We start from the raw sequence: 54875 nt of genomic DNA, 5'->3' as shown, positions 1-54875 counted from the left end.
GCTCTCTTCGTCATCGGCAATCGCCTTGCCCAGCTTGGGCATGATCTGATGCGAATAGAGATCGTAGATTTCCTTGAAGCCCGGCCAGTCGGTGGTGCCGAATTCCATACAGAAAAAGCGACCGCCGGGTTTCAGCACCCGGTGCGCTTCACGCAGCGCCTTGTCGATATGAGTGACGTTCCTGATGCCGAACACGATCGTGTAGGCATCAAAAGTGTTCGACGGGTAGGTCAGCGTCTCCGCATTCTGGCATGACCACGACAGTCCATCGATGCCGCGTTCCATCGCGCGTTCGATGCCAACGTCGAGCATATCCTGGTTGATGTCTGCCACCACCACTTCGGCCCCGCGCGCCGCCATGCGGAAGGCAATGTCGCCGGTGCCGCCCGCCATGTCGAGAATCGCCTCATGCGGTTGCGGCTTCACGCGCTTGACGAAACGATCCTTCCAGAGACGATGCATGCCGCCCGACATGGCGTCGTTCATCACGTCATATTTGCGCGCGACGTTGGAAAAGACCGCGCCCACACGGCGGGTCTTTTCGTCGGGGGCTACGTCTTCATAGCCGAAGGAAACCTTATCACTCATGGCTCTGCGCCTTAGATGGAATTGTCACTCGGTCAAAGGGTGATAAGGGAACATCTTTGTTGCGTACGGTGCCGGCCCGCTCCCCCTCCCAGCCACCCGATATGGTTCCCGGCAGGCTATCGGGTGGCTGGGAGGGGGAGCGGGCTGGAACCGCCGATCGAAAGAAGCCATGCCAGAACTTCCAGAGGTTGAGACAACGGTCCGCGGCCTTGCCCGGTTCCTTGACGGCGCGCGGATCACCCGCGTGGCGCTGAACCGCCCCGATCTTCGCCGCCCGTTCCCGCCGGAACTGGTGCAAGTGCTGACCGGAGCCGAAGTGACCGGCCTTTCACGGCGCGCCAAATACGGGCTCATCCATACCGACCGCGAGCAGACCATAGTGTTCCACCTCGGCATGAGCGGACGCTGGCGGATCGATCCGGGCGAGCCCGACAAGCACGACCATCTCGTGATCGAAACCGCCGACCACCGTTTCGCGCTGTGCGATCCGCGCCGCTTCGGCTCGGTCGACCTCGTGCCGACCGGCGAACTGGATGCATGGGCGCCCTTTGCTGCGATGGGCCCCGAACCGCTCGGGCCCGGTCTCGGCGCCGCACAGCTCAAAGTCGCGCTCAAAGGGCGAAGCCAGGCGATCAAGCTGTGTCTCCTCGACCAGCGCATCGTGGCCGGGCTAGGCAATATCTATGTGTGCGAGGCTCTGTGGCGCGCCGGCATCCATCCGCGCAAACCCGGCGGCAAGGTCACAAGGCCGCAGCTCGAACGGCTGGTGCCTGCGATCCGCGAAGTGCTCGAGCAATCGATTCGCGATGGTGGCTCGACCCTGCGCGACTTCGCTCAGCCCGACGGCGAACTGGGCTATTTCGCCACGCGCTTCGACGTCTACGGACGCGAAGGCGAAGCGTGCCGCCACGCGGATGGGGGCGTCATCCGGCGCATTGCGCAAGGCGGGCGCAGCAGTTGGTTCTGCCCGAACTGCCAGCGCTAGGCGATCCGGCTAGTTCGGCTTGACGATTCGGGACATCGCGACTATGTGCGCCGCTTTCCGGCGGTTCGCTGCCGTTTCCGAGCAACATTAAAGACAGATTTTTCCGGCCGTATCAGGCGGTCGAGAGACAAGGACGAACATGGCCAATACGCCGCAAGCCAAGAAGCGCATCCGCCGCAACAACCGCCGCGCCGCAGTGAACGGTGCGCGCATGAGCCGCATCCGTACTTTCGTGAAGAAGGTGGAAGCCGCGATCGAAGGTGGTGACAAGGCCACTGCCGCTGAAGCGCTCAAGGCTGCGCAGCCCGAACTGGCTCGCGGTGTGGCGCGCGGCGTGCTCCACAAGAACACCGTGGCGCGCAAGATGTCGCGCCTGACCAAGCGAGTCGCAGCACTCTGATTCGCTTTTGGACGGCGTTTCAGCGCCGCTGAACGGCACAAGGGCCGACCCCAAAAGGGTCCGGCCCTTTTGTTTTGTCCGGCAGGTAAAGCCCGCTTCGCAAGAAACCCTAGGTTTTTCCACGATTCGCATCGTTCAAAGGCAGCAAATCGTTTATTTTCAATATTTTGAACGGAAGTTTGCGGGTTTGGGGCGAGTCAACCGAATTATTTCTCTTTTTTTACGGTTTGCCCCCTTGCCTTGCCGCCAAAGGCGTACATAAGTTGAGCTCGCTTGGGGCGGGACAGCCCGGGTTTTACAAGCTGATGCGATGGGGGAACGCTCGGAAGGCCGATTCCGGGTGAAGGCAGAGCTTTGCCATCGTGTATGCCGATTACAATGACCCTGGCGCAAAGCCGGGGATATGCAGGATTGGTTGGGGAATGGTCCAGAAAAATGACAAGGCACGGGTGGCAAAGCGGGCAATCGACGAAGATCTGATGGAAGACGCCGAAGCCGTTAACCTCGCTGCCGATTGGGCCGATATCAGTCAGGGCCTGCGCAAGGATCTGGGGCACCAGCTCCACAGCCAGTGGATCAAGCCGATCCAGCTGGGAATGCTCTGCAAGGAAACCGGCACGCTCGATCTTTATCTGCCGACCGAATTTTCCGCCAATTGGGTGAACGACCGATTCCACGACCGGCTGCAGCTGGCGTGGAAGATCATGCGCAGCGAAGTGCGCAAGGTGAAGATCTCGGTCCATCCGGGTCGCCGCCAACTGCCCGAGCTAATGCTCGACGGCAGCCGCCGCCCGGCCAATGACGGTTCCGAAACGAGCGCGCTCGCGGTTGCCGCTGGCACGATCGGCGATGCGGGCTTCACCAGCTCGGTCGGCCTCGACCCCTCGCTCACTTTCGCGGCCTTCGTCACCGGCGAAACCAATGTGCTGGCCTGTAACGCGGCGCAGCGCATGTCCGCCCCCGAGCAACCGCAATTCTCGCCACTCTACCTCAAGGCCGCGACCGGCCAGGGCAAGACTCACCTGCTCCACGCGATCGGCCACGCCTATCTCACGGCGCATCCGCGCGCGCGGATTTTCTACTGCTCAGCCGAGCGCTTCATGGTCGAATTCGTCCAGGCGCTCAAAGCCAACCAGATGATCGAGTTCAAGGCGCGGCTGCGCAGCTTCGACCTGCTGCTTGTGGACGACATCCAGTTCATCATCGGCAAGGCCTCCGCGCAGGAAGAACTGCTCTACACGATCGACGCGCTGCTGGCCGAAGGCAAGCGGCTGGTGTTCGCCGCCGACCGTGCACCGCAAGCGCTCGACGGGGTCGAACCGCGTCTGCTCAGCCGCCTTTCGATGGGCCTGGTGGCCGACATCCAGCCTGCCGATATCGAGCTGCGCCGCTCGATCCTCGAATCGAAGCTGACCCGATTCGCTCCCCTCGACGTGCCCGATGACGTGGTCGATTTCCTCGCCCGCACCATCACCCGTAATGTGCGCGAGCTGGTCGGCGGCCTCAACAAGCTGATCGCCTATGCCCAGCTGACCGGACAGGAAGTGTCGCTTCAGCTCGCCGAGGAACAGCTCACTGATATCCTTTCGGCCAACCGCCGTCGGATCACGATCGACGAGATCCAGCGCACGGTGTGCCAGTTCTACCGCATCGACCGCGCAGAAATGTCGTCGAAGCGTCGTGCGCGCGCCGTGGTGCGCCCGCGCCAGGTGGCAATGTATCTCGCCAAGGTGCTTACGCCGCGCAGCTATCCGGAAATCGGCCGCAAGTTCGGCGGACGCGACCATTCGACCGTGATCCACGCGGTGCGGCTGATCGAAGACCTGCGCAAGCGCGATGCCGATATGGATGGAGACGTGCGCAGCCTGCTGCGGCAATTGGAAAGCTGAGAGGCATAGCCTCCGGCCCTTTGGGGAACGCGACCCACATACTACCCACTGCTGATCGACAGGCCTGTACACAGGCTTGTCGACAGCGTGTGCACAGAGTGTAAACAGCTCTCCGATGACCCTTTCCCCTGCCCGCCTCGATCGTTTCGCAAGACACATCGTGCTGCCCGAAGTGGGCGGCGCAGGGCAGGTCGCCCTCAGCCAAAGCCATGTCGCGGTGATCGGGCTCGGCGGGATCGGATCGCCCGCTCTGCAATATCTCGCGGCTGCCGGCATCGGCCAGTTCACGCTGGTCGACAATGACGCGGTCGATGCCAGCAACCTTCAGCGCCAGACGATCTTTTCCGCCCGCGACGTGGGGCATGGCAAGGCGGTGGGCGCGCGCCGTTGGCTGGCCAATTTTGACGATGCGCTCAAGGTCGAGATCAGCGACACGCGCATCACGGCGGAGAATGCCGGGAGCATGATCGCCGGGGCAGACCTGGTGCTGGACGGGACCGACAACTTCGCCACCCGCCTCGCCGTGTCCGACGCCTGCGTCGCGGCAGGCATCCCGCTGCTATCAGCCGCCGTCGGGCGCTTCCAGGGGCAGGTCGGCGCCTTCGCGGGCCATTTGCCGGGGCAGTCCTGCTATCGTTGCTTCGTCGGCGACGCCTTCGATGCCGAGGATTGCGACACTTGCGCCGAAGACGGCATGCTGGGGGCGATGGCGGGCTGGACCGGCAGCCTCGCCGCGATGCAGGCAGTGCGCGTGCTGCTGGGCGGGGTCAGCGCCTTCAGCGACCCGCAATTCGGCAAGCTGCACATACTCGACGGCATGGCGCCGGCCATGCGCACGCTGACGATCGCGAAAGACCCGGCCTGCATGGGGTGCGGCGGGAACGGCAGCTGACGGCCCGATTGTGGGCTACCGTTTGACCTCGATCATTGCACCTGGCCTTAGTCAGGACATAAGCATCGCGTAGCGGATGAGAGGAACTGGTTGCAGGTAGAGCGGTGAGCTTCAAAGCAGGACGTTATTCAATGCATTGCACCGGGCGTGGCTCGGCGGCTGCGTGGCTGCTCTGTTTTGTCGCGATCGTCCAACTGGGAACGGCAACCGTTGGCCTCGCGCAGCAACCGCACAATCGGCCAAACAAGCCCGCAACATCCGCGCCACTGCCTTGCCTGCCTGACCCGAATGCAGCCGAAGACAGCGATCAGCAGGCATGTCTCGGCGGACACATCCCAGGGTTCGGCGGCTATAATTACCTTGGGCCATGCGAGGTTGCAGCCTATCTGCTCGATCCGGAGGCCAACGCCGACGCGCGCGATCTGCTGACGCGGTATATCGAAGCGGCCTCGCAAGACTGTGACGAGCGATTGTCGATCGACATTCGCCAAGGCACGTACAGCTATGTCGATCTGCACCGCTGGGGCAGCCAGGCAAGCGAGCTGCTGGTGGGCGATGCGGATACCATGATCGAGAACGCCGATGCCTTCATGGGGCCATTCATCCTCGACAATCGCGTCACTTTCTTCGTCGATCCCGAAGCGTTCATGACTCCCGTCCCAGGACACGACGAGGCCATTGCTGCGGCGCGGCAGGCGCTGCTGGCACATGGCTTCGACCTCGAAGCCTTCCGTTTCACGAGCGATCCGTTCTCAAGCAGGTCGCTCGCATGGAATTTCTTCGGGGTGAGCGATCCATGCGTGTCCGTGAATCCGCCGCTTTCCGTGTGCACCAATATCCCTGATGTACAGGTCAGCTTCGTCGACGCCTCGCCAACAGGCGTTCTGGGCACGGCACGGCTGCGGTCCGGGCCGCGCCTCAGCTATATCTTCATTATCTCCTGGGATGCGCCCGTTTCGCTCGATGAGTACGCTGCCGACTTCATGTCGGAGGAAGACGCGGGGTATGCTCTGGCCAATCCTCACCACTTCACATTCGGGGAGTTTCCCGCGCTCCGCTTCGATCTGACACCGACCAAGGAAGCAGAATCGCCTTCCGAGCAAGGCGAGCCCGGCCCGGAATTTTTTAAGCAAAGGATGATTCTGTTCGTCGACACGGGTGCAGGAATAGCCACCATAGGCGATGCGCCAAGGATGCCGGGTTCGCCTGAAGTGAGTCTGGAGCAACTCTATTCCGGCGCGGAGAGCGTCGCCCGGATTTTGCGTATCCGGCGCTGAACCGAGGATTGCGATACCTGCATCTAAGACGGCATGCTGGGTACGATGGCGGGCTGGACGGGCAGCTTCGCCGCGACGCAGGCGGTGCGCACGCTGCAAGACCATGTCAGCAATTTCGGCGATCCGTAGTGGGGCAAGCTGCATATCCTCGACGGGATGAAACCGGGGATACAGACGCCGACGATTGCCAAGGACGCGGCGAGCAGGGGGTGTAATTAAATTAGGCAATCAGTCCGAAAGAAATCAATTGGCGGTCCAGACGGAGGCGTACACTGTCAACCGCAAGCCCACCTTCCAATCGGCCCACAAAAACCGTCGCGCCAGTTCCTTCGGAATAGCAGGGCAAATCGGCTTACAGACATTCATTTCAGAACTTCCTCCACCCAGGCCGGCACAAGTTCCCCCGCCTTGCCCTGGCGCGATTCGTGGAACCAGTGCGAGCCTTCGCTCCGCTCAAGGTTGAGTTCGAGCGTCCGCGCACCCAATTCACGGGCATCCCGAACGAAGCCCGCTGCGGGATAGACCGCGCCCGAAGTGCCGATGCTGACGAACAGGTCGGCCCCGCGCAATGCGCGATAGATGCGGTCCATCTGGTAGGGCATCTCGCCAAACCACACGACGTCGGGCCGCAGGGTCGGCGCCTGGCACACCGGGCATGGCGGCCGGTTCGACATTGGCGCGTCCCACGGACTGCGCATCTCGCACGAAGTGCACAGCGCGCTCTTGAGTTCGCCATGCATGTGCAGCACACGCCTGGCGCCGCCGCGCTCGTGCAGGTCGTCGACATTTTGCGTCACGATCAGCAGGTCGCCGCCCCATTCCGCGTCGAGCCGTGCCAAAGCCCTGTGGGCGGCATTCGGTTCGCGCGAATGAAGCGCCTCGCGCCGCATGTCGTAAAAGCCGAGCACAAGGTCCGGATCGCGCGCAAAGCCCTCGGGCGTGGCGACGTCTTCCACCCGGTGCCGTTCCCACAGCCCGCCAGCATCGCGAAAGGTATCGATCCCGCTTTCGGCGGATATCCCCGCGCCGGTGAGGATGACAATTGAGCGCACATCTGCCATGCGCCCGATCAGACACGAAAACCGGGCCAGGACGCAAGGACAATGACAGGCATCATCATCTTCGGGTCCGCAGGTCGGATGGGGCGCGCCGTGTACGAAGCCCTTGTGTCGAGTGGAGCGCACCTTGCCGGGGTCGATCAGCCGGACATCGACAATAATCCACGGCGCGATCCCCCGCCGCGCGTGCCCTTGGAACAGCTTGCGCGTGGCGGCGGCGATGTGATCATCGATTTCACCAGCCCCGATGTGCTCGAGGAAAACCTGTGGGCAGCACAGGTGGCGAAGAAGCCCATCGTGATCGGCACCACCGGCCTGACGGATAGCCACCATGCGATGATCGACCGTGCTGCGCGCTCGATCCCGGTCCTCTGGTCGGCCAATATGAGCCTGGGGGTCAATTTGCTGGCGGCGCTTGTGAAGGATGCCGCTTCGCGCCTGTCGGTGGAATGGGATATCGAAATCCTCGAGATGCATCACCGCCACAAGGTCGATGCGCCTTCGGGCACAGCGCTGATGCTCGGCGATGCTGCCGCCGCAGGGCGCGGGATCGACCTCGATAGCGCCAAGGTCACTGTCAGGGACGGGATCACAGGCGAAAGGCAGTATGGAGACATCGGGTTCGCCACATTGCGCGGGGGCTCGGTGGCCGGTGACCACCAGGTCATCTTTGCGGCCGAAGGCGAACGGCTCGAACTCGGCCACCGCGCGGAAGGTCGCGTGATCTTCGCCCGCGGCGCCGTAAGGGCCGCCCAATGGCTGGTGGGCAAGGAGCCGGGCCGCTACACTATGGCGCAGGTGCTGGGGCTGTAACCGGGCGCGCATGACCAAAGACCAGATATTCGAGTTCTTCCGCCGGTTGGCGGAAGACAATCCCGAGCCCGAGACCGAGCTTGAGTATGGCAATGCCTACCAGCTCGTCGTGGCGGTGGCGCTCAGCGCGCAAGCGACCGACGTCGGCGTGAACAAGGCGACAAGAGCGCTGTTCCAAAAGGTGAAAACGCCGCAGCAGATGCTCGATCTGGGCGAGGATGGCCTGAAGGAACACATCAAGACGATCGGCCTGTTCAATTCGAAGGCCAAGAACGTGATCGCGATGAGCCGGATACTCGTCAATCAGTACGGCGGCGAAGTTCCGGACACGCGCGAGGCACTGGTCAAGCTGCCGGGGGTCGGGCGCAAGACCGCCAATGTCGTGCTCAATTGCTGGTTCAAGCAAGAGACCTTCGCGGTCGACACGCATATCTTCCGCGTCGGAAACCGCACAGGGCTCGCCAAGGGCAAGACGCCGGAGCAGGTCGAAGCCAAGCTCGAGAAACGCGTGCCCGAGCCTTTCCGCCTGCATGCGCATCACTGGCTGATCCTGCACGGTCGCTATGTCTGCAAGGCGCGCACGCCCGAATGCTGGCGCTGCAAGGTCGAAGACCTATGCAGCTACCGCAAGAAAGTGCTACAAAAGCCAGGTGAGGCGGCAAAGTCGAAAGTCGGTGCCTGATTTCGTCAGGCGCCTAGAGAAGGAGCGCCTGCCATGATCCGCTATACCGCGATAGCTTTCCTGCCGCTGCTTGCAGTGGCCTGTGCGCCGATTGAATCCGACGAGGAATTCGTGACCAAGGGCCCGCCCGTGAAAGTCGTGGGCGAACCGGTCAGCTGCATTCCGATCACGCAAATCCGCCAGTCGCTGGTGCGCGACGATCGCACCATCGATTTCGAGATGGCGGGCCGCAAGGTCTATCGCAACACGCTGCCGCAAAGCTGCCCCAGCCTCGGCTTTCGCGAGGCCTTCACCTACAGCACGTCGATCAGCCAGCTGTGCAATACCGAGATCATCTATGTGCTTGAGAATGTCGGCGGGCAGATGCGCCGCGGCGCAGGCTGCGGCCTCGGGAAATTCGTGCCGGTGGAATATGCCAAGGATGAAGCGGAAGACTGACCTGGCAAGCTGGCATCAAAGCCATTGCTCTCATCCCGGCGCCCGAATGCCGAGCGCCGAGAATACCATCAATAGCTAGATATCGTCCGCACTCTTCATCTCCGCCCGGTCGATCTCGCCGGTCAGGCTGGCGACTGTGGTAGCCACGGCCGCGTCGCCGGTGACATTGGTGGTGGTGCGCATCATGTCCATGATCCGGTCGACGCCCGCCACGAAGGCGATCGTTTCCAGCGGCACGCCCACCGCGCCGAACACCAGCGCCATTATGATCAGGCCGGCGCCCGGGATGCCCGCCGCGCCCACGGCGCCGAGCGTGCCGAGGATCGAGATCAGCACATAATCGCCGAAGTCGAGCTGCACGCCGAAGATCTGCGCCCCGAACAGCGTGGCCAGGCCAAGATACATCGCGGTGCCGTTCATGTTGATCGTCGCGCCCAGCGAGATCACGAAGCTGGCCACCGAATTGCTGATGCCGAGGTTGCGTTCGGCGCAGCGCAGCGTGACAGGCAGCGTCGCATTGGAACTGGCGGTGGAATAGCTGACCGCGATGGCGTCGATGATGCCGCGGAAGAAGTCGATCACCGGCAGCCGCGCGATGAACTTGATCATCGAGGAATACATCACGAGGATGATCAGCAGGCAGCCGAGATAGTTGAGGAACACCAGCTTGCCGAGCGCGGCCAGTGCAGACATGCCCAAGGTTCCCGCCACCCAGGCCATCAGCGCGAAAACGCCGAAGGGGGTGAGCTCCATCACGATCATGGTGACCTTCTGCATGATCACCGAACCAGAATCGAAGATGCGCTGGACCGGCGCACCCTCATCCTTCGCCATCAGGATCCCGATGCCGAGCAGCAGCGAGAAGATGATCAGCGGCAGGACGTTGACATCCGCCATCACCTGAACCGGGCTTTGCGGCACCATGCCCAGCAGCATCTGGCGCCAGGTCGTCTCATTCGGTTCGGGGATTGCGCCCATCTCGATCATGGAGGTGTCGACCCCCATGCCCGGCTGCATGAAAGTGCCCAGCCCCAGCCCTAGCCAGACCGCGATCTGGCCGCTCACCACGAAGAGCAGCATCGCGCGCCAGCCCACGCTTCCCAGCTTACGCAAATCGCCGATGCTGGCGACGCCCGCCACCAGGCTGAAGAAGATCAACGGCACGACCAGCATCTTGATGAAAGCGACGAAGATATCGCCGATGATCTTGATGCTTTCCGCACCCGGCCCCCAGTACCAGCCTACCGCGATGCCAAGGACGAGCGCAGCGATAACTCGCTGCCAAAGCGGAATTCGGAACCAGGCCCCCATTGCGATCCTTCGCTATTATCTCTGCGCCAGCACTGCCGAAGCGATGCGCGCGTAAATGCGGCTTAGCGTATCGAGGTCAGCCAAGGCCACAGCCTCGTCGCACTTATGCATGGTTGCGTTGCACAGGCCAAACTCGATCACCGGGCATACGGCGCGCAGGAAGCGCGCGTCGGATGTGCCTCCGCTGGTCGAAGCTTCGGGCACCAGCCCGGTTTCTGCCTCCACCGCGTCTGCAATGATCCGCGAGAATACACCGGGCGGCGTAAGGAACGGCTCGCCCGAAATCACCGGGCGCGCTTTGCCGCCGTGGCGCTCGGCAATCTCGACCACCTGCCGCGCGAGCGACGCGCCCGAATGGAGGTCGTTGAAGCGGATGGAGATGCGCGCCTTGGCCTTGGCCGGGATCACATTGGTGGCCGGATTGCCGACTTCGATATCGGTGATCTCAAGATTGCTCGGTTGGAACCATTCGGTGCCGTCGTCGAGATGCAGCGCATTGAGTTCGGACAGCATGGCGACCATGCGCGGCAAAGGGTTGTCGGCATTATGCGGATAGGCGACGTGCCCCTGCGCACCATCGACCTCAAGCCAGACGTTGAGCGACCCGCGTCGCCCGATCTTCATCATGTCGCCCAGCCGGTGGACGCTGGTGGGCTCGCCCACCAGGCACAGATCGGGTTGGTGGCCAGCTTCGCGCATATAGTCGATCAGCGCGCGCGTGCCGTGCAGTGCGGGGCCTTCCTCGTCGCCGGTGATGATGAAGCTAATAGTGCCCGCATCCTGCGGCACCTGCTCCACGGCGGAGACCATGGCGGCGATCGCGCCTTTCATGTCGACCGCGCCGCGTCCATGGAGCAGCTCGCCGCGCACTTCGGGAGCGAAAGGCGCGCTGGTCCAGCCTTCTCCCGGCGGCACGACATCGAGATGCCCGGCGAAGGCGAAATGGCGGGATCCCACGGGCCCTCGGCGGATCGCGAAGAGATTTTCGACCGGGGCTTCTTCGCTGCCCGGTTCGCCATCTCCGCGGGTGAAGCGATGGACATCGAAACCGAGGGGGGCAACCATCGCCTCGAACTCGTCGAACACCAGCCCGGTCGCGGGCGTGACGCTGGGTGCGGCAATCAGGCGATTGGCGAGCTCGGCGGTTTGGTTCATGATCGACCGGTTAGCAGGAGTGAATGCCAATGCCCAAGCTCGATCTCGCCGCCATCCCCCAAACCAATGTCACGGGCTACCCGGCGCCGTTCGACCGCGAGGTCCAGGGCCGCTGGTATCGCCGCCTCGCCCCCGTTTCGGGCTTCACAATGCTCGGCGCCAGCCACGTCGTGCTCAAGCCCGGCGCATGGTCGAGCCAGCGGCACTGGCACGCGGGGCAGGACGAGTTGGTGATGATGCTTTCCGGCGAAGCGGTGCTGGTCGAAGATGGCGGAGAAACGCTGGTCCGCACGGGCGATATCCTGGCTTGGCCGGCCGGCGAGGCGAACGGCCATCACTTGCAGAACCGCTCATCCGAAGACTGCGTCTTCGTCGCGATCAGCGCCGGACCGAGGGAGACCGACCGCGGCGAGTATCCCGATATCGACATGGTGTTCGACCCCGATGGATATGAGCGCAAGGACGGCACCCGCTACGAAACCAGCCGCATACCCTAGCGCCGTTCGCGCTCCGGCTGCGGCAGCGGCCCCGGGGCGAAGGCCTCATCCAGCAAGCGCGCAATCCGCAGTCCCGCCTGCGTCACGCGGCGCTGGCTAACGGGGATCGCGGCGACGATGTCCTCCTGCGTCAGCGCCGTCTCGCTGGGCAACTTGCCCGAGCAGTCCGTACAGTCGAAGGCGTTGGGATAGACGAAACTGCGCGCCAGTTCCCAGCTCTCGCGGCCCCACTCGGCCGGGTCGCCGCCTGCCAGTTCGGCTTTCTCCGCCGCGCTGTAACGCCGCACCAGCGATGGTTGCGCGGAAGTGATCGCGCGTTCGGCAAGGGGTCCGTCCCAGATCCAGTGCAGGTTGAGGCCCGGCACGATGCCATAATCGGTCACCCGGTCGTTACCGCCGCGATCGTCATGGTGGCCCGAATGAAGCGGCATGTGCACGTCACCGACGAAATGGACCATGAAGGCGAGCGCTTCGAGGCGGACGTTATCGTGCAGGCTCTCGTCGGCGAGGATGCGCTGGTTGCGCTCTATCTGCGCGAGGATGCAGTTCCCGCCGCTGCAATTGCTGCGCGGGTTGTAAGGCTCGTCGATTGGCGCGGTGCGATAGTGCCAGGCGAAGGTATAGCCCCAGCGCCAGCCCTCGCCGCGCAGGCAATCGGGCCAGGTCGATGCATCAGTCAGATTGCGCAAGCGGCATTGCGGCGTGCCGAGTTGCTGCTCGGCCCGGAACAGCCGGTCGAGCTTCGCCCGCGTCGCGGGCTCAATGTTCGCCTCTGCGATCTGGGCCGTCGTGCCGTGTGCGTAAAAGCCCCAGGCGAGCGCCTTCCCCGGCACCAGAGCCATGGCGGCAAGCGCCAGCGTCGCGAGCCAGACTGCGGGACGGTATGTCACGGTCATCATTCTCAATTCGGCATCACTTCGTATTGCTCGATGACCCACTCTTCATCCTCCGCCGCAGCGATCCATTCCTGCGTCCAGTCGTGTTCCCAGATCGCTTCGATATAGGCCTGGGCAAAGCCGGGCACGCCCACGCCATAGGTCACGAAGCGGGATACCACCGGCGCGTAGAAGATGTCGGCCGCGCCGAAAGTGCCGAACAGGAACGGCCCGCTGTTGCCGAAGCGTGCGCGCGCTTCGGCCCAGAGCGTAAGGATACGGACCACGTCATGCTTGGTAGAATCGGTCAGGTCTTCGATCGCAACCCGGCGGCGAACGTTCATCGGCAGCTCGCGCCGAAGCGAGAGGAATGACGAGTGCATTTCGGCAACCATCGCGCGCGCCATGCCGCGTGCAGCCTCTTCCTTCGGCCAGAAGCGCTCACGCCCGACCTTGTCGGCCAGGTATTCGAGGATGGCGAGGCTGTCCCACACCACGGTGTCGCCATCCCACAGCACCGGCACTTTGCCGTGGCTGGGCTGGACTTCGCCCATGGCCTGCTTGCGATCGCCCCACTCGTCGCCGTCGATATTGACCGTCAGCTCTTCGAAATGGAGACCGGACTGCTTGGCGGCGAGCCAACCGCGCATCGACCAGCTCGAATAGTTCTTGTTGCCGATGATCAGCTTCATACCGGGCCTCGCTCCTTGCGAGTCGGCAGTTAGTCGTTCATCCCTGTGCTGTCGAGGCTGAACGATGCGACACATGCGACATAGTCCAATGAAAGATTTTTCCAGTGGCGCGCGCACTTCTCCAACAATCATGAGCCTGGCCATTTGGCGAGCGTGGCACGCGCAACCGCCTGTAGGAAAATGAAACCGTTCGCGCTAAACAATCGGGCATGAGCCTGCGCCCCTTCCATCTCGCCTTTCCCGTTGACGATCTTGCCGCCGCGCGCGCCTTTTACGGCGGAGCGATGGGCTGCCGCGAAGGGCGCTCGTCAGACGAGTGGATCGATTTCGATTTCTACGGCCACCAGATCGTGGCGCATCTGGCCCCCGGCAATGCGGGCGACCGCGCCAGCAACCATGTCGACGGCCACGGCGTTCCGGTGCCGCATTTCGGCATCGTGCTGAAAATGGAAGACTGGCAGGACCTGGCCGAGCGCCTGACCGCCGCCGGTACCCATTTCGTGATCGAGCCGACGATCCGGTTCAAGGGACAGCCGGGCGAGCAGGCGACGATGTTCTTCCGCGACCCGGCCGGCAATGCGATCGAGATGAAGGCGTTCGAAAACCTCGACAGCCTCTTCGCGACCTGAACTGCGGTATACCGATCGGAAACCGGACTGTCCGCTAACGACCCAGTTGCTGCCTTTCTCCGTCAATCAGTTGAGAAGGCTTGCTTTTCCAGCAACCACCAAATGCCGACAAACCAAACTGCGATCAAAATATGAAATAGGTGCCAGCTCGTATCTGCACTCAGAATGCTCGATTGGCGGACAAACAATACGTTTGCGAGGAAGATTGCGACCACACTCGCTCTCAACAATCGCTGAACAACGCCAGACGCCGACCAAATTGTGCTAGCGACAATCGCGATAAGCAGCCAAGCCGTGAAAAGCGGCATAGTCGCTTCGCGTGCGATCATCCCCGACACCAGAGTTGCGACCGCAAGAGCGATGGCGACGCTCAAACGCCATCCAGTCCAGCTCTTCACCGGAACCATCACAAGCTGCATTGCGACCAATGCCATGGCGGTCGCTCCGCCCACTTGTGAAAAGGCTTGGTGAACAGGTGCAAGCTCTTCGATCCGCCCCAACCCAAAGCGAATGACACCGATGCCAGCAGCAACGCTGAATATGGAAATACCGAGCGCACCGAACCGCATCCCACGCCGCGCCATTTGCAATACAGACCAGACGCCAACCAACACGATCAGCGCTTCGGACAGGGCGTAATGCGGTGCGGGCATATCAGCTCTTTACCAGCAAACTGGAAGGCTCTTGGCTATCGTTTGGCTCTTCGGCTTCGCCAACCGATTGCGCCGCGAAGTGTTCGGCCTTGATCTGCTCCGATGTCAGCCGCGATCCATCATGGCACCAGCCCGGGGGCGCAAGCAGATAGAGAATACGCTGCCAAAGTGTGATGCCTCGCTGAGAAACATCCTTCAGGATACCCCAATATTCATGGAAGATGATGATGAAGGGATTGAGCGTTTCGAGGTTCTTCACCAGGCCATAATCGACCTTCTCCTCTTCAGCCACGAATGTGCCGAACATCTTGTCCCAGACAATCAGCGTGCCAGCGTAGTTCGCGTCAAGATATTGCGGGTTACGGCCATGGTGGACGCGGTGATGCGATGGCGTGTTGAAGACAGCTTCGAACCAGCGCGGAAGCTTGCCGACCAGCTCCGTGTGAAGGAAGAACTGATAGGTCGGGTTTATCACTCCGCAGAACAGCACGACCACCGGATCGAACCCGATCAAAACCAGCGGCACTTTGAACATCATCGTTCCGGTAAAATGCTTGGTCCAGCCCTGACGCAAGGCAACCGAGAAATTGTACTGGGTGCTGGAATGGTGGGTGACATGCATTGCCCACACCCAGCGCACCCGATGCGCAATACGGTGGTGCAAATAATAGCGCAGATCATCGAGAATGAAGCACACGACCAGCGAAACGACAGTTAGCGGAATGGCATAAAGCTGGAATTGCTGAACCCAGAACAAGACGCCTACGGATATGAATGCGGTCGCGCCATTGGTCACAGCGCTAACAAGGCCTATGCCCATCGAGACGCCATTGTCCTTCATGTCCCCAACGCCGCGTTCATGAAAGAGGTGGTTGAAGACAGACTCGCCAATGATTGCCGCGAAATAGAGCGGAATCACGATCATCGCGATGTTCGAACTTATGATGTTCTCTAGCGTCATAACTGGCCTCTCCCGATCTTTTTCATTCGATCTACTTGAGGTCGCTGCTGAGCAAAATTGAGTAATAAGGCCAAAGTTGTTACCAATAGGCACATATGGACGACCTTCGCCTCTTGCGCCATTTCGAAGCGGTCTATCGGCTGTTGAGCTTCACCGCGGCAGCCGAAGAGTTGGGTCTGACCCATTCGGCGCTCACAAAGAGCATCAAGCTTCTCGAAGCGGATTGGGAATCGCAACTGTTCCACCGGACAACCCGTACGGTCGTGGCGACCGAGGCAGGCAAGAAGCTTTACCCGCAAGCGGTTGAGCTTTTGGCATTTGCGGCAAGCGTTCGTGGTTCCATTTCGGCGGGGGAACATGAACTCAACATCGTCAGCGGTCCGGGAGTGATCGAGAGCATGATCCATCCGGCAATTGTCAGGTTTGCCCAGCTTTATCCCAGGACGCGGATCAACGTATCCACCATGCCGCCACATCTCGCGGCCGAAGAGCTCCTGCAACGTCGAATCCATCTTTTGATCTATCACCATGCCAGCCTCGCGGGGCTGCCTCACAAAGATCGCATGAGGGTTACAGATGTGATCGACGAACCTTATTGGATGGTTCATCGCAAGGGCCATCCGGTGAGCTCGCGCTCGCACACTCTTTCTGAGGTGATCCAATATGACTGGGCTCTCGCCGGATATGACCGAATGTTCGAACAATCGCTGCCCGCCGATATTCGTGAATTGCTTGAGAAGAACGGCGTCCCGCACTACCGTCTACTCAGTCAGGCCGCATGTATCGAACTGGCCAAGCAGACCGAAATTCTGACGACGCTGCCGCAGTCAGCTGCGCAAGAGATGATTTCCGAAGGTATCATAGACGGCGTGCCGCATCCCGGTGGCTTTCGCTTTTCGATCGGTGCCGCAGTTCTCTTTGATGCAGGACGCGAGCCTACTGTAGAGCACTTTGTTGAATGCCTTTGATATCTTGGAAAAGCCAGCGACGCTCTGTCCGCTTTCCACCCCACTTTCGGACGTCTGCTCAGCCAGCTTCGCGTGCCTTAAGCAGCCGGGGCCAGCTCAGAGCGCGGCGTCTGCCAGGACCGCCGCGCGCAGTTCCGCAATCCCCATGCCCTTTTCGCTGCTGGTGATATGCAGCACCGGAAAGGCGGCGGGGTGCTTGCGCGCTTCCTCGGCCACCTTGGCGGCGGTCGCTTCAAGCTCGCTCGCCTTCACCTTGTCCGCCTTGGTCAGCACGATGCGATAGCTCGCCGCCGATTCGTCGAGCATGCGCATCATCTCGCGGTCGACGTCCTTGAGGCCGTGCCGCGCATCGACCAGCACCAGCGTGCGGTTCAGCACCTGCCGCCCGCGCAGATAGTCGCGCACCAGCTGTTTCCATTTGTCGACCACTTTCACCGGTGCCTTGGCAAAGCCATAGCCGGGCATGTCGACCAGGCGGAACTGCGTCGGCTCGCCCACTTCGAAGAAGTTGAGTTCCTGCGTGCGGCCCGGCGTGACCGAAGCGCGCGCGATCGCCTTGCGTCCGGTCAGCGCGTTGAGCAGCGAGCTCTTGCCGACGTTCGAGCGCCCGCAAAAGGCGATCTCGGGCACGGTCGGCTCAGGCAGGAATTTCAGCTGCGGAGCGGACAGCAGGAACTGGACGCGGCCCGAAAAGAGTTTCGATGCCGCTTCCTCGCGTTCAGCCTGATCTGATACTTCAGCCATCATAATTCACCGTTCGAGCTGAGCTTGTCGAAGCCCTGCACTTGTTTTCACTAGCTAAAGCCCAAGAAAAAGACAGCCCTTCGACAGGCTCAGGGCGAACGGGATTGGAAAGCCCTGCCCGGTTCAGCCTTTGCGCTTGTCGGCCAATGCCTGGTCCGCCTTGTCCTTCTCCGCCTGCGCCCGCAGCTGCGGATGCTTGGAATAGAGATAGCTTTGCTGGGCCAGCGTCAGGAGGTTCGAGGTGACCCAGTAAAGCAGCAGGCCTGCGGCGAACGGCGCCATCACGAACATCAGAATCCATGGCATGAACGAGAAGATCTGCTGCTGGACCGGGTCCATCGCCGTCGGGTTGAGGCGGAAGGTCAGCCACATGGTAATGCCGAGCAGCACCGCCAGCACGCCGATGCCGAGGAAGCCCGGCGGGTCGAACGGCAGCAGGCCGAACAGGTTCAGGATCTTCGCCGGATCGGGCGCGGAAAGGTCCTGGATCCACAGCACGAAGGGCTTGTGGCGCATCTCGATCGCAAGGATCAGCGCCTTGTATAGCGCGAAGAAGATCGGGATCTGGATAAGGATCGGCAGGCAGCCGGCGAGCGGATTGATCCCCTCGTCCTTGTAGAGCTTCATCACCTCTTGCTGCTGCTTCTGCTTGTCGTCCTTGTAGCGTTCCTGGAGCGCCTTCATCTTGGGCTGGACCGCCCGCATCGCCGCCATGCTGGCGAACTGCTTCTGCGCGATCGGGAACATCACGCCGCGGATGATCACCGTCAGCAGGATGATCGCCACGCCGAAATTGCCGACAAACTCGTAGAGCGTGCGCAGCAACCACACCATCGGCTTCACGAACCATTCGAACCAGCCCCAGTCGATCGCCTTGCCGAAATTCTCGATGCCGGCCCGTTCATAGTCGCCCAGCACCACGCTTTCCTTCGCACCGGCGAAGAGGCGGGTGTCGCGGCTGATCTTGGCGCCCGGAGCCAGCGTCTGCGGGGCATAGATCAGGTCGGCGCGATAGATATCGTTGCCCAGCGAGCGGAAGCCGGCGGTGGCGTCCTTCTGGTCCGTGGGGACCAGCGCTGACAGCCAGTAGATATCGCTGAAGCCGAACCAGTCGGGCGCGCCGCCTGCGGGCGTGTGCGAGCCTTCTTCGGCGAGGTCGTCATAGTCTGGGCCGTATTCGACCGTGTCGCCAAACGCACCCATCGGCCCCGAATGGGCGTTGAAGGTGCTGGGGCTGGCATTGGCCGAAGTGCGGTTGATCAGCGCGAAGGGCTGGACCACCGCACCTGCAGTGCCGGTGTTTTCAACCGACTGGACCGCGTCGATCATGTAATTGTCGTCGATCGAGAAAGTGATCGAATAGGTCAGCCCGTCTTCGCTCGTGTGCGTCAGGGTAACCGGGGTCGACGTGGTCAGCGTGGTCCCGCTGGCTTGCCACTGCAGATCGTCGGGCAAGCGCTGGCCATTGGCGAGGAAGCCGAACTCGGCGAAATACTGGCCCGAGGTTCCTTGCGGCGCGAAGAGCTGCACCGGGCGGCTGTCTTCGCCCAGGGCATCGCGATGGTCCTTCAGCTCGATATCGTCGAGACGCGCGCCAACCAGATTGATCGAGCCTTCGAGGCGCGGTGCGTCGATGCGCACGCGCTCGGGCGAAGCAAGCGCCGCGTCGAGATCGACCGGGGCACCGCCGCCCCCCGCACCACCGATTGCCGCAGGCGATGCAGCGGCCGGTGCCGCTTCGCTGCTGGTGGCCACTGCGTCGGGCTGGCCGCTGAGCGAGGCTTGCGGATAGAAGACCCGCATCGCCATGTCCCAACCGAGGATAAGAAGGCCCGAAAGCGCGACGGCAAGCAGTAGGTTACGCTGGTTGTCCAAGGTGAAATCCCGTGCGTCTGAAACTCAAGAGTGTGTTATATAGGTACTACGGTACGGGATCAAAGCCATGCCCGCCCCAAGGGTGGCAGCGCATTAGCCGCTTAATCGCCAGCCATCCACCCTTGATCGCACCATATTTGCCCAGCGCCTCGATCGCATACTCGCTGCAGGATGGCGCATAGCGGCAGGTCGGCGGAAGAATCCGGCTCGGCCCCCATTGCCACATGCGAGCGACAAAGATCAGAACATGCTTCATTTGCCCGCCCCCTTGCGATTGCCCTTGCGCGGGCGCCGCCGTGGCGGATCGCCCTGCCCTGCGGCTGCACGGGCCAGCGCCTCGGCCAGTTCGCCCTGCATCATGGCAAAGTCACGCTCGATCGCGCCATCGCGGGCGATCAGCACATGGTCGTGATCGGGCAGGCCCTGTTCGGGCAGCGCGGCGCGCAGCAATTCGCGGAAACGTCGCTTGATGCGGTTGCGCACCACCGCATTGCCGACCTTCTTGGTTACGGTGATGCCGTAACGCTTGCCCTTGCCGGAATTGGGATGCGCCAAAAGCACGAAACCGGGGCGCGCCACGCGCAGGCCCCGGTTCGCGGCAATAAAGTCAGCGCGGCGACGCATCACCGCGATGTCGTGAGTCTCAGCCGTTGTGCTCAGGCACAAAGCGTCTTGCGGCCACGCTTGCGGCGGGCACGCAGGACCTTGCGACCGCCCGGGGTCGCCTTGCGAGCGAAGAAACCGTGGCGACGGGCACGCACGAGATTGCTGGGCTGGAAAGTCCGCTTCATATCGTCCTCGAAATCAAAACTGGCGCCCTTGGAGCACCAACAAAAAGGGCCGCCTGCGACAGGCGACCGCCATTGCCGCGGCCCGTTAAGCCAAGCCGCATCCCGAGTCAAGATGGCGGCGGATTCAAATGACCGTTGGCAACGCAGCACCACACCCTCGACAAGTTACGGAAAACGCGCCACAACTTGCCCGATAAACAGGGCAAAAGGGTCGCCCGTGGTCGCATTGGTCAATACAGTTGCCTATCTCGGGCTGGAAGCGCGCGCCATTGAGGTGCAGTGTCAGGTCGCGCCCGGCCTGCCGCGATTCAATATCGTGGGCCTGGCAGACAAGGCGGTGAGCGAAAGCCGCGAACGCGTGCAGTCCGCGCTTGCCGCAATGGGGCTGGCGCTGCCGCCCAAGCGGATCACCATCAACCTCTCACCCGCCGACCTGCCCAAGGACGGTTCGCATTACGATTTGCCGATCGCGCTGGCGCTGCTCGCGGCGATGGGGGTGACCGATGCCGAACAGCTGGGTGACTGGATCGCGGTGGGCGAACTCGCCCTCGATGGCAGGATCGTCGCTTCACCCGGGGTATTGCTCGCCGCGCTGCATGCCAGCGAAGCCGAAGCGGGGCTGATCTGCCCAGCCGTGCAGGGTTCGGAAGCCAAATGGGCGAGCGGCGTCCCGGTGCTGGCCGCGCCAAACCTCGTCAGCCTGCTCAACCATCTCAAGGGCACGCAACACCTGCCAGAGCCTGAGCGCGGCGAAGTCGAGCTGGCGGCTCCGGTGGCGGACTTGAGGCAGGTCAAGGGGCAGGAGACCGCCAAGCGCGCGCTCGAAATCGCGGCGGCAGGCGGGCACAATCTTTTGATGATCGGGCCGCCGGGCGCGGGCAAGAGCCTGCTGGCGAGTTGCCTTCCCGGAATATTGCCCGAACTCACGCCGCCCGAAGCGCTCGAAGTCTCGATGGTCGCCTCGGTCGCGGGCACGCTCGAAGGCGGGCGGATCAGCCGCACCCGCCCGTTCCGCGCGCCGCATCATTCGGCCAGCATGGCGGCGCTCACCGGCGGCGGGCTGAAAGTGCGCCCGGGCGAAGTGAGCCTGGCGCATCTGGGCGTGCTGTTCCTCGACGAATTGCCCGAATTCCAGCGCGCGGTGCTCGATTCGCTGCGCCAGCCGCTCGAGACCGGCAGCGTCGACGTGGCGCGCGCCAACGCCCATGTCACTTTCCCAGCGCGCGTCCAACTGGTGGCGGCGATGAACCCGTGCCGCTGCGGGCATTTGGGCGATGCGGCGCTGGCCTGCAGCCGCGCGCCGCGCTGCGCGGCGGATTACCAGAGCAAGGTTTCCGGCCCGATGCTCGACCGGATCGATTTGCATGTCGAAGTCGATCCGGTGAGCGCAGCGGATATGGCGCTGCCGCCTCCCGCCGAAGGCTCAGCAGAGGTCGCCGCCCGCGTCGCTGCCGCGCGCAAGATCCAGACAGCTCGCACTGCCAACACCGGCGCGCGCAGCAATGCCGAACTCAACGGCGAAGCGTTGGAGCGATGGGCCAAGCCCGACGAAGCCGGGCAAAGGCTGCTGCTGCAGGCAGCCGAAGCGATGCGGCTATCGGCGCGGGGCTATACGCGGATGCTGCGAGTGGCGCGCACGATTGCCGATCTTGCGGGCGCAGATGGCGTGGGCCGCATCCACATCGCTGAGGCGCTGAGCTATCGGCGGCAAGCGCCGCGGGCCTGACACTCAGCCATTCGCAGCGCGATAGCGCCGGTTTTCTTCGGCGAAAATCTTGCTGATCGTGGCGCCGTCGGACGGCTCCTCTTCCAGGGTTTCCGGATCCCACTGGTGCCGTTCGGTCGCGAAAAAGTCGCCGTCATAGATGTGGATGCCACCGGTGAAACGCGGCAGGGGATTAGTGACCGAGTGGATCGCATCCGCCCCCAGCCCGACCACGTCGCCTGCGAACAGGCAGCGCGCCTTGACCGCTTCGATGCCTCCTTCGGTGCGGCGCCACAGGATATTGTCCTCGCGCCCGGTATAGATGCCGATCAGCGCTTCCATCTGATGATCGTGCGGGAGGAGGTTCATGCGCGGCGTCCAATGCGCTGCAAAGATCGTGAGCTCGCTCGAATTATGGAACACATCGAGCTTCGCTTCGGTCGGGTCGCCCAGTTCGGCAAGGATCGCAGCGGGTTCGCGCACGGCCTCTTTCAACAATTCGCGCACCGCAGGCATGCCGTCACGGCGGCGCGCGGCGAGGCAATCTTCGAGAAAACCTTCGCGGGAAAATTTCATAGCCATTGGCGCTCCTGCTGAGCCGCGACCGGATCTGGCCGGATGCCCTTGCAGGCAAGGCGGTTTAACCGGCGGCCGCTCGCCGCTTTGCCGCTTCCAGGTCCACCACGTCGCCGCGGCCGATCACGTCTCCGGCGATTGCACGGGTGCCGTCGGCTCGAAGGCCGACATTCTCGCGCTTGACCAACGCAAGGTCCTTGGGTCCCAGGATGCGCCCGTCGTGCGAAAGGATCGAGACCGGGCCGATCGGCAGACGGTCGATCTCGTCGACCAGCACCGGATCTTCGACCACTTCGGCGCCATATTTCTGGCCCCATTGGCGCAATGCAATCATGGCCGGAAGCAGGTCGAAGCCCTTTTCGGTCAGGCGATATTCGATCTTGCGGCGATCGTCGGCGCAGGGCTCGCGCTTGAGGATGCCATGTTCGACCAGTTTTGCGAGCCGATTCGAGAGGATGTTGCGCGCGATGCCCAGTTCGCTGAGGAATTCCTCAAAGTGATGCACACCGTTGAAGCTGGCGCGCAGGATCATGAAAGACCAGCGTTCGCCCATCACTTCAAGTGCTTGCGGCAGGCCACACTCGATCAGGTCGCGCAGCGATTCTCTGATATCACCCATAGATCAGTCCTCTTCCAGCAACCTATCTAACCTTTGTTTCGCGGGGCCGCAAAAAATTTTCAGTTTCTAGTTGCAACCTGAAACCTAATCGATTAGGTAGTGATTCGCAACTGGTTTCAATTCGAAACTTGAAAGCACAAAATCAAGACCCTCAACGAAGGACAAGACCATGACCCTCTCCCTCTCCAGCACGAACCGCGTCGGCGCGCTCGTTCTCGCCCTCGCCTATACCGCAGTAACTTTCGGCACGCTCACCGCCCCCGCTCCGGCGATGGCGGCTGCCAGCGGCCCCTATTACGTGGCCGAACTCGCCGCTCCTGCAACCGATGCCCGCACCGTCGCTTCGGGCGTGGCATGGTTCTGCGAAGGCACGACCTGCAAGGCTGCCAAGGGCAATTCGCGCCCGCTGCGCATCTGCCGCGGCCTCGTCCGCGAATTCGGCGAAGTGACCAGCTTCAAGGCGCAGGGTGAAGCTCTGGCTGACGACCAGCTGGCTGCCTGCAACGGCAAGTAAGCTTACCTGATCCCTCGCCGGGCCACCCTCTCCACGCCCGGCTTGTCCCCAAGGCCCCCGGTGTCCCCACGCCGGGGGCTTTTCTTGTCTGGAATCGGCCGCCCTAGAGGAGGCTACGCTCCAACAGGTCGCGCCTCAGCAATTCCGCATTGCTGAAATGATGGGTCTGCCAGCCCAAAGCCGCCGCGGCGGCGATATTGGCCGGATTGTCGTCGACGAACAGCATCGCGGAAGCAGCATGGCCGAAACGCCGTTCGGCGAGCCGGAAGATCGCAGGATCGGGCTTGGCCAGCTTTTCCCGGCCAGACACGACGATATCGCGAAAATGGCCCAGCACGGGCTCGCTCGGGAAGAACTCTTCCCAGAATTCGTCCCCGAAATTGGTGATCGCGTAAAGCGGCATCCCGCGTGCGACCAGCGCCTCTATCAGCTGCGCCGTGCCGGGCACCGGACCCGGGATCGTATCGAGGAAGCGATGGCGATAGGCGTCGATCAGATGCGCGTGATCGGGGAACATCGCCTTGCGCTCGGGCACCATCTCGTCAAGCGGGCGCCCGGCGTCATGTTCGAAGTGCCACTCCTCGGTCACAACATTTGCGCAGAACCAGTCGAGCTCGTCCCGATCATCGATCAGCTGAGCAAAGAGGTGGCGCAAATCCCACTGGATAATCACACGCCCCACGTCGAACACCACGGCCTGCACTGGTTCGCTCACGTCAACAGCTCCTCAAACAGCAACGGCCCGCTCTCCATTGGGAGGCGGGCCGGTATTGCTGCGCAATCGCCAGAGGGCGATTCGCCAAACGGCGCAATCAGCCCTGGCGGGCCTTGAAGCGACGGTTGGTCTTGTTGATCACATAGGTCCGGCCACGACGGCGGATAACGCGGCAATCGCGGTGGCGGCCCTTCAGCGACTTGAGGCTGTTACGGATCTTCATGGTCTCAATTCCAAAAGTAAACGCGCCGGAGCTGCCCCCGACGCGGCGAATTCGAAGCGCGCCGTTAGCGCGTGAACAGATTCGGGTCAAGCGGCTCCGCGGATTTCGAGCAACCTGCGCTCCCAGGCCAGTGCATGCGCCACGATCGTGTCGAGATCGTCGAAGCGCGGTTGCCACGGCAGAGTCGCACGGATCGCCGATGGATCGGACACGAGCGAAGCAGGATCGCCTTCGCGGCGCGGCTGGAGCCGCCGCTCGATCTTCGGGTTCGTCACCCGGTCGACCGCATCGAGCACATCATTGACCGAGAAGCCGCGGCCATAGCCGCAATTCATCAGCATCGAGCGCCCCGGCTGGGCCGCCAGCGCCTCGATCGCCAACACATGGGCATCGGCGAGGTCGCTGACATGGATGTAGTCGCGCACGCCCGTGCCGTCGGATGTCGGGTAATCGTCACCGAAGATCGCCACATGATCGCGTAGGCCAAGCGCGGCTTCGACCGCCACCTTGATCAGATGCGTGGCCCCCACGGTCGACTGGCCGCTGCGCCCCTGCGGATCGGCGCCCGAGACATTGAAATAGCGCAGCACGCAATAATCGATGTCATGCGCCGCCGCCGTGTCGGCCAGCATCTGCTCGGTCATCATCTTCGACCAGCCGTATGGGTTGATCGGTTGCCGCGGCAGCCGCTCGTGCAGCGGCGAGACATCGGACATGCCGTAAATAGTCGCGGTCGAGCTGAACAGGAAACGGGGCACTCCGGCGCGGACCGCCGCCTCGATCAGGGTGCGGCTCTTCACCGTGTTGTTGAGATAATACTTCAGCGGGTCGCTGACCGATTCCGGCACCAGGATCGATCCGGCGAAATGCATGATCGCGCCTTGCCCGTTGCCAATGCCCTGTTCGGCAAAGATACGCGCCAGCAGCGCTTCATCCGCGATATCGCCCTCATAGAAGGCCACGCCCTCGGGCACGGCAAAGCGGAAGCCGGTCGAAAGATTGTCGATCACGGCGACCGGCCAGCCGGCATCGACCAGCGCCAGCACCGCATGGCTTCCGATATAGCCGGCACCGCCGGTCACCAGCACGGGAAAGCTCTTTCCTTCAGTCATGGCCCGGCGTTAGCAAGTTAGTGCAAGGATTGTGCGAAAAAACATGGATGCATCCGTTTTTGCCAACGAGTGCTCCGATCGAGGCAAGCGGCACTGGCAAATGGTCCAGCACAAGGCTAGGGGCAGCAACGAGGAAACAGACTATGAGCAAGCTCCACAGGATTGCCCTGGCCCTGGCGGCAACTGTCGCAGTGGCAGGATGTGCTTCAGCCCCGGCGCCCGGCCCGGTTGAGGTCACCCGGTTCCACGATGCTGCTACGCTTGCGGCGGCGCATCACGGCACGGTCTTCGTAGCCAGTGCACCCGGGGCCGAAGAGGACACGCTGGCGCAGGCGCCCTACAAGGCGGCCGTCGCAGCGGAATTGGCGAAGCTGGGCTTCTCCGAAGCGGGAAGCGAAGGCGCCAGCCTCATCGCGCAGGTGCGGGTCGAGCACTTCCGGATCGGCAGCGAAGAGAAGCGCCGCGGCCCGGTGAGCGTGGGCGTCGGCGGGTCGACCGGTTCCTACGGTTCGGGCTTGGGCCTCGGCATCGGGTTCAACCTTGGTGGAAGCAAGTCGAGCGAGCGGCTGGGCACCGAGCTTGGCGTGATGCTTCGCGACAAGGCGAGCGGGCAGACGGTTTGGGAAGGCCGCGCGCGGTTCACCGTTTCGCCCAAGTCGGAACTGGCCGAGCCAGCACAGGGCGCACACGCCATCGCAAAGGCGCTGTTCCGCGACTTCCCGGGCAATAATGGCGAGACAATCGAAATCGAGGTAGCTGAGTGACTGACATTGCAATCGACGCCAATTTCGACAGCGGCAATATCGAAGTGCTGTCGATTGCAGGCAACAAGGCCACGCTGGCGATACGCAAGGACCACATGAGCGAATTCGCGCAGTGGTTCCATTTCCGCGTCACCTGCGCTGCGGGCGAGGAGTTGCAGCTCAAGCTCACGGGCCTCAACAAATCGGCCTATCCGGGCGGCTGGCCGGGTTATGACGCCTGCGTTTCCGAAGACCGCGAATATTGGGTCCGCGCCGCCAGCAGCTTCGACGAAACCGAGGCCGACGGCACGCTGACCATCACTTACATCCCGGCAAGCAATGTCGCGTGGTTCGCCTATTTCGCGCCGTATTCGATGGAGCGGCACCACGATCTGGTCGCCGAGGCGGCCGCGAGCGAAGGCGTTTCGCTGGTGCGGCTGGGCACCACGCTGGACGGGCAGCCGATCGATTGCCTCGAAATGGGCGAAGGCGACAAGCAGGTATGGCTTTATGCCCGCCAGCATCCCGGCGAGACGCAGGCGGAATGGTGGATGGAAGGCGTGCTCGAATGCCTGACCGACCCCGCCGACCCGGTCGCACGCGCGCTGCGCAAGCGATGCCGCTTCCATATCGTGCCCAATTGCAACCCTGACGGCTCGCGCCGCGGCCACCTCCGCACCAATGCCGTGGGCGTCAATCTCAACCGCGAGTGGGACAATCCCACGCCCGAGAAGTCGCCCGAAGTGCTGGCGATCCGCAACCATATGGATGCAACCGGAGTGGATTTCGCGCTCGACGCACATGGCGACGAAGCGATTCCCGCCGTGTTCCTGGCAGGCTTCGAAGGGATCCCTTCATGGACCTCGGAGCTGGGCGAGAGCTATTACCGCTACCAGCAAATCCTCGACCGGCGTACGCCCGATTTCCAGGTCAAGCTGGGCTATCCCAAGTCCGCCAAGGGCAAGGCCAATCTGTCGATGAGCACAAACCAGGTTGCCGAACGTTTCGGCGCGACGTCGATGACGCTGGAAATGCCCTACAAGGACCTGGCCGACTTCCCCGAGCCCGAGCAGGGCTGGAGCCCCGAGCGGTGCAAGCTGCTGGGCCGCGACTGCCTCGCCGCGCTGCTGGAATGGCTTGACGGTTAGCTAAGGCTCGCCGGGCCGAAAGCGCGCGGCAACAGTTCGGACAGGCTGGTTTTCACCACATCCGCATCGCCCGCGCACCATACCACCGGGTCTGTACCGCCGAGTTCGGCGAGTTCGTTGAGCACCTGGCGGCAACGGCCGCAGGGGGTCACGGGCTCCGCCGTGTCACCGATGACCGCTATCTCTTCCAGCCCGCCGCGATGGCCGTCATCCATCGCCTTCGCCACTGCGACGGTTTCGGCGCATAAAGTGAGGCCATAGCTGGCGTTCTCTATATTGGTGCCCGTCACCACCGTGCCATCGGCAAAGCGGAGCGCCGCGCCCACGCGGAACTTCGAATAGGGCGAATAGGAATTTTCGAGCGCCGTGCGCGCAGCTGCAATCAGGCTGTCGCGATTATTGTCTTCACTCATCTTGCGCGCTCCATCACGACTGCACCACCACCCATTCGAGCGGTTCTTCGGCGGCTTCGGTCACCCGCGCCCCGTTTGCGCTCCATAGCAGCCAGGGCCGCTGCGCATAGCGGGGAAGGAACCGGTCGCGCACCAGCCAAAGGTCGCGCTCGATCCTTGTGGCGATGCCATAACGATCTTCGAATGTTTCGGACAGCTTGAGGATCACCGGCTTGCCCGCGTGCATCTCGACCTGGTTGATGAAGGTGAGCAATTCGCTTTCGACCGCGGCATCGCTGACTTTTTCGGCGCATTGATCGGCTGTTTCTTCGAGCGAGATCGCCGGAGGTAACAGTGTCGCGTCGCGCGGCACCATGGTGACGAAATTGGCGGATTGCGCGTCGGCCCCGGCACAGGGATCGAAATGGTGGAGCGCCCCGACCTTCAGCCCCGCCTGCCGCGCCGCTACAAGATTGCGGCCAAAGCGCGCATCCTGCCCCGCTGCGCCGCTGCTCGCTTCGATATAGGCGAAACTGCCGCCCAGGGCGCGCACGCTCTGGAAGCCGACCAACCCTTCGCGCTCGCTCACCGCTACGCCCTGTTCGGGGAATGTCGCCTCGTCCGGTGCGAAATATTGCAGGTCCCACCAATACCACGCGGCGCTTGACAGGCCCGCAAGCGCAATCGCTGCGAGCAGGTAACGCCGCCACGCGCGGCGCGCAGGTTTTCGCTTGCGTCCCATCCGACCCCGCCTTCGTTCAGCCCTTGATATGCAGCACGCAGATCAGCGTGAAAAGCCGCCGTGCGGTGGCGAAATCGGTCTCAACCTTGCCCTCGAGCCGTTCGAGCAGCAATTCGGCGGCATGGTCGTGGATGCCGCGGCGCGCCATGTCGATCGTCTCGATTTCGGTCGGGGTCGCCTTGCGGATCGCCTGATAATAGCTGTCGCAGATCGCGAAATATTCGCGGATCGGGCGGCGAAAGCGCGCCAGGCCGATCAGAAGGGTTTCGAGCAGTTCGTCACCCTCGCTGCTTATGTCCATCACCAGCCGCCCTTCGTGCACCGACAGGCGCAGGCGATAGGGCCCGGTGGCACCTCGCGCCGCGCTGCGGACCGGCTTGAAGCTGTTTTCCTCGATCAGGTCGAAGATCGCGACTCGCCGTTCCTGCTCGACATCGGCATTGCGCCAGATGATCGTCTCCTCGTCGAGGGAGATGTGGGCAATGCGGTGATCGTCGGCCATGGCCTTGCGGCCTTTCGCAGATGCAGCACCGGTTGAGCAAGCATTTCGAGATTCAATCCACGCTATCCACAGACCGGAACGGCAAGAAATTCGATTCTGATGGCGCGCGCCTATTGCTTACGGAGGCCGGCAGCGCGCAATAGGGGCGCATGTCCGAAACCGATCTGATTGTCCGGCCAGGTGCCGAAACTGCCAAGGCGACCGCGCTGCCTTCGAATATCGAAGCCGAGGCGGCGTTTCTGGGTGCGGTGCTGATCGACAATCGCGTGATCGAGGAATTGCGCACGCCGCTGCGGCCCGAGCATTTCTTCGAATCGCTGCACCAGCGCATTTACGAGCGAGTACTCAAGCTGCTCGAACGCAATGCCACCGCCAGCCCGGTGACGCTCAAGCCCTATTTCGAAGCCGATGATGCGCTGCGGGAACTGGGGGGAACCACCTATCTCGCGCAGCTGACGCAGGACGGGCTCGGCCTGCTTGCCGCGGGCGAACTGGCACAGCAGATCTACGACCTTGCGCTGCTGCGCGAATTGGTGAGCGTGGGCCGCGGACTGGTGGAAGGCGCGCTCGACACCAGCGACGAAGTCTCGCCGATGGACCGCATTTCGGAAGCCGAGGCGCAGCTCTACAAGGTAGCGGACGGCGCGGCGACCGGCAACGAAGCCGAAAGCTTCCGCAGCGCGGCGATGACCGCGATCCGCATGGCCGAAGCGGCGATGAATTCGGGCGGCGGCCTGTCGGGCAAGACCACCGGGCTCGACGTGATCGATCGCAAGACCTCGGGCCTGCACAATTCGGACCTTATCATCCTCGCCGGGCGCCCGGGCATGGGCAAGACCTCGCTCGCCACCAATATCGCCTTCAACTGCGCGGAAGAGCATTTGCGCTGGCAGCGCGATGGCGGCGAATTCAACTATGGTGCGCCGGTCGCATTCTTCAGCCTGGAAATGAGCGCCGACCAGCTCGCCACGCGTATCCTGGCCGAACAGGCCGAGATCAGTTCCGAATCGCTGCGCAGCGGCAAGCTTACGCGTGAGGAGTTCCAGAAGCTGTCCTTTGCCAGCCAGCAGCTGGCGGAGCTGCCGCTCTATATCGACGACACGCCCGCGCTGACGATCGCGGCGCTGCGCACCCGGGCCCGCCGGCTCAAGCGGCGGCACGACATCGGGCTGATCGTGGTCGACTATCTCCAGCTGCTGCAGGGATCGGGCCGCGCCAACGACAATCGCGTCAACGAGATTTCGGAAATCAGCCGCGGGCTCAAGACGCTGGCCAAGGAGCTGGCGGTTCCGGTGATCGCACTGTCGCAGCTGAGCCGTGCGGTCGAACAGCGCGAAGACAAGCGCCCGCAACTGTCGGACCTCAGGGAATCGGGCTCGATCGAGCAAGACGCCGACATGGTGTGGTTCATCTATCGCGGCGACTATTATCACGAGGCCTCGCGCCCCGACATGCCGACCGAGAACACTTCGGCCGAAGCGACCGAGAAATACCGCATCTGGGAAGAGCGCTATCTCGAGCTGAAGAACAAGGCCACGCTGATCGTGGCCAAGCAGCGCCACGGTTCGACCGGCAATGTGCCGCTGCATTTCCAGAGCGAGATCACCAAGTTCACCTCGCCCAATATCCGCGACTATTCCGACTACGGATTCGAGTAGGCCCCGGTCACAGGCCGAGATTGAGCCGCCGCGCCACCGTGTAGTCGATCACCGAGACCAGGAACCACGACAGCCGCCAGCGGATGCGGTTGAACAGCGTCGCTTCGTGGCGAAACCATTCGAGCGTGACCGGCCTGCTGGCGCTTTCGAGATGATCGATCATGCCGCGCACTTTCTGCGCCAGCGCTGCATCTTCCACCCTCACCATCAGCTCGAGATTGAGGCGGATCGAGCGCATGTCGAAATTGGCGCTGCCGAAATAGGTGACATCGTCGATCACCATCAGCTTCAGGTGAAGCTTGGTCGGCTCGAACTCGGCAATGCTGACACCCGCATGCAGCAAATTCCCGTACAAGGCGCGCGAGGCGCCGATGGTCGTGGTGTTGTCCGACTTGCCCGCCATGATCAACCGGGCGCCGCCGCGCTGCGCCAGCTTGCGGATCAGGCGCCGGATGCTGCGCGGTGGCGAGAAATAGGCCATCACCAGGTCGAGCCTGGTGCTGCGCGCAATGTCGAGCTTAACCGTGCGCGCCCATGCGCTGGTGATCCGCGTGGGGCCGCCCAGCAAGAGCTGCACACTGCTATCGCCTTCCTTCCAGTCGCGCACCAGCCGGCGGATCGCAAGGAAGCGTGAGCCGCCACTGCCAACCCATTGCTCGAGCTCGCCGAACCATTCGGCGAAGCGCGCCACCACCGGACCTTCGATCGTAACCGCAAGGTCGCTCCACCCGTTCTCCTGCGGAGAGGCAAAATAGTGGTCCGACACGTTGAAGCCGCCGGTAATCACCCTGGCACCGTCGGCGATGGCGAATTTCTGGTGGTTGCGGATGAGGTAGCGCACGTTCCAGCGTGGAGAGAACAGGCTGAACCGCCCCCCGGCGCGCACGATCGGCTCGAAAAAGGCTTCGGGCGCGTCGCTGCCGAATGCATCGATGATGAGGTGGACCTTTACGCCCCGCTGCGCCGCCTGCACCAGCGCGCCGCGCACCACAGTGCCGATATGATCGGGCTGGAACATGTAGAAACAAAGTTGCAGCGTTTCGCTGGCGCTCTCGATCAGTTCGATCAGGCTCGCCAGCCGCTGCGCCCCTTCGGGATGGAAACTGAACACATGGTCGCCGCCTGCAATGGTGAATGCCGCCGGATCGCGATAATCCACGCTCGTTTCGGGCAGGGTCGGGGCGCCATCGGCTTCGGCCATGCCGTGCTTTAGGCCAAGGCAGTGCCGCTGCGCAATTTCTTGACTCGCGAGCGCCCCGCACCTATCTGGCGCGCTTCCCCGGCAAACCTATTTGCATGAGAGGCCTTCATGGCACGCGTTACCGTTGAAGATTGCGTCGACAAGGTTCCCAACCGCTTCGACCTCGTCCTGCTGGCTGCCCAGCGCGCTCGCGAAATTTCGGGTGGCGCCGAGCTGACCATCAATCGCGATCGCGACAAGAACCCCGTGGTCGCGCTGCGCGAGATCGCTGAAGAAACGATCCGCCCGGGCGAGCTGAAGGAAGCCCTGGTCACCGGCCTGCAGAAGATCCTGCCTGACGATGAAGACGAAGCCGATGAAATCGGTTCGCTCAGCCAGTCGGCCGAAGCGTTGCGTATCACCGCATCGGCTCCGGTCCGTTCGCAGTCGATCGGCGGCGATTTCGACGGCTGATCGCGCGTCAGAGCGAGCAAGAAAGAGGCCGCCCCTGATCGGGCGGCCTTTTTGTTTTCGCCCGCTTGCCCTATCCTTCTGTTTCCGGCGGGCGGAAGCCATGGAGCCGTGACGGGGGGCTTATGAGCGAAATCACCGAAGGACTGGGTGGCGCGATCGAAGGTGCGCTGAGTGCGCGCGCGGTCGAAAAGCAGGCCGGTGAAGGCATCGCATCCCCGGGCGGCACCTGCCTCAATTGCGGCACCGAACTGCTCGGCCCGCATTGCCACGCCTGCGGCCAGAAGGCGCAGGTCCACCGGACCATCTCCGCGATCCTGCACGACATCGTGCACGGCGTGCTGCATCTCGATGGCAAGCTGTGGCGGACGCTGCCCTTGCTGGCCTTCAAGCCGGGCGAGCTTACCCGCCGCTATATCGACGGCGAGCGCGCCCGCTTCGTCAGCCCCATGGCGATGTTCCTGTTCTCCGTCTTCCTGATGTTCGCCGTGTTCCAGGCGGTGGGGCTGACCACGCCGAGCGACGTCAAGCCGGACATCTCGACCGGCGATGCGGTCAGCCAGGTCCAGGGCTCGGCGCTTGCCCAGCTAAAGGACGCGCGGCAGCGCGCGGAAACCTATCCCGAAGGTTCGCCCGAGCGGCTGCAAGCCGAAGCCGACATCGCCAATGCAGAGAAATTCTTCAACCAGCTCGACGAGAACCAGAAGTTCATGCTCGGCACCGAAGCGCTGGCAAGCGGGGATGGCACGGGGATCAGACCGGTGGACGCCATTCTAAAGAAGTGGCGCGATAACCCCGGGCTGATGCTCTACAAGCTGCAGACCAACGCTTACAAATTCAGCTGGCTGCTGATCCCGCTATCGGTACCCTTCCTGTGGCTGATGTTCGCCTGGAAGCGCCACATCAGGGCCTATGACCACGCGATCTTCGTAACCTATTCGATCGCATTCATGTCGCTGCTGTTCATCGCGCTGTCGCTGCTCTCGCTGAGCGGGGTTGCCGAGGGCTGGGTGTTCGGGGCACTCGTGATCATCCCGCCACTCCACATCTACAAGGATCTGCGCAAGGCCTATGGCCTGTCGCGCTTTGCCGCCTTCTGGCGTCTGTGCCTGCTACTGGTCTTCATCACCGTGGTGATCATGCTGTTCCTGCAGATATTGCTGCTGCTGGGCGCGACCTGAGCCCAGCCATGGGCATCAACGGCTCAGCACCTATTGCGCCTTGGTGCGCAGCCAGCCGGTAATCGAATAGCGGCGAAAGGCCGCCGCGCGGCTTACCTCCGTGACGCTGTGGACCTGCGGCACGCGGAACATGTTGAGCCGGTTGAAGTCCGGCGTGAGGCCGCTGACCTGCGCATTTGCCTCATCATGGAAGATCAGCAGCCCGCCCCATTCGACGCGCCAGCGCGGCGTGAGGTTGAGCACATAGGCCGCCAGCCTGCCCTTGCCGTCGACATCGTCGGTATGGCCGGTGAGGAAGTCTCCCGGGGAATAGGCCGTGCCCTGCGCATCGGCGAATTCGATTTCTGCAAACCCGGTGATCTTGCGCAGCAGATCGCGCGGTTCGCCATTCGACCACCAATCGGCAAATGCGGCCAGCAGATCCTTGCTCTTACGCCTTTCGCGCTGGCCATCGGGCACGCGGATCGTTTCGTAGCGATATTGGAAATCATAGCGCGCCTGCGCTTAAACCGCATCGTCAAGCTGCTTGAGCTTGGCCGCATCCATACCGGCGCGGGTCTTGCGATCGAGCTCAACCAGCCTGTCGCCACTGTTAATGACCTGCGACCAGTCGTCCCGGCCACGCAAGAGGTTGTGGAGCGCGACCGCGCAATCCTCTGTGAGGATGTTCGGTATCGAAATCACGCCGGTCCGCGCGAACTCATCCGCCAGCGCATCGAGATCGGGCCGCGGGCCGAGCGCGAAATCGATAGGCTGCAGTTTCACGAGAGCGGGATCACGCGCCTTGAGGTGCCGTGCCGCCTTCGCCGCCGAACTTCTTGCCCGCCTTCGGCACTGCCGGGCCCGAAACGGGCTGGACAATCGCGGGGCCGGAAGGCCGGTCGGGCCGGTCGATCTTGCCGTCCTTCATCAGCTGGTCGATCTCGTCGCCGGTCAGCGTCTCATATTCGAGCAATGCCTGAGCGATCAGGTGCAGCTTGTCTTCCTGGCTGGTCAGCACATCGCGGGCGCGCTTGAGCCCGCCTTCGACCAAATCCTTGATTTCGGCATCGATCAGCTTGTTCGTATCGGCCCCTGCCATGGTGCGCGCGGTCTGGCCCATGCCGAGATAGCCTTCCTGGCTCTGCTCATACTGCAGCGGACCAAGCTTGTCCGACATGCCCCATTTGGTGACCATGTTGCGGGCAAGGTCGGTGGCATACTGGATATCGCCCGATGCGCCGCTCGAAACCTTGTCATGGCCGAAGATGATCTCTTCCGCCACGCGGCCACCCATCGCGACCGCAAGGTTCGCGTGCATCTTGTCGCGGTGATACGAGTAATTGTCGCGTTCGGGCAGGCGCATCACCATGCCCAATGCCCGGCCGCGCGGAATGATCGTGGCCTTGTGGATCGGGTCGGAAGCCGGCTCGTTGATCGAGACGAGCGCATGGCCGGCCTCGTGATAGGCGGTCATCTTCTTCTCGTCGTCGGTCATCACCATCGAGCGCCGCTCGGTGCCCATCATGACCTTGTCCTTGGCGTCCTCGAACTCCTGCATGGCGACAAGGCGCTTGTTGCGCCGCGCAGCGAGCAGCGCCGCCTCGTTGACGAGGTTGGCGAGGTCCGCACCCGAGAAGCCGGGAGTGCCGCGCGCAATGGTGCGCGGGTTCACATCGGGTGCCAGCGGCACCTTCTTCATGTGCACGCCCAGGATCTTTTCGCGTCCGTCGATATCGGGGATCGGCACCACCACCTGGCGGTCGAAGCGGCCGGGGCGCAGCAGTGCCGGATCGAGCACGTCGGGCCGGTTGGTGGCAGCGATGATGATGATGCCTTCATTGGCTTCGAAGCCGTCCATCTCGACCAGCAGCTGGTTGAGCGTCTGCTCGCGCTCGTCGTTCGAATTGCCGAGGCCGTGCCCGCGATGGCGACCGACCGCGTCAATTTCGTCGATGAAGACGATGCAGGGCGCGTTCTTCTTGGCCTGTTCGAACATGTCGCGGACACGCGATGCGCCGACGCCGACGAACATTTCGACGAAGTCCGAACCCGAAATGGTGAAGAAGGGTACGCCCGCTTCGCCCGCGATCGCGCGAGCGAGCAAGGTCTTGCCGGTACCGGGCGAGCCGACCAGCAGCGCGCCCTTGGGAATCTGCCCGCCAAGCTTCGAGAAACGCTGCGGATCGCGCAGGAACTCGACGATTTCCTCGAGCTCCTCGCGCGCTTCGTCAATGCCGGCGACATCGTCGAAAGTCACACGGCCCTGACGCTCGGTCAGCAGCTTGGCCTTGGACTTGCCAAAGCCCATCGCGCCGCCTCCGCCGCCCTTCTGCACCTGGCGCAATGCGAAGAAAGCGATGCCCAGGATCAGGATGAAAGGCAGCGACTGGATCAGGATGTAGAGCAGCAGGTTCGGCTCTTCGGCCGCCTGCCCCGAATATTGCACGCCATTGTCATCGAGCAGGCGCGTAAGCTCGGCATCGCCGGGCACCGGCACAGTCGAGAACGGCGTATCGTTCTTCATCACGCCCGTGATCTTCTCGGGCGCGATCTGCACTTCCTTGACCGAACCTTCGGCCACCGCCTCGCGGAAATCGGAATAGCGGATCTGCGTGCCTTGCGGCTGAGCGGAATTGCCGAACATCGACACAGCCAGCAGCAGCGCGAGGAACACCCCGCCCCAGATCATCAGGGTCTTGATCATCGGGTTGGGTCCTTCCGGGCCCTGGCCGCCGTTGGGATCGCGCGGATCGTGCTGGTCACTCATTTCTCAGGCATTCCTTTCGTCCGCTCCAATGTAGGCGGCGTGGAGTGAATGGCAAGATAACGACCGACTCTGCTTTTGGTGTCATTCTCGATCAGAGAAATTTGCCGGGTCGCTCGATCAAGGGGCGTAGGCCTTGAGGAACATCTCCAGCGCGCCGGCGATCCGCCTTGAATTCTCAGTGCTGTCAGGAGCCGCGCCGAAGCGGCGTTCCAAGTCGCCCATGCCCTTGCACATCGAAACGAACTGTTCGGCCGCGAGCTCGGGATCGGGGATTTTCAGCTCGCCGCGCTCATTGGCGAAGGCAAGAAATGCAGAGAAGGCGGCTTTCATCCGCCACGGCCCCGCCTTCAGGAACGCATGGCCAATCTCGGGCTCATGCTCGGTTTCGGCAGCGATCCGGCGGTCGAACTGGACCATCTTGGGTTGGGACAGGAATGCGACCATCGCTTCGCCGATTGCGGTGAGCCGCTCGCGTATGCTGCTGCCCGAAAGCTGCGTGTCGATCGAGAAATAGCCGCGCATCTTCTCGCATTCGCAGTCGACGGCCGCCGCGAACAGCGCGCGCTTGTCGCCGAAGTGATTGTAAATCGTAACTTTGGACACGCCCGCATCCGCCGCGATCTGTTCAATCGAGCTGGCAGCGAACCCATGCACGAAAAAGGCTTCAGCCGCGGCTGCGACGATCGCTTCACGCTTCGAGCTGTCAGGCGGCCGACCTCGCCCTGTCGGCGATTTCTTCGCCACAGGCCGGGAACCTTGCCCGATTTGCTCGGTTGACACGCTGAACGCTCCCGTTCAATTAAACGATACCGTTCAGTAATGCGGTAATTGAGTCGTCAACGCAACCCCGCCGATCAGCAAAGGTCCCCGCACGCCATGCTCTGGATCGCCATCCGCATGCTCACTGGCGACAAGCAGAAGTTCTACGGACTTCTGTTCGGCATTGCCTTTTCGACCCTGCTGATCACTCAACAGCTGACCATTTTCGTGAACCTGGTCGAGCGCGGCGCCAGCGGGGTCTACAATGTGCCGACAGCGGATGTTTGGGTGATGGACCCGGTCAGTCGCACCACTGACGTCAACTATGCGATGCCCTCTACCGCGCTCGACCGGGTGCGAGCGGTACCCGGAGTGAAATGGGCTGTCCCGCATTTGCGCGCCGTGGCTTCGGTACGCACGCGCAGCGGCGATCTTGAAGGCGTCGGAATCATCGGAGTGGACGATGCGACGCTGATCGGACTGCCCAAGCGCATGATCGAAGGCGACAAGGATGTCCTTTCGCAGCCTGACACCGTCGTGATCGACGATGTCGGCGTGACCAACATGTTCGAGAATGGCGACAACCCGATCGGGCAGCGGCTCGAACTCAACGACCAGCGCGCGGTAATCCGCGGGATCGCCGATTCGATCCCCAGCTTCACCAGCCAGGTGGTGCTCTTCACCAAATACAGCCAAGCGCTCAATTATGTACCTGGCACCCGCAACCGGATGAGCTTCGTGCTGGTTGGCCGCGATGACGATGTCACCTCAGAGGAACTGGTAAAGCGGATCGAGGAACGCACCGGCCTGCGCGCACGCACCCGCGACCAGTTTGCGCGCGACGGGGTGAACTTCATCATCCAGAACACCGGCATCCCGACCAATTTCGGGATCACTGTGGTGCTCGGCTTCATCGTCGGGGTCGCGATAGTCGGCCTGACCTTCAGCCTCTTCATCCGCGACAACATCAAGCAGTTCGGCGCGCTGAAGGCCATCGGCGTCACCAATACCAAGATCCGCAGGATGGTGGTGGTTCAGGCCGGGCTAGTGGGCTTCATCGGCTATTGCCTGGGGATCGTGGGAACTGCCCTGTTCATGTGGAGCTTTTCAGGCAATCCCTTCTTCAAGGCTTTCTACATCCCCTGGCAGATACCGCTGATCAGCCTTGGGGCAGTGATCGTGATCCTTGGAATTACCGGATGGATCAGCCTGCGCAGCGTCCTCAAGACCGAACCGGCGGCGGTGTTCAGATGATACTCGACACCACCCAGATCGGCGGTTGCGCCCCTACTGCGGCAATCTGCACGCGCGCCATCGCGCGCGACTTCACCGCAGGCGAGCAAACGCTGCGCGTGCTGCACGACATCAATGTCGACATACGCGCAGGCGAACTGACCTACCTCGTCGGCGAATCCGGATCGGGCAAGACCACGCTGATCTCGATCATGTGCGGCATCCTCTACCCGACCGAAGGCGATGTGCGCGTGTTCGGTACCGACATCTATGCGCTCGACGATACGGCACTGGTCAATTTCCGGCTCGAGAACATCGGCTTCATTTTCCAGCAGTACAATCTGATCCCGTCGATTGATGCCGCCTCCAATGCTGCAGTGCCGCTGATCGCGCGCGGGATGGACCGGCGCGAAGCGCGCGAACGTGCGGTCGAAATGTTCGCCAAGCTCAACATCGCAGACCAGGCCGCAAAGCTGCCCAACCAGCTTTCTGGCGGACAGCAGCAGCGCGTCGCCATCGCCCGTGCACTGGTGCACGAGCCGCGGCTGGTGGTATGCGACGAGCCCACCGCCGCGCTTGATGCCAAATCCGGCCGCCGCGTGATGGACCTGCTACGCGAAGTGGCGGTCGCAGCCGACCGCGCCTGCATCATCGTCACCCACGACAACCGTATCTTCGACCTCGCCGACCGCATCCTCGTGCTCGAGGACGGCAGGCTCACGCACGACGGCACCGACCTGCCGAAGGACCACTGACATGGCACTCCTCCCCGACGACTTCAGCTTTTCGCGCAAGATCCTGCCGGTACTCGCCCTCGTTGGCCTGATCGGTGCAGCGATCTTCATCTGGAGCGGCCTGCCCGATCGCGAACTGGCTGAACCCGAGCAGACGCCGCTCACGGCAACCGGAGAGCTTGCCAATTCGCCGCGGGTTGCGGGGGCAGGGGTGGTCGAACCTTCGAGCGAAATCATCGATATCGGCACCTCGCTGGCGGGCCTGGTCACGCAGGTTGCGGTAAAGCCGGGCGACTTCGTCGCTCAGGGCCAGGCCCTGTTCGTGGTCGACGAAAGGGCGGCGCGTGCGCACCTGCGCGAAGCCAATGCCGCGATCGGAGAAGCGCGCGCGGCAATCGCGGAAGCGCAGTCTGCGCGCACCACGGCGCAGCGCCAGCTCGATCTCTATGCCGCGATCGGAGATCCGGCCGCGGTCAGCCGCAGCGAAGTGATCCGCGCGGAAGGCGACGCGGCGGCAGCGACGGCGCGCCTCGAACTGGCCCGCACCCGGCTTGCCGCAGCCGAAGCCGCCGCCAACAGCGCGCAAACCGAGCTGAACCGGCTGACCGTGCGCGCACCGATCGCAGGCGAGATCCTCGAAGTGAATATTCGCCCCGGCGAACTGGTCACGACCATGGGCGGTTCCGGCGACCCCTATATCCGGATGGGCGAGACGCGCCCGCTGCACATCCGCATCGACATCGACGAAGACGATGCCACGCGCGTAGCGCTGGGCAAGAATGCCGTGGTCTCTCCGCGCGGTGCCGCCGACAGGCGCGTCGAAGCAACATTCGTGCGCGCCGAACCGCTGGTGGTGCCCAAGCGATCGCTGACCAATTCGGCCGCCGAGCGGGTCGACGTGCGCGTGCTGCAGCTAATCTATGCCCTGCCCGACAATGCGCGCGGCACCTTCCGCGTCGGCCAGCAGGTCGATGCCTTCATTCCCGCGATCGAGGCGCAAGGCGAATGAGGTTGCGTACAGCCATCGTTGCGGCAGCCCCGATCGCGCTGGCGGCCTGCGTTGCGGGCCCGCCGCCGGACATCGCGACGCCTACACCGGAGCTTCCCGGGGCCTATCTCTACACGCCCGACGCCGCCGCGAAGGCGGGCCTTGCGACACTGCTGCCAGCCGAAGATCCAGCCTTCGCAGCCTTGTCCGCTCGCGCGCTGGCGGAAGGGCCGACGCTGGCCGAAGCGCTCGCAAGGGTCGATGCCGCGCGAGCCGCAGCACGCGGCGCGGGCGCCGCGCGACTGCCCAGCATCGGCGCAAATGCGTCGGTCGAACGCAGGCGGGGCAACCCGGCCCAGTTCGGCGGCAACGTGCCTTCGGGCATCGATTTCGACACCGACCAGACGGGCTATTCGGCCAATCTGACTGCCAGCTGGGAGATCGACCTGTTCGGCCGCTTGAAGGCAAGCGAACGCGCGGCGCTCGCCCGGCTCGACGGTGCCGACGCTTCGGCGCAAGCCGTCGGGATTGCATTGCTGGCAGAGATAGCTGGCGCAGTGATCGACTGGCGCAGCAATGCCGCGCGCGAAGCCGCGCTTGCCGAGGATCTCGCCGCAGCCGAGCGGTTGGCCCAATTGGCAGCGAAGCGCGAAGAGGCCGGGCTCGCACCGGGTTTCGACCGCGTCCGCGCCGAAGCCGCCGCCAGCCAGTCGCGCTCACGGCTTGCCGCGCTGCAAGGCGAACGCGCGCAGATCGTCGGGCGCCTCGTGGCGCTGACGGGGCAGGATGCACGCTCGGTTGGCGAAGTGCTGGCGCAATCCGCCGGGGCAAGCGCGCTTCCGGTGCCGCCGGCCGCCCTTCCCTCCGACCTGCTGGCGCAGCGCCCCGATGTGCGTGCTGCGGCGGCCGATCTGGCTGCTGCTGATGCCGACCTTGCCGCGGCGGCCCGCGCGCGTTTTCCGCGCCTCACGCTGTCGGCTGCGCTCGGCCTGCTCGCCTTCGATTTCGGCAAATTGTTCGATTCAAGGTCCGACGTTTACTCGGTCAGCGGCGGGATCGCGGCTCCCTTGCTCGACTTCGGGCGGATCGAAGCCCAGATTGACGGCGCTGCAGCGGGCAAGCGCGCGGCCTTCGCCGCCTATCGTGGAGCGGTATTCAACGCGCTGGGTGAAGCCGAAAGCGCCTATGGCGTGGTTGCAGGAGCAGATGCACAGTCTGAGGCCGCGGCACGCGAGAGTGCCGATCTCGAACGCGCGGCCTCGCTCGCCGAAACACGCTATCGCGCGGGGCTGGCCGATTTTCTTACAGTGCTGGAAGCTCGCCGTGCTGCCGACGCAAGCGGCGAACGCGCGGCAGCGGCGCTGGGCCAGGCTCGCTCGGCTCGGGTGCGTTTGTGGCTGGCGCTGGGTGGCGATGCTCAGGCGATGACGCGCTCGACCACCCAATAGGCAGCGATAATCCCGATACCGTAAGTCGCGGCCTTGAGAGCAGGCGGCTCGCCCTTGGGCACCAGCCTTTGGACTGCGGCGCGCAGAGCGAGCACCGCCGCGATGACCAGCAATTGCCCCGCTTCGACGCCGAGGTTGAAGGTCAGCAGCGCCATCGGCACTTCGCCTTCGGGCAAGCCGATCTCGCGCAGCGCCCCTGCGAAGCCAAAGCCATGCAGTAGGCCGAAGCCGAAGGCGACGATCCACGGCCAGCGCCGGGTCCAGCTTTCCGGGTGGTTGCGCGCCAGCTCGACCGCAAGGAACACGATCGAAAGCGCAATCAGCGCCTCGACCGGTCGCTGCGGAAGCCCGGCATAGCCGAGCGTCACTGCCGCCAGCGTGAGCGAATGCGCGATCGTGAAAGCGGTCGCGGCTTTCACGACGGCCCAGCCGGCCTGCACCAGCAGGACCAGTGCGATCACGAACAGCAGATGGTCCCAGCCCATCAGGATGTGTTCGGTGCCGATCACGAAATAGCTTCGCATGACCTGCCAGCGATCGGGCCGGGCAAGGATGGTTGCGGAAGGTTCGCTCGCGGTCAGGCGAAAGCTCTGGACCGGGCGTTCAATCAGGGCGACGCGCAGCAAGGCGTCCGAGCGACCCGCCAGTTCGGGCAGCGAAATCATGCGCCCCCCGACCTCACCCGAGCAAAGCACATCGGCATGGCCGATAATGGCGAGCGCCGCGACTTGCGCCGATGGTTCACCTTGGATCGCACAATTTTCGGGGATTTGCGGCACGATCAATGTTGCCGGGCCAGGTTGGGATAGCGGTTGCTTCCAGTCGAGCGAAAACTCCCCCGGGGCGCGCTCACTGAAATCGATCGAGAAGGGGCGCAGTTCGTCGGCCCTTGCCGGCGCCGCCAGCAGCACCAGCACCGCCAGCGCCAGCAGCAAACGCATCATCGGGCGATGTCGACGCGGTAGGCGTCGCGCAAGAGCTGGTAGGCGCGCTCCTTGCGCTCGGCGATGGTGGCTGTGCGCCAGTCGTTCAGCACTTCTTCGCGAATCGCATTGAGTGGCGGCACCTTTCCGGGAGTGCGCGCATGCAGCCGCACCAGATGCCAGCCCAGCCCGGAGGGGACCGGCCCCTGCCATTGCTCCTGCTGTTCGAGCTGATCCAATCCAGCCACGAACTGTTCGCCGAAATTGGCGAGCACATCGCGCCGCGACTTCCGCTCAAGGCTTGCCGGAAGGCTGATCACGCCTCCATACTGGCGCCAGTCGGCAGAACCGCGCAGCCGCGCCAGGGTCGACTGTGCCTCCCCTTCCGTCTCGAACCAAAGCTGGTCGAACGAATATTCCACTTCAGTGGCGAACCGCTCGGGGTGCTCTTCGTACCATTTGCGGAGATCGGCATCGGATGGCTGCGCGGTTTCCACGCTAGCGGTGGCGGCCATGTCCATCTTTTGCGCCATGCGGCGACGTACGACTGCGTCGTCGCGATCGAAGCCCAGCCGCAATGCTTCGCGATAGAGTACCTCTTCGCGAACATATTGGTCGATCAGCCCATCGAGCTCGGCATCGGTTGGCGGACGGTTCATCATCCGCTCAAAGCCCAGCGCGATCTGCGCCTGCATTTCGCGATCGATATCAATTACACGGTCGGTCGGATCCAAAGGCTCGCCTTGCCAAGCAAACCACGCGAACACCAACGTGCCTGCTGCAAGGAAATGGACCAGCGGTTCGCGCGTCCAGTTGGGCAGGTTCACTTTTTCTCCATGATCGCTGGCGGAGCCGGCTTGAGCCAGATCGGGGAGCTATAGGCCCGTTCCTGCGCGACAGCATCGGCCATGGCCTCAGGCGGCAACTTGGTCCCGAAACGCACGGCATCGTATAGCGGCCATCGCGGCGTCGGGATTTCGAGCACGCGCACATAATAGAAGGCGCGCTGGCCCGGGCGATAGTCGGGATCGGTCCACACGCTGCGCAACTCCGCCGTGCCGATGCTGTTGGTATAGGTCGCTTTGGACCGGTCGACCGTGTCACCCACCGCCGGGACCTTGCCGCCCTTCTTCACCCGCTTGTCCATGTCGCTCCACACGACATCGTAGACCTGCTCTTGCGTCTTGCCCGAAGCGTCGACCCAACCCTTCACAACCTGCACGCGGTCGAGATTGGCACCATCGGGATCCTTCAGCGCGGAGATCAGGAAACTCGGCGCCTTGTTCCTGCCAACCAGTTCGCCGCCCATCGGCACGCCGCGCGTATAGCCTGCGCGCACCCAGTCGCCCGCCCAGTCGCCATCGCTGAAATCGAAGCCGCCGAACACACGCACCACCATGCGTGGGCCGGTGGTGGCGTAAACCTCGCGTCGCTTGAACGCGTCGAAGATCTCTGCCCGCGTATTGCCGCGCGCCCACGCCGCCGCATAACCGCCTGCAAGATAGTGCCAACCGAACCGCCCCTGGCGTGTGCCAAGGTTTTGCGGTTCCAAGGCGCGATCCTTGTAATGCGGCTCGTTGCCGGTGTGCTTGCCGAAGAAATTGTCCTCATCGCCAGTCGCCAGCGCCGTATGACTGTCGGTCGATCCGATCAGGCCGAAGGCATAGGGATTGACCCCCAGCCTCTGCTCAAGCGAAATGCCGCGCTTGAGAGCTTCACGAATGTAATTCCCGGCAAGCATGTCGGAAGTGGTTTTGCGAGTCAGCGGCAGATTGCCCAGTTCCCAGCCTTTGACGCCGAACCCCGCCAATTCGTCATTGGGCGAAAGGAAGGGGTGGCTTTCGCTATCGCCCTTGATCTGGGTCACTTCGACCACAGGTTCGTGCCTTGCGCGCCGCTTGGCATATTCGGCCGTCATAGGGCTACCATCGGCAAGCGTCGTTTCGAACATCAGCCCGTTGGAAACATTGGAGTTGTGCGGAATGGCAAGCACTTGTCCGCCGGTCGTCTTCGCATAGGCCTCCATATAGTCCCACAGGCCCGTCACTTCAGTCTCAAGCCCGGGATAGGGCACAATCTGCTTGGTACGGTCGCTGCCATCGCGGAAAATCACCACCCGGTGCAGATTGTTGCCATCGGGCATCAGGGTATATTCGAAGCCTGCCAGCGCGGTGAACTTGCCCGGCTTGTTATAGCGATCGATTGTGTCGAGATGCGCCGTCCAGATTTCGCTGGTCGCCTCGCCCTGCTCATCCTGCGAGTTGAGCATCCCTGCCGGTAAATGCCCGTTCGCTGCGGCATTGATCAGCTCTGCAACGGCCCGCTGCGACTGCTCGGGGCTCTCATGCATCATGTCATGCCAGCGCCGCATCGTTTCATCGCTGATCAGCATGCGCGGTGCGTCATAAAGCCGCTTGGTCGCTCCCAATCCATCCGAATGGTCCGAGATCACGAGGAAATCGAGCGGCCGCGAGAGCTTGGCCTTGATCCCGGTGGTCGAGGTCACTTCCTCGCCCATGGCGAATTTCAACGCGTCTTCCGGGCCAAGCCTCACGCCGAAGCCGAAAGCATCGATCGAATTGTTGGTATGGAGGTGCGTGTCACCCCAATAGGGCCGGTCGGGAAACTCGGCGAGGTCGATCGTCCCTTCGCCCGTGCCCTTCTGGGCTTCATCGATCGCGGCATCGCAGGAGACAAGCGCGAGCGTTGCAACGCCCAGCAGGCCTGCCGCAAGAAACTTACGCATTCCACCTCTCCATTCTTCTTTTCGAACGCAAGTGTGCGCGCCGCGCGGGGTGCCGTCAAGCAAGATGCGCCATACCCGTGCCGCCGTAACGTAACATCGACTGCATCACTGCGCAGGAGCAGGTTTGAGCCAGATCGGAGAGGTGTAGGCGCGTTCCTGCGCGACAGCATCGGCCATGGCCTCAGGCGGCAACTTGGTCCCGAAACGCACGGCATCGTATAGCGGCCATCGCGGCGTCGGGATTTCGAGCACGCGCACATAATAGAAGGCGCGCTGGCCCGGGCGATAGTCGGGATCGGTCCACACGCTGCGCAACTCCGCCGTGCCGATGCTGTTGGTATAGGTCGCTTTGGACCGGTCGACCGTGTCACCCACCGCCGGGACCTTGCCGCCCTTCTTCACCCGCTTGTCCATGTCGCTCCACACGACATCGTAGACCTGCTCTTGCGTCTTGCCCGAAGCGTCGACCCAACCCTTCACAACCTGCACGCGGTCGAGATTGGCACCATCGGGATCCTTCAGCGCGGAGATCAGGAAACTCGGCGCCTTGTTCCTGCCAACCAGTTCGCCGCCCATCGGCACGCCGCGCGTATAGCCTGCGCGCACCCAGTCGCCCGCCCAGTCGCCATCGCTGAAATCGAAGCCGCCGAACACACGCACCACCATGCGTGGGCCGGTGGTGGCGTAAACCTCGCGCCGCTTGAACGCGTCGAAGATTTCCGCCCGTGTGTTGCCGCGCGCCCAGGCGGCCGCATAGGCCCCTGCCAAATTGTTCCAGCCGAACCTGCCTTCGCGCAGCCCCTGGTTCTGTGGCTCGACCGCTCGCTCGCGATTGGAGGGCTCGGTCCCGGAATTCTTTCCGAAGAAATTGGCCTCTTCGGCAATCGCCAGCGAAGTATGGCTGTCGGTCGCGCCAATCAGGCCGAATGCGTAGGGGTTCACGCCCAATTGCTGTTCGAGTGAGAGCCCGCGCTTCAATGCCTCGCGCACGTAATTTCCGCCGCGCATTTCCGGTGTGGTCTTTTCGGTAACGTCGAGATTGCCCACTTCCCAACCGGCATCGCCAAATCCGGCGAACTCGTCATTGGGCGAAAGGAAGGGATGGCTTTCGCTGTCGCCCTTGATCTGCGTCGCTTCGACCACGGGTTCGTGCCTGGCGCGGCGGCTGGCATATTCAACTGTCATCGGGCTGCCGTCAGCCAAGGTCATCTGGAACATGCGTCCGTTCGAGAGGTTGGAATTGTGCGGCATGGCCAGCACCTGGCCGCCCGTCGTCCTCTCATAGGCTTCCATATAGTCCCACAGATCCTCAACCTTGGTCTTCTGGCTTGGGAAGGGGATCACCTGCCCGGTGCGATCGCTCCCATCACGGAACATCACCACACGGTGCAGATTGTTGCCATCGGGGACGAGCGAATATTCGAACCCGGCAAGCGCAGTGAACTTGCCCGGCTGGTTGTAGCGATCGAGCAGGTCGAGATGCGCGGCCCACAACTCCCCCGTCTTCGAGCCGGCCGAATCCCCCGGACGCATCTGTTCGGGAATCGTGCCCGCCGCTGCGGCGGAAATGATTTCCGTCGTGGCGCGCGAAGATTCCAGCGGCCCTTCGTTGAGCATGTCGTGCCAGCGCCGCATGGTGGGATCGCGCAGCAGCAGCCTTGGCGCTTCTGCCAGCCGCCGCAGCGAACCCATCCCGTCGCTGTGATCGGCAATCACGAGGAAATCGAGCGGCCGCGAGAGCTTTGCCTTGATGCCCGTGCTCGACGTAACTTCCTCGCCCTTGGCGAATTTGAGCGCCTCTTCCCCGCCCAGCCTGTTGCCGAAGCCATATGCATCGAAGGACACATCGGTATGGAGGTGGGTGTCGCCCCAATAGGGCCGGTCGGGAAACTCCGCGAGGTCGATAGTACCTTCGCCCGTGCCTCTCTGCCGCTCCTCGACCGCAGCATCGCATGCGGCGAGCGCCAAGCTCGACAAGCCCAGCAATCCAGCTGCAAGAAACTTGCGCATGGTGCCCCCTCCTCCGTCTTTGCGAGGAGGAGTGTGCGCCGCGAGGGAACGACCGTCAAGCAGCCGGCAAATGCCCGCCTGCCATAACGCCAGGATTGGAAAGTCAGCCGCCTCGCTTCCTGAGCAGGGCCGAGCGCTCGCAGCTGCACACCACTTCGTCGCGCTGGTTGATTAACTCGTGCACGAAGATCACGATCCCGGCGTTGGGCCGCGACTTGCTCTCGCGCAGCTCTTTGATCTCGGTGGTCGCACGCATCGTATCGCCGATGAAAACCGGTTTGGGCATGACCAGCTTGTCATAGCCCAGATTGGCCACCAGCGTGCCAAGCGTGGTGTCGCCCACCGAAAGGCCGACCATCAATGCAAAGGTGAAAGTACCGTTGACCAGGATCTGCCCGAACTCGCTGGCCTTGGCCGCTTCGAGATCGATGTGAAGCGGCTGCGGATTGTGCGTCATGGTCGAGAACAGGAGATTGTCCGTCTCGGTCACAGTGCGGCGGATCTCGTGTTCGATCCGCTCACCCACGCGCCATTCGTCGAAGAACTTTCCGGCCATCTCGTTCAGCTTCCCTGCTTCCAGCCTGCCACCACGTCGGCACCGTCTTCCACGCTGCTGCGGATCGTCCCGGGCGTGCGGCTGAAACGCGGCGCGGGCGCGGTGTGCCAGATGCCGTCATGTTCCTGGTAGGAGCCGCGCGCCTTGAGATGCGGATGCTCGCGCGCTTCCTCGAGCGGCAGCACCGCAGCGACGCAGGCATCGCTTCCTTCCAGGATCGCGCACCATTCGGCTTGCGTCTTCGTCTTGAACAACTCGGTCAGCCGATCGGCCATCTCGTCCCAATTGGCGGGATTGTCCCGCCCTTCGGCAAGCTCGGGTGCGTCGATCTTCTCGAGCAATTCGGCATAGAACTGCGGCTCAAGCGCCCCGACCGAAATCTCGCGCCCGTCCGCGCATTCATAGCAGCGATAATAGTGCGCCGCGCCGCCCAGCAGGCCTTCGCCGCGTTCGGTCTTGATGTAGCCAATCTGCCGGATCCCGAAGAAGAAGCTCATCAGGCTGGTCGCGCCATCGACGATCGCCGCATCGACGACTTGCCCCTTGCCTGACCGCTCGCGTTCATAAAGCGCGGCCATGATGCCGAAGGCGCAATACATCGAGCCACCGCCGAAATCGCCGACCAGGTTCTGCGGCGGGGTAGCCGGCTCGCCCTTTTTGCCAACCGCCGCCAGCGCGCCGGTGATCGCAATATAGTTGATGTCATGCCCGGCGGCATGGGAAAGCGGGCCCTCCTGGCCCCAGCCGGTCATGCGCGCATAGACCAGCCGCGGATTGATCCCGAGCAATTCGTCGGGCCCAAGGCCGAGCCGCTCCATCACGCCGGGCCGGAAGCCTTCGATCAGCACATCGGCGCTGGCTGCCGCATCGCGACAGAACTGGCGACCTTCCTCACTCTTGACGTCGACCGCCACGCGGTGCCGCGCGCGCTCGACCACGGGGTTGAGCACGCGCGTGCCCTGCCGTTCGATCCGCACGACTTCCGCACCCAGATCCGCGAGCAGCATGGCGACATGTGGCCCGGGGCCAATCCCGACGAATTCGACGACCTTGAGGCCCGTCAACGGACCGTTCGATTGCGACATGCTGTTGCTCTCCCTTGAAGTGTTTGATGCATGGCGCGCGCGTCTGGCGCTGGCAAGACCGTTTGGCGCCGACGACTCCTGTCAAAATCGCAGATGGCTGGCGGACGGTCAGGGAGGGAAGTGAGGTTATCGGGCGAGCCTCGGCAATCCACAGGGAGACGGGGCGCCAGATACGAATTGGGTTCGTTTGGTTCAAAATACCTAGCACCCAAAATCGCTTTATTATTACTTAATATCCAGAGTTTAATGTCTAAAACGGCGCCTCAAGGTGCCCCGCGCGGGTGTGGAAAAATCGCCGTGGAATGCAGCCCGAAGAGGCTGGTAAATGTCCTGTTTTCATGTTTTGTTCCACGGCATGGCAACGAAAAGACAGATCGAAGCAAATCGCCGCAACGCCCAACAAAGCACCGGTCCCAGGTCAGCTGAGGGCAAGGAAGCAAGCAGTCGCAATGCGCTCAAACATGGCGTGCTGAGCGAAAAGGCCGTTTGCTACCACGAGGACAGAGACGCCTTTGATGCCTTGCTGGAACAGCTGGCGCATGAACTCGAGCCCAAGACAGCGCTGGAATGCACGCTGGTCGAGCGCCTTTCAATCCTGCTGTGGCGCGAGAAGCGGCTGGCAGAGGCGGAAGCGGTTCGGATAGCACACAGGTGCGGACATGGCTCGCAGCCCTGGCAAAGCAACATCAGCCTGACACTTCCACTGAACGATCAGTATCTGATCGGGCGCTACCAGCGCGTGATCGGCGCGGCTGCGTGTTGACGGCGCCAGGTCGGGTCCGCGGGGGTACACCTACGCCTTGTCGTTTGCCGCGTCGATGGCTCGCAGCCGGCGTTCCTGTTCTTCACGCAGATCGCGCGCTGGCGAGCGCGACGTGCCGCTTCATGTGATGGTCGATATTGCCGAACTCGGAATCGAAGATCGTCAGCCGCTTGAAGTAGTGACCGATCGCCAGTTCGTCTGTCATGCCCATGCCGCCGTGAATCTGGATCGCGTCCTGCCCGACGCGATGTGCCGCCTGGCCCACGCGGACCTTGGCCGCTGACGCCGCCAGCTTGCGCTCGCGTTCGCTCTCGTCAAGCTTGAGCGTCGCGAAGTAGGTCATCGAGAGCGCCTGTTCGTACTCGGTATACATGTCGACCATGCGGTGCTGCAGCACCTGGAACGATCCGATCGGCACGCCGAACTGCTTGCGCTGGCGCGAATATTCAACCGTCATGGCGTGCGCGACCTTCATCGCTCCGCAGGCCTCCGCGCATTGCGCCGCGATGGCTTCGTCGATCACCCGCTCGATAAGCGGCAAGGCCTTGCCTTCCTCGCCAATCAGCGCCTCGGCAGGGATCGCGGCATTCTCGAAATAGACTTCGGAAGCGCGGCGACCGTCTACGGTGGGATAGTCAAGGGTGACCACGCCGGTCGCGTTCTTGTCGATAACGAAGACGGAAATCCCGTCATGATCACGGCGCTCGCCCGATGTGCGGGCCGTGACGACAAGGTGCGAGCCCCACGGGGCACCGATCACCACTGCCTTGTGACCATTGAGCACATAGCCCGAACCGTCCTTCTTCGCCGTGGTCTCGAGATCCGCAAGGTCGTATCGCCCGCGGGGCTCGGCATAGGCGAAGGCATAGGTGCGTTCGCCCGAAACGATCCCACCGATATGCTCTTCCTTCTGCGCAGCCGTTCCGGCGTGCTTGAAGAAGCCGCCGGCGCAAACGACCGTCGGCACGAAGGGCTCGACGACCAGTCCTTTGCCGAATTCCTGCATCACGACCATGGCGTCGACCGGTCCGCCGCCAAAGCCGCCATCCTCTTCGGAAAAGGGCATGCCAAGAATGCCCAGTTCAGCCAGCTGCGCCCAGATCTCGGGTCGCCAACCGCTCTCGCTCGCGACGACTCCGCGGCGCGTCTCGATGTCGTAGCTCTCGCGCACAAGCCGCGAGAGACCATCGCGCACCATTTCCTGTTCTTCGGTGAAATTGAAATCCACGTATTCTCTCCTGCTCGCCCCTGGAGGATCTGGCTCTAGAGGCCGAGGATCATCTTGGTGATGATGTTGCGCTGGATCTCGTTGGATCCACCATAGATCGAGGTCTTGCGCATGTTGAAATAGGTCGCTGCCGAATGCTGCGCATAATCAGGGCCGATCGGATATTCGTTCGATCCCATGTCGTACATGCCATGGTAATATGGCGTGCCATAGTGGCCGACTGCCTCCAGCGTCAGTTCGGTCAGGCGCTGCTGGATCTCAGTACCCTTGATCTTGAGGATCGAGCTTTCCGGCCCCGGCCCCTTGCCTGCCTGTTCGCCTGCGAGAGTACGCAGTTCGGTGATCTCCAGCGCGGCAAGGTCAATCTCCAGCTGGCTGACCTTGCGGGCAAAGTCGAAGTCGCTCAGCAGCGGCCTGCCATCGAGCTGCTCTGCCCTCGCGATCTCGCGCAGGCGCTCGACGCCGCGCTTCGAGCGCGCGACGCCAGCGATCCCGCTGCGCTCATGCGCGAGCAGGAACTTGGCGTAGGTCCAGCCCTTGTTTTCCTCGCCGACGAGGTTTTCTACCGGCACGCGCACATCGGTGAGCCAGGTCTCATTGACCTCGTAGCCGCCATCGATGAGCTTGATCGGGCGGACTTCGACGCCTGACGTCTTCATGTCCACCAGGATGAAGCTGATCCCTTCCTGGGGCTTCGCGGCGCTGGGATCGGTTCGGCACAGGAAGAACCCCCAGTCGGCATATTGCGCCAGCGTGGTCCAGGTTTTCTGGCCATTGATCACGTAGTGGTCACCATCGCGAACGGCGGTTGTCTTGAGCGAGGCGAGGTCAGAGCCCGCTCCCGGCTCGCTGTAGCCCTGGCACCACCACACGTCGCCGCTGCGTATCCCGGGGAGATGCTGCGCCTTCTGCGCTTCGCTGCCGAAGGTGTAGATGACCGGGCCGACCATCGACACGCCGAAAGGCAACGGCATGATCGCGTTGACCCGGGCATTTTCTTCGGACCAGATGTAGCGTTGGGTCGGGCTCCAGCCCGTTCCGCCGTATTCGACCGGCCATGCGGGAACCGACCAGCCCTTGGCTCCGAGGACCTTGTGCCAGGCGAGAAAATCTTCCCGCGAGAGATCTTCTCGTGAGGCGTCGGTCGGCAGGTGCTTCGAATAGTTCTCAGCGATAAATGCCCTCACCTCGTCGCGAAAGGCCAGCTCTTCGGCACTGAATTCCAGGTTCATCTAGGGGTACTCCTCGCAGCTCTCGAGTTTCACCCTACACAAACGATGGATTCAGAAAAGAGGGTCATGCTGCCCTCACCCGAACGAAACCTTGCTCGGCTTTCGGACGATAGTTGGAGAGGCTTCGGGCCGCGACCTGCTGCTTGCAAGGGAGCAGTCGCGAGAGACACCATGCCGGCTCAGCCAACCTGGGCAGGTGCAGTTCTATGACGTCGGACCATCGCAATCGGGACCAACACATCGCCGACCCCGAGGCCATCGACAAGCCAGTCGAGCAGACCCGCATCGCATCTGAGTGCCGGGATCGACTGCACCAGTTGGATCACGCCGCCAAAGAGCAATAGAGCAAGGAAAACTGTAAAATGCGCATGCGCCGATAGGCCCGCACAGCTAGCGCCGACAGTACGCCAAAGGCAAAAGCGCGCTGGCCCTCGTTGGTTTGGTCGAATAGCAGATGCGGCGGCTTGACGGATCCCTGACAAATTCGACGACCTTGAGGACCATCAGCGGACTGTTCGATTGCGACATGCTGTTGCTCTCCATTGAAGGACCAGATGCTCGGAAAGCGCTGTTGTCGGGGACGCCACCACGCCACCTGTGACTGGCCCCGCCGACAATGCTCTGTCTCAGATTGTCAGCTGTTCTGCCGCCCCTCGATGAGCCGGTCAACCAAGGTCGGGTCGGCCAGCGTTGAGGTGTCTCCCAGCGAACCATAATCATTCTCGGCGATCTTCCTGAGGATGCGTCGCATGATCTTACCACTGCGCGTCTTAGGCAGGCCATCGGTAAACTGGATGTGGTCGGGCGTTGCGATTGGGCCGATCTCCTTGCGCACATATTGGCGCAATTCGGCGGCGAGTTCCTCGCCCCCCGCTTCCCCAGCGTTCAAGGTGACATAGCAATAAATGCCCTGCCCCTTGATGTCGTGCGGATAGCCGACCACCGCCGCCTCTGCGACAAGCGGATGTAGCACCAGTGCGCTCTCGACTTCCGCCGTGCCCATCCGGTGGCCGGACACGTTGATCACATCGTCGACGCGCCCGGTGATCCAGTAATAACCGTCTTCGTCGCGGCGGCACCCGTCACCGGTGAAATATTTGCCTTTGTAGGTGCTAAAATAGGTCTGCACGAAACGCTCGTGGTCACCATAGACGGTGCGCGACTGGCCCGGCCAGCTATGCCTGATGCACAGATTGCCGCTGGTCGCGCCTTCCAGAACTTCACCCTCGGCGCCCACCAGCTGCGGCCGCACGCCGAAAAATGGCAGGCCAGCGCTGCCCGGCTTCATGTCATGCGCAGCAGGGAGCGTGGTGATCATGATCCCACCAGTCTCAGTCTGCCACCACGTGTCGATGATAGGCAGTCGCTTCTCGCCGACGACGTCGAAGTACCAGCGCCAGGCTTCGGGATTGATCGGCTCGCCCACCGTCCCCAGCAAGCGCAGCGATTTTCGGCTTCGGCTCGTGACGAAGTGATCACCTTCGCGCATCAGTGCGCGGATTGCCGTGGGCGCGGTATAGAGAATGTTGACCTGGTGCTTGTCGATCACATCCCAGAAGCGGCCATGATCGGGGTAGTTCGGCACGCCTTCGAAAACGAGGCTGGTCGCCCCGTTCATCAGTGGGCCGTAGACGATATAGCTATGCCCCGTGACCCAGCCGATATCGGCGGTGCACCAGTGGATTTCGCCCGGCTGGTAATCGAACACGTAATGGAATGTCGTGGCAGTCCAGACACCATAACCGCCGGTTGTGTGGAGTACGCCCTTCGGTTTCCCGGTTGAGCCTGATGTGTAAAGGATGAACAACGGGTCTTCCGCGTTCATCGGTTCGCACGGGCATTCCGCATCGGAAACAAGCTCGTGATACCAATGGTCGCGTCCCCCGGCCATTGCGACATCCGCACCTGTGTGCCGGACGACCAGTACGCCGTCGACTTCGACTCCGTCGTGATCGAGCGCGGCATCGACATTGGCTTTCAGCGGCACGACTTTCCCGCCCCTGAGGCCGGTATCTGCAGTGACAACAAACCTGCTGCCGCAATTGACGATACGCCCGGCGAGCGCCTCCGGAGAGAACCCCCCGAACACTACTGAGTGGATCGCGCCGATGCGCGCGCAGGCAAGCATCGCCAGCAAGCCCTCGATGACCATCGGCATATAGATCGTCACGCGGTCGCCCTTGCCCACACCCAGCGCCTTCAGAGCGTTGGCCATCCCCACCACTTCGCCATGGAGTTGGCGATAGGTAAGGATGCGCGCGGCACTTGCTGGATCGTCCGGCTCGAAGATCAGCGCAGTCGTATCGGCGCGTTGGTCCAGATGCCGGTCGACAGCATTGTGGCAAAGGTTGAGCGTGCCGTCGGCAAACCACGCGATTTCGACCGGGTCATAGGACCACTCGCCCCCCCTAGTCGGTGCCTTGAACCAGTCAAGCCGATTGGCCTGGCCCAGCCAGAACGCATCGGGATCCTCAACCGACTGGCGATAGAGATCCTTATACTGTTTTGCCGTGCAATATGTGGAGCGATCCTGCTCTGGTAGGATGACGAAATCGCTCATGGCGTGGTTTCTCCCTAGTCGCTCACCGTTGCGCTTAATGCCCTTTTATCGCCTTCGGTCAAAGGCCATTGGGGCGTTGGCAAGTAAAAAATTAGCGGAGAATTCCGAAACCGCTTACCCGCAAAAGGCAGAGGCCAACACTTCGCTGATCAACGCTTTTGCCAGAGGTTCTTGGGCTGCCCGCTCATCACGGCTTGATGTGGGCGA

At 62.7% G+C, this 54875-nt stretch carries 59 protein-coding genes (1 of these 59 running past the window's edge); 24 read left to right on the top strand and 35 right to left on the bottom strand.

Going from position 1 to position 54875, the window contains the following annotated elements; all coding sequences use genetic code 11:
* Positions 1-588 carry the 5' portion of a class I SAM-dependent methyltransferase gene (locus tag VRS74_RS09960; RefSeq protein WP_354145109.1) on the bottom strand. It extends 144 nt beyond the left edge of the window, so the window shows 588 of its 732 coding nt (coding positions 1-588); the start codon lies at positions 586-588; the stop codon falls past the left edge of the window.
* A gap of 169 nt (positions 589-757) precedes the next feature.
* On the opposite strand from VRS74_RS09960, the gene mutM reads away from it, so the two are divergent.
* From mutM to VRS74_RS09935, 5 genes are all read left to right on the top strand, one after another.
* Positions 758-1573, top strand: a complete 816-nt coding sequence (mutM, locus tag VRS74_RS09955; RefSeq protein WP_354145108.1) for a bifunctional DNA-formamidopyrimidine glycosylase/DNA-(apurinic or apyrimidinic site) lyase — start codon at positions 758-760, stop codon at positions 1571-1573.
* A gap of 139 nt (positions 1574-1712) precedes the next feature.
* Positions 1713-1973, top strand: a complete 261-nt coding sequence (gene rpsT / locus VRS74_RS09950; RefSeq protein ID WP_354145107.1) for a 30S ribosomal protein S20 — start codon at positions 1713-1715, stop codon at positions 1971-1973.
* Between the two features lie 422 nt (positions 1974-2395).
* Positions 2396-3862, top strand: a complete 1467-nt coding sequence (gene dnaA, locus VRS74_RS09945) for a chromosomal replication initiator protein DnaA (RefSeq protein ID WP_354145106.1) — start codon at positions 2396-2398, stop codon at positions 3860-3862.
* A gap of 115 nt (positions 3863-3977) precedes the next feature.
* The gene (locus VRS74_RS09940; RefSeq protein WP_354145105.1) at positions 3978-4754 is read left to right on the top strand and encodes a HesA/MoeB/ThiF family protein; all 777 of its coding nucleotides are present in this window, start codon (positions 3978-3980) and stop codon (positions 4752-4754) included.
* Positions 4755-4858: 104 nt separating this feature from the next.
* Positions 4859-6031 carry a hypothetical protein gene (locus tag VRS74_RS09935; RefSeq protein WP_354145104.1) on the top strand — a complete coding sequence of 391 codons (1173 nt, stop codon included), beginning with the start codon at positions 4859-4861 and terminating at the stop codon, positions 6029-6031.
* A 362-nt stretch (positions 6032-6393) separates the two neighbouring features.
* Here the strand turns inward: VRS74_RS09935 and VRS74_RS09930 are convergent, their stop codons facing one another.
* Positions 6394-7092, bottom strand: a complete 699-nt coding sequence (locus VRS74_RS09930) for an NAD-dependent deacylase (protein ID WP_354145103.1) — start codon at positions 7090-7092, stop codon at positions 6394-6396.
* A 42-nt stretch (positions 7093-7134) separates the two neighbouring features.
* Here VRS74_RS09930 and dapB point away from each other — a divergent pair, with 42 nt between their 5' ends.
* From dapB to VRS74_RS09915, 3 genes are read left to right on the top strand one after another with little or no spacing between them, the layout of a single operon-like run.
* Positions 7135-7902 carry a 4-hydroxy-tetrahydrodipicolinate reductase gene (dapB, locus tag VRS74_RS09925; RefSeq protein ID WP_354145102.1) on the top strand — a complete coding sequence of 256 codons (768 nt, stop codon included), beginning with the start codon at positions 7135-7137 and terminating at the stop codon, positions 7900-7902.
* Between the two features lie 10 nt (positions 7903-7912).
* Positions 7913-8584 (top strand): endonuclease III, encoded by a 672-nt coding sequence (nth, locus tag VRS74_RS09920; RefSeq protein ID WP_354145101.1) that lies wholly within the window; start codon positions 7913-7915, stop codon positions 8582-8584.
* A 33-nt stretch (positions 8585-8617) separates the two neighbouring features.
* The gene (locus tag VRS74_RS09915; RefSeq protein WP_354145100.1) at positions 8618-9022 is read left to right on the top strand and encodes a hypothetical protein; all 405 of its coding nucleotides are present in this window, start codon (positions 8618-8620) and stop codon (positions 9020-9022) included.
* A 75-nt stretch (positions 9023-9097) separates the two neighbouring features.
* On the opposite strand, the gene VRS74_RS09910 is transcribed toward VRS74_RS09915, so the two are convergent.
* Positions 9098-10333 carry a dicarboxylate/amino acid:cation symporter gene (locus VRS74_RS09910; RefSeq protein ID WP_354145099.1) on the bottom strand — a complete coding sequence of 412 codons (1236 nt, stop codon included), beginning with the start codon at positions 10331-10333 and terminating at the stop codon, positions 9098-9100.
* 15 nt (positions 10334-10348) lie between these two features.
* On the bottom strand, positions 10349-11488 hold the full coding sequence (dapE, locus tag VRS74_RS09905) for a succinyl-diaminopimelate desuccinylase (RefSeq protein WP_354145098.1): 1140 nt from the start codon (positions 11486-11488) through the stop codon (positions 10349-10351).
* Between the two features lie 29 nt (positions 11489-11517).
* Here dapE and VRS74_RS09900 point away from each other — a divergent pair, with 29 nt between their 5' ends.
* On the top strand, positions 11518-11985 hold the full coding sequence (locus VRS74_RS09900) for a cupin domain-containing protein (protein WP_354145097.1): 468 nt from the start codon (positions 11518-11520) through the stop codon (positions 11983-11985).
* Here the strand turns inward: VRS74_RS09900 and VRS74_RS09895 are convergent.
* Both VRS74_RS09895 and VRS74_RS09890 read right to left on the bottom strand, forming a co-directional pair.
* Complete coding sequence (locus tag VRS74_RS09895) at positions 11982-12884, bottom strand: S1/P1 nuclease (protein ID WP_354145096.1); 903 nt, start codon at positions 12882-12884, stop codon at positions 11982-11984. The two genes, VRS74_RS09900 and VRS74_RS09895, sit on opposite strands and share 4 nt — an antisense overlap.
* 2 nt (positions 12885-12886) lie before the next feature.
* Positions 12887-13552: a glutathione S-transferase family protein gene (locus VRS74_RS09890; RefSeq protein ID WP_354145095.1), complete on the bottom strand. Its 666-nt coding sequence runs from the start codon at positions 13550-13552 to the stop codon at positions 12887-12889.
* Between the two features lie 209 nt (positions 13553-13761).
* On the opposite strand from VRS74_RS09890, the gene VRS74_RS09885 reads away from it, so the two are divergent.
* Positions 13762-14181: a VOC family protein gene (locus tag VRS74_RS09885; RefSeq protein WP_354145094.1), complete on the top strand. Its 420-nt coding sequence runs from the start codon at positions 13762-13764 to the stop codon at positions 14179-14181.
* 62 nt (positions 14182-14243) lie between these two features.
* Here the strand turns inward: VRS74_RS09885 and VRS74_RS09880 are convergent, their stop codons facing one another.
* Both VRS74_RS09880 and VRS74_RS09875 read right to left on the bottom strand, forming a co-directional pair.
* Positions 14244-14834, bottom strand: coding sequence for a hypothetical protein (locus VRS74_RS09880; RefSeq protein WP_354145093.1), 591 nt, complete (start codon positions 14832-14834; stop codon positions 14244-14246).
* A 1-nt stretch (position 14835) separates the two neighbouring features.
* Positions 14836-15795 (bottom strand): sterol desaturase family protein, encoded by a 960-nt coding sequence (locus tag VRS74_RS09875; protein WP_354145092.1) that lies wholly within the window; start codon positions 15793-15795, stop codon positions 14836-14838.
* Between the two features lie 95 nt (positions 15796-15890).
* Between VRS74_RS09875 and VRS74_RS09870 the strand changes: the two genes are divergently transcribed.
* Positions 15891-16763 (top strand): LysR family transcriptional regulator, encoded by an 873-nt coding sequence (locus tag VRS74_RS09870; protein ID WP_354145091.1) that lies wholly within the window; start codon positions 15891-15893, stop codon positions 16761-16763.
* A 96-nt stretch (positions 16764-16859) separates the two neighbouring features.
* On the opposite strand, the gene yihA is transcribed toward VRS74_RS09870, so the two are convergent.
* The 5 genes from yihA to rpmH form a co-directional block, all read right to left on the bottom strand.
* On the bottom strand, positions 16860-17507 hold the full coding sequence (yihA, locus tag VRS74_RS09865) for a ribosome biogenesis GTP-binding protein YihA/YsxC (protein ID WP_354145090.1): 648 nt from the start codon (positions 17505-17507) through the stop codon (positions 16860-16862).
* Positions 17508-17630: 123 nt separating this feature from the next.
* A complete protein-coding gene (yidC, locus tag VRS74_RS09860) occupies positions 17631-19382 on the bottom strand; it encodes a membrane protein insertase YidC (protein ID WP_354145089.1) in 1752 nt (583 codons plus the stop codon).
* A 46-nt stretch (positions 19383-19428) separates the two neighbouring features.
* Entirely contained in the window at positions 19429-19638 is a 210-nt protein-coding gene (gene yidD / locus VRS74_RS09855; protein WP_354145088.1) for a membrane protein insertion efficiency factor YidD, read from the bottom strand.
* Positions 19635-20006 (bottom strand): ribonuclease P protein component, encoded by a 372-nt coding sequence (gene rnpA, locus VRS74_RS09850; protein ID WP_354145177.1) that lies wholly within the window; start codon positions 20004-20006, stop codon positions 19635-19637. Before rnpA ends, yidD begins: the two co-directional genes overlap by 4 nt.
* Positions 20007-20038: 32 nt before the next feature.
* A complete protein-coding gene (rpmH, locus tag VRS74_RS09845; protein ID WP_119514694.1) occupies positions 20039-20173 on the bottom strand; it encodes a 50S ribosomal protein L34 in 135 nt (44 codons plus the stop codon).
* 217 nt (positions 20174-20390) lie between these two features.
* Here rpmH and VRS74_RS09840 point away from each other — a divergent pair, with 217 nt between their 5' ends.
* Positions 20391-21899, top strand: coding sequence for a YifB family Mg chelatase-like AAA ATPase (locus VRS74_RS09840; protein ID WP_354145087.1), 1509 nt, complete (start codon positions 20391-20393; stop codon positions 21897-21899).
* A gap of 3 nt (positions 21900-21902) precedes the next feature.
* Here the strand turns inward: VRS74_RS09840 and VRS74_RS09835 are convergent, their stop codons facing one another.
* Together VRS74_RS09835 and VRS74_RS09830 are read right to left on the bottom strand one after the other, a co-directional pair.
* A complete protein-coding gene (locus VRS74_RS09835; RefSeq protein ID WP_354145086.1) occupies positions 21903-22454 on the bottom strand; it encodes a hypothetical protein in 552 nt (183 codons plus the stop codon).
* A gap of 64 nt (positions 22455-22518) precedes the next feature.
* Positions 22519-23073 carry a winged helix-turn-helix transcriptional regulator gene (locus VRS74_RS09830; protein WP_354145085.1) on the bottom strand — a complete coding sequence of 185 codons (555 nt, stop codon included), beginning with the start codon at positions 23071-23073 and terminating at the stop codon, positions 22519-22521.
* 169 nt (positions 23074-23242) lie between these two features.
* Here VRS74_RS09830 and VRS74_RS09825 point away from each other — a divergent pair, with 169 nt between their 5' ends.
* A complete protein-coding gene (locus VRS74_RS09825) occupies positions 23243-23587 on the top strand; it encodes a DUF8200 family protein (protein WP_354145084.1) in 345 nt (114 codons plus the stop codon).
* A gap of 103 nt (positions 23588-23690) precedes the next feature.
* On the opposite strand, the gene VRS74_RS09820 is transcribed toward VRS74_RS09825, so the two are convergent.
* The 3 genes from VRS74_RS09820 to galE form a co-directional block, all read right to left on the bottom strand.
* Positions 23691-24302 carry an HAD family hydrolase gene (locus VRS74_RS09820; RefSeq protein WP_354145083.1) on the bottom strand — a complete coding sequence of 204 codons (612 nt, stop codon included), beginning with the start codon at positions 24300-24302 and terminating at the stop codon, positions 23691-23693.
* A 97-nt stretch (positions 24303-24399) separates the two neighbouring features.
* On the bottom strand, positions 24400-24525 hold the full coding sequence (ykgO, locus tag VRS74_RS09815) for a type B 50S ribosomal protein L36 (protein ID WP_050599643.1): 126 nt from the start codon (positions 24523-24525) through the stop codon (positions 24400-24402).
* Between the two features lie 86 nt (positions 24526-24611).
* On the bottom strand, positions 24612-25637 hold the full coding sequence (gene galE / locus VRS74_RS09810; protein ID WP_354145082.1) for a UDP-glucose 4-epimerase GalE: 1026 nt from the start codon (positions 25635-25637) through the stop codon (positions 24612-24614).
* A gap of 143 nt (positions 25638-25780) precedes the next feature.
* On the opposite strand from galE, the gene VRS74_RS09805 reads away from it, so the two are divergent.
* The gene (locus VRS74_RS09805) at positions 25781-26401 is read left to right on the top strand and encodes a DUF4136 domain-containing protein (protein ID WP_354145081.1); all 621 of its coding nucleotides are present in this window, start codon (positions 25781-25783) and stop codon (positions 26399-26401) included.
* Positions 26398-27528, top strand: a complete 1131-nt coding sequence (locus VRS74_RS09800; protein ID WP_354145080.1) for a M14 family metallopeptidase — start codon at positions 26398-26400, stop codon at positions 27526-27528. The genes VRS74_RS09805 and VRS74_RS09800 overlap by 4 nt, the downstream gene beginning before the upstream one ends.
* Here VRS74_RS09800 and VRS74_RS09795 read toward each other — a convergent pair.
* From VRS74_RS09795 to VRS74_RS09785, 3 genes are read right to left on the bottom strand one after another with little or no spacing between them, the layout of a single operon-like run.
* Positions 27525-27941, bottom strand: a complete 417-nt coding sequence (locus VRS74_RS09795) for a cytidine deaminase (RefSeq protein WP_354145079.1) — start codon at positions 27939-27941, stop codon at positions 27525-27527. The genes VRS74_RS09800 and VRS74_RS09795 overlap by 4 nt on opposite strands.
* Positions 27942-27954: 13 nt before the next feature.
* A complete protein-coding gene (locus VRS74_RS09790; RefSeq protein ID WP_354145078.1) occupies positions 27955-28662 on the bottom strand; it encodes a glycoside hydrolase family 25 protein in 708 nt (235 codons plus the stop codon).
* Positions 28663-28678: 16 nt separating this feature from the next.
* Positions 28679-29164, bottom strand: coding sequence for a UPF0262 family protein (locus tag VRS74_RS09785; protein ID WP_354145077.1), 486 nt, complete (start codon positions 29162-29164; stop codon positions 28679-28681).
* A gap of 149 nt (positions 29165-29313) precedes the next feature.
* On the opposite strand from VRS74_RS09785, the gene VRS74_RS09780 reads away from it, so the two are divergent.
* Complete coding sequence (locus tag VRS74_RS09780; RefSeq protein ID WP_354145076.1) at positions 29314-30822, top strand: replicative DNA helicase; 1509 nt, start codon at positions 29314-29316, stop codon at positions 30820-30822.
* 7 nt (positions 30823-30829) lie between these two features.
* Here VRS74_RS09780 and VRS74_RS09775 read toward each other — a convergent pair whose 3' ends face one another.
* On the bottom strand, positions 30830-32023 hold the full coding sequence (locus tag VRS74_RS09775; protein WP_354145075.1) for a phospholipase D-like domain-containing protein: 1194 nt from the start codon (positions 32021-32023) through the stop codon (positions 30830-30832).
* A 108-nt stretch (positions 32024-32131) separates the two neighbouring features.
* On the opposite strand from VRS74_RS09775, the gene rpoZ reads away from it, so the two are divergent.
* Together rpoZ and VRS74_RS09765 are read left to right on the top strand one after the other, a co-directional pair.
* Positions 32132-32476, top strand: coding sequence for a DNA-directed RNA polymerase subunit omega (gene rpoZ, locus VRS74_RS09770; RefSeq protein WP_354145074.1), 345 nt, complete (start codon positions 32132-32134; stop codon positions 32474-32476).
* Positions 32477-32598: 122 nt separating this feature from the next.
* Positions 32599-33654 (top strand): DUF3667 domain-containing protein, encoded by a 1056-nt coding sequence (locus VRS74_RS09765; RefSeq protein WP_354145073.1) that lies wholly within the window; start codon positions 32599-32601, stop codon positions 33652-33654.
* A gap of 30 nt (positions 33655-33684) precedes the next feature.
* On the opposite strand, the gene VRS74_RS09760 is transcribed toward VRS74_RS09765, so the two are convergent.
* The 4 genes from VRS74_RS09760 to VRS74_RS09745 all read right to left on the bottom strand — a co-directional run bounded on the left by VRS74_RS09760 (position 33685) and on the right by VRS74_RS09745 (position 37183).
* Positions 33685-34113 (bottom strand): 2OG-Fe(II) oxygenase, encoded by a 429-nt coding sequence (locus VRS74_RS09760; protein ID WP_354145072.1) that lies wholly within the window; start codon positions 34111-34113, stop codon positions 33685-33687.
* A 45-nt stretch (positions 34114-34158) separates the two neighbouring features.
* A complete protein-coding gene (locus VRS74_RS09755) occupies positions 34159-34419 on the bottom strand; it encodes a hypothetical protein (RefSeq protein ID WP_354145071.1) in 261 nt (86 codons plus the stop codon).
* 10 nt (positions 34420-34429) lie between these two features.
* Entirely contained in the window at positions 34430-36403 is a 1974-nt protein-coding gene (gene ftsH, locus VRS74_RS09750; protein WP_354145070.1) for an ATP-dependent zinc metalloprotease FtsH, read from the bottom strand.
* 117 nt (positions 36404-36520) lie between these two features.
* Complete coding sequence (locus VRS74_RS09745) at positions 36521-37183, bottom strand: TetR/AcrR family transcriptional regulator (protein ID WP_354145069.1); 663 nt, start codon at positions 37181-37183, stop codon at positions 36521-36523.
* A 96-nt stretch (positions 37184-37279) separates the two neighbouring features.
* On the opposite strand from VRS74_RS09745, the gene VRS74_RS09740 reads away from it, so the two are divergent.
* The 4 genes from VRS74_RS09740 to VRS74_RS09725 are packed head-to-tail and all read left to right on the top strand — an operon-like array spanning position 37280 to position 41565.
* Positions 37280-38416, top strand: coding sequence for an ABC transporter permease (locus VRS74_RS09740; protein WP_354145068.1), 1137 nt, complete (start codon positions 37280-37282; stop codon positions 38414-38416).
* Positions 38413-39150, top strand: a complete 738-nt coding sequence (locus VRS74_RS09735; RefSeq protein WP_354145067.1) for an ABC transporter ATP-binding protein — start codon at positions 38413-38415, stop codon at positions 39148-39150. The genes VRS74_RS09740 and VRS74_RS09735 overlap by 4 nt, the downstream gene beginning before the upstream one ends.
* Before the next feature lies 1 nt (position 39151).
* The gene (locus tag VRS74_RS09730) at positions 39152-40138 is read left to right on the top strand and encodes an efflux RND transporter periplasmic adaptor subunit (protein ID WP_354145066.1); all 987 of its coding nucleotides are present in this window, start codon (positions 39152-39154) and stop codon (positions 40136-40138) included.
* On the top strand, positions 40135-41565 hold the full coding sequence (locus tag VRS74_RS09725) for an efflux transporter outer membrane subunit (protein WP_354145065.1): 1431 nt from the start codon (positions 40135-40137) through the stop codon (positions 41563-41565). The genes VRS74_RS09730 and VRS74_RS09725 overlap by 4 nt, the downstream gene beginning before the upstream one ends.
* Here VRS74_RS09725 and VRS74_RS09720 read toward each other — a convergent pair.
* From VRS74_RS09720 to VRS74_RS09695, 6 genes are all read right to left on the bottom strand, one after another.
* Complete coding sequence (locus VRS74_RS09720; protein WP_354145064.1) at positions 41535-42509, bottom strand: HupE/UreJ family protein; 975 nt, start codon at positions 42507-42509, stop codon at positions 41535-41537. The genes VRS74_RS09725 and VRS74_RS09720 overlap by 31 nt on opposite strands.
* A complete protein-coding gene (locus VRS74_RS09715) occupies positions 42506-43315 on the bottom strand; it encodes a peptidyl-prolyl cis-trans isomerase (protein ID WP_354145063.1) in 810 nt (269 codons plus the stop codon). Before VRS74_RS09715 ends, VRS74_RS09720 begins: the two co-directional genes overlap by 4 nt.
* Positions 43312-45234 (bottom strand): DUF3604 domain-containing protein, encoded by a 1923-nt coding sequence (locus VRS74_RS09710; protein WP_354145062.1) that lies wholly within the window; start codon positions 45232-45234, stop codon positions 43312-43314. Before VRS74_RS09710 ends, VRS74_RS09715 begins: the two co-directional genes overlap by 4 nt.
* A 105-nt stretch (positions 45235-45339) precedes the next feature.
* Positions 45340-47244: a DUF3604 domain-containing protein gene (locus tag VRS74_RS09705; protein WP_354145061.1), complete on the bottom strand. Its 1905-nt coding sequence runs from the start codon at positions 47242-47244 to the stop codon at positions 45340-45342.
* Positions 47245-47347: 103 nt separating this feature from the next.
* On the bottom strand, positions 47348-47800 hold the full coding sequence (locus VRS74_RS09700) for a MaoC family dehydratase (protein WP_354145060.1): 453 nt from the start codon (positions 47798-47800) through the stop codon (positions 47348-47350).
* A 5-nt stretch (positions 47801-47805) separates the two neighbouring features.
* Positions 47806-48885, bottom strand: a complete 1080-nt coding sequence (locus VRS74_RS09695) for a CaiB/BaiF CoA transferase family protein (RefSeq protein WP_354145059.1) — start codon at positions 48883-48885, stop codon at positions 47806-47808.
* A gap of 325 nt (positions 48886-49210) precedes the next feature.
* Here VRS74_RS09695 and VRS74_RS09690 point away from each other — a divergent pair, with 325 nt between their 5' ends.
* The gene (locus VRS74_RS09690; protein ID WP_354145058.1) at positions 49211-49648 is read left to right on the top strand and encodes a hypothetical protein; all 438 of its coding nucleotides are present in this window, start codon (positions 49211-49213) and stop codon (positions 49646-49648) included.
* Between the two features lie 82 nt (positions 49649-49730).
* On the opposite strand, the gene VRS74_RS09685 is transcribed toward VRS74_RS09690, so the two are convergent.
* The 3 genes from VRS74_RS09685 to acs form a co-directional block, all read right to left on the bottom strand.
* A complete protein-coding gene (locus VRS74_RS09685; RefSeq protein ID WP_354145057.1) occupies positions 49731-50876 on the bottom strand; it encodes an acyl-CoA dehydrogenase family protein in 1146 nt (381 codons plus the stop codon).
* Positions 50877-50911: 35 nt separating this feature from the next.
* Positions 50912-52108, bottom strand: coding sequence for an acyl-CoA dehydrogenase family protein (locus VRS74_RS09680; RefSeq protein ID WP_354145056.1), 1197 nt, complete (start codon positions 52106-52108; stop codon positions 50912-50914).
* 634 nt (positions 52109-52742) lie between these two features.
* Positions 52743-54668, bottom strand: coding sequence for an acetate--CoA ligase (gene acs, locus VRS74_RS09675; protein WP_354145055.1), 1926 nt, complete (start codon positions 54666-54668; stop codon positions 52743-52745).
* On the opposite strand from acs, the gene VRS74_RS09670 reads away from it, so the two are divergent.
* Positions 54652-54875: hypothetical protein (locus VRS74_RS09670; RefSeq protein ID WP_354145054.1), on the top strand; the 224-nt coding region annotated here is incomplete at its 3' end. The two genes, acs and VRS74_RS09670, sit on opposite strands and share 17 nt — an antisense overlap.

Source organism: Altererythrobacter litoralis (assembly GCF_036324225.1).
GTDB classification, from domain to species: domain Bacteria; phylum Pseudomonadota; class Alphaproteobacteria; order Sphingomonadales; family Sphingomonadaceae; genus Erythrobacter; species Erythrobacter litoralis_A.
This window is presented reverse-complemented; position numbering and strand designations above follow the sequence as displayed.

Excerpts from the sequence above, each read along its gene's own strand:
- yihA (WP_354145090.1), bottom strand. The coding sequence starts at position 17,507 with ATGGCTGAAGTATCAGATCAGGCTGAACGCGAGGAAGCGGCATCGAAA.
- VRS74_RS09805 (WP_354145081.1), top strand. The coding sequence starts at position 25,781 with ATGAGCAAGCTCCACAGGATTGCCCTGGCCCTGGCGGCAACTGTCGCA.
- VRS74_RS09880 (WP_354145093.1), bottom strand. The coding sequence starts at position 14,834 with ATGCCCGCACCGCATTACGCCCTGTCCGAAGCGCTGATCGTGTTGGTT.
- acs (WP_354145055.1), bottom strand. The coding sequence starts at position 54,668 with ATGAGCGATTTCGTCATCCTACCAGAGCAGGATCGCTCCACATATTGC.
- ftsH (WP_354145070.1), bottom strand. The coding sequence starts at position 36,403 with ATGAGTGACCAGCACGATCCGCGCGATCCCAACGGCGGCCAGGGCCCG.
- VRS74_RS09700 (WP_354145060.1), bottom strand. The coding sequence starts at position 47,800 with ATGGCCGGAAAGTTCTTCGACGAATGGCGCGTGGGTGAGCGGATCGAA.
- VRS74_RS09705 (WP_354145061.1), bottom strand. The coding sequence starts at position 47,244 with ATGCGCAAGTTTCTTGCAGCTGGATTGCTGGGCTTGTCGAGCTTGGCG.
- VRS74_RS09890 (WP_354145095.1), bottom strand. The coding sequence starts at position 13,552 with ATGAAGCTGATCATCGGCAACAAGAACTATTCGAGCTGGTCGATGCGC.
- mutM (WP_354145108.1), top strand. The coding sequence starts at position 758 with ATGCCAGAACTTCCAGAGGTTGAGACAACGGTCCGCGGCCTTGCCCGG.
- nth (WP_354145101.1), top strand. The coding sequence starts at position 7,913 with ATGACCAAAGACCAGATATTCGAGTTCTTCCGCCGGTTGGCGGAAGAC.
- VRS74_RS09940 (WP_354145105.1), top strand. The coding sequence starts at position 3,978 with ATGACCCTTTCCCCTGCCCGCCTCGATCGTTTCGCAAGACACATCGTG.
- VRS74_RS09930 (WP_354145103.1), bottom strand. The coding sequence starts at position 7,092 with ATGGCAGATGTGCGCTCAATTGTCATCCTCACCGGCGCGGGGATATCC.
- VRS74_RS09875 (WP_354145092.1), bottom strand. The coding sequence starts at position 15,795 with ATGACGCTAGAGAACATCATAAGTTCGAACATCGCGATGATCGTGATT.
- VRS74_RS09765 (WP_354145073.1), top strand. The coding sequence starts at position 32,599 with ATGAGCGAAATCACCGAAGGACTGGGTGGCGCGATCGAAGGTGCGCTG.
- VRS74_RS09720 (WP_354145064.1), bottom strand. The coding sequence starts at position 42,509 with ATGATGCGTTTGCTGCTGGCGCTGGCGGTGCTGGTGCTGCTGGCGGCG.
- rpmH (WP_119514694.1), bottom strand. The coding sequence starts at position 20,173 with ATGAAGCGGACTTTCCAGCCCAGCAATCTCGTGCGTGCCCGTCGCCAC.
- VRS74_RS09725 (WP_354145065.1), top strand. The coding sequence starts at position 40,135 with ATGAGGTTGCGTACAGCCATCGTTGCGGCAGCCCCGATCGCGCTGGCG.
- dapB (WP_354145102.1), top strand. The coding sequence starts at position 7,135 with ATGACAGGCATCATCATCTTCGGGTCCGCAGGTCGGATGGGGCGCGCC.
- galE (WP_354145082.1), bottom strand. The coding sequence starts at position 25,637 with ATGACTGAAGGAAAGAGCTTTCCCGTGCTGGTGACCGGCGGTGCCGGC.
- VRS74_RS09870 (WP_354145091.1), top strand. The coding sequence starts at position 15,891 with ATGGACGACCTTCGCCTCTTGCGCCATTTCGAAGCGGTCTATCGGCTG.
- VRS74_RS09900 (WP_354145097.1), top strand. The coding sequence starts at position 11,518 with ATGCCCAAGCTCGATCTCGCCGCCATCCCCCAAACCAATGTCACGGGC.
- VRS74_RS09735 (WP_354145067.1), top strand. The coding sequence starts at position 38,413 with ATGATACTCGACACCACCCAGATCGGCGGTTGCGCCCCTACTGCGGCA.
- VRS74_RS09825 (WP_354145084.1), top strand. The coding sequence starts at position 23,243 with ATGACCCTCTCCCTCTCCAGCACGAACCGCGTCGGCGCGCTCGTTCTC.
- VRS74_RS09775 (WP_354145075.1), bottom strand. The coding sequence starts at position 32,023 with ATGGCCGAAGCCGATGGCGCCCCGACCCTGCCCGAAACGAGCGTGGAT.
- VRS74_RS09910 (WP_354145099.1), bottom strand. The coding sequence starts at position 10,333 with ATGGGGGCCTGGTTCCGAATTCCGCTTTGGCAGCGAGTTATCGCTGCG.
- rnpA (WP_354145177.1), bottom strand. The coding sequence starts at position 20,006 with ATGCGTCGCCGCGCTGACTTTATTGCCGCGAACCGGGGCCTGCGCGTG.
- VRS74_RS09915 (WP_354145100.1), top strand. The coding sequence starts at position 8,618 with ATGATCCGCTATACCGCGATAGCTTTCCTGCCGCTGCTTGCAGTGGCC.
- VRS74_RS09895 (WP_354145096.1), bottom strand. The coding sequence starts at position 12,884 with ATGATGACCGTGACATACCGTCCCGCAGTCTGGCTCGCGACGCTGGCG.
- rpsT (WP_354145107.1), top strand. The coding sequence starts at position 1,713 with ATGGCCAATACGCCGCAAGCCAAGAAGCGCATCCGCCGCAACAACCGC.
- yidD (WP_354145088.1), bottom strand. The coding sequence starts at position 19,638 with ATGAAGCATGTTCTGATCTTTGTCGCTCGCATGTGGCAATGGGGGCCG.
- VRS74_RS09710 (WP_354145062.1), bottom strand. The coding sequence starts at position 45,234 with ATGCGTAAGTTTCTTGCGGCAGGCCTGCTGGGCGTTGCAACGCTCGCG.
- VRS74_RS09795 (WP_354145079.1), bottom strand. The coding sequence starts at position 27,941 with ATGAGTGAAGACAATAATCGCGACAGCCTGATTGCAGCTGCGCGCACG.
- VRS74_RS09790 (WP_354145078.1), bottom strand. The coding sequence starts at position 28,662 with ATGGGACGCAAGCGAAAACCTGCGCGCCGCGCGTGGCGGCGTTACCTG.
- VRS74_RS09785 (WP_354145077.1), bottom strand. The coding sequence starts at position 29,164 with ATGGCCGACGATCACCGCATTGCCCACATCTCCCTCGACGAGGAGACG.
- VRS74_RS09680 (WP_354145056.1), bottom strand. The coding sequence starts at position 52,108 with ATGAACCTGGAATTCAGTGCCGAAGAGCTGGCCTTTCGCGACGAGGTG.
- VRS74_RS09740 (WP_354145068.1), top strand. The coding sequence starts at position 37,280 with ATGCTCTGGATCGCCATCCGCATGCTCACTGGCGACAAGCAGAAGTTC.
- VRS74_RS09835 (WP_354145086.1), bottom strand. The coding sequence starts at position 22,454 with ATGAAATTTTCCCGCGAAGGTTTTCTCGAAGATTGCCTCGCCGCGCGC.
- VRS74_RS09695 (WP_354145059.1), bottom strand. The coding sequence starts at position 48,885 with ATGTCGCAATCGAACGGTCCGTTGACGGGCCTCAAGGTCGTCGAATTC.
- ykgO (WP_050599643.1), bottom strand. The coding sequence starts at position 24,525 with ATGAAGATCCGTAACAGCCTCAAGTCGCTGAAGGGCCGCCACCGCGAT.
- rpoZ (WP_354145074.1), top strand. The coding sequence starts at position 32,132 with ATGGCACGCGTTACCGTTGAAGATTGCGTCGACAAGGTTCCCAACCGC.
- VRS74_RS09780 (WP_354145076.1), top strand. The coding sequence starts at position 29,314 with ATGTCCGAAACCGATCTGATTGTCCGGCCAGGTGCCGAAACTGCCAAG.
- dapE (WP_354145098.1), bottom strand. The coding sequence starts at position 11,488 with ATGAACCAAACCGCCGAGCTCGCCAATCGCCTGATTGCCGCACCCAGC.
- dnaA (WP_354145106.1), top strand. The coding sequence starts at position 2,396 with ATGGTCCAGAAAAATGACAAGGCACGGGTGGCAAAGCGGGCAATCGAC.
- VRS74_RS09690 (WP_354145058.1), top strand. The coding sequence starts at position 49,211 with ATGTCCTGTTTTCATGTTTTGTTCCACGGCATGGCAACGAAAAGACAG.
- VRS74_RS09730 (WP_354145066.1), top strand. The coding sequence starts at position 39,152 with ATGGCACTCCTCCCCGACGACTTCAGCTTTTCGCGCAAGATCCTGCCG.
- VRS74_RS09885 (WP_354145094.1), top strand. The coding sequence starts at position 13,762 with ATGAGCCTGCGCCCCTTCCATCTCGCCTTTCCCGTTGACGATCTTGCC.
- VRS74_RS09830 (WP_354145085.1), bottom strand. The coding sequence starts at position 23,073 with ATGGGTGATATCAGAGAATCGCTGCGCGACCTGATCGAGTGTGGCCTG.